This window comes from Tsukamurella sp. M9C, assembly GCF_020169415.1.
Classification (GTDB): domain Bacteria; phylum Actinomycetota; class Actinomycetes; order Mycobacteriales; family Mycobacteriaceae; genus Tsukamurella.
On sequence record NZ_JAIULG010000006.1, the window covers coordinates 1 to 56,036 of the forward strand.

The window sequence follows — 56,036 nt, forward strand, 5'->3', positions numbered from 1 at the left end:
GCTTAGGGGTTGGGGTGGGCACGGCAGTCTCCTAGAACCGCCGGTGGCACCCCCTGCAGCCCCATCCACGGCGGGGGTCAGGCGGACCGGCGTTGGGAGCCCGCACGAGCCGATACGCGGCGGCGAGGCCGCCTCGTACGCCGCGCGTGGATCGCGGCATGTCCACATTCTGCCAGGCGTGGCCAACAGCGGCCTAGATTGCCTGCCGAGGATTGTGCGCACTTCGTGCGCGAACCGCTCCAGAAACGAAGAAAACCGCCTGTCACCAGGCGGTTTCTCGGTGGTCCTAGCTGGGATCGAACCAGCGACCTTCCCCGTGTGAAGGGGACGCTCTCCCACTGAGCCATAGGACCGAACTCGTGCGCGTCTCCGTGTTACCAGGGAGGCGAACGAGAGAGAACACTAACACGACGGGTGAGCGAAAGGGTAATCGGGTATCCCACCTGCGACTACTGTCCGAACGCGTAAGTCGACGCTGTTCCAGGGTGCGCCCCACCACGCCGACTGCGCACGAAACACAGGGTGACCAGGCGATTTGGCAGAGCGCGCGATGTTCACGTAGTGTTCTCTCTCGCACCGGAAAGGCGCTTTCGAGCGCCGGTCCGGACGAATGCGGATGTAGCGCAGTTGGTAGCGCATCACCTTGCCAAGGTGAGGGTCGCGGGTTCGAATCCCGTCATCCGCTCGAAGTGGGCTTACCGTGGCGGTGTGGCCGAGTGGTGAGGCAACGGCCTGCAAAGCCGTGCACACGGGTTCGATTCCCGTCGCCGCCTCCAACACGCTCAGCCACTCCGCAACGGAGCGGCTGAGCGCCACTTCATGTAAGCGCGATTAGCTCAGTGGGAGAGCGCTTCCCTGACACGGAAGAGGTCACTGGTTCAATCCCAGTATCGCGCACCATCAAGAAACCCCCTGTTCGCAGGGGGTTTCTTGCGTTATCCGGACCTCTCGCCACCACCTGACACCGAGTCAGCCCGTGACGGGCAGCCCGTGGCACGAGCACCGAGCAGTCGGCGCCGCTGTCGAGTCAGCAGATTCTTCGGATCCTGCAGCACCGTCCACGGGCTCGGGCTCGGGCTCGGGCTCGGGCTCGGGCTCGGGCTCGGGCTCGGGCTCGGGCTCGGGCTCGGGCTCGGGACGAGCCTGCACCGCGACAGGCTCCGCGACAGTCGACGGGGCAGGCTCTGCGGCGCTCGCGTCCGCCGGCACGGCATCCCGGGCGGCAGTCGGATCCACCCTCTTCGACGAGCTCGAGGTGCGCCACCCCGCGAGGAGGTGGGCGATGTACAACAGCACCCCGACCAGACCCGCCACCACGCCGAGGGCGCACAGCCCGATCGTCACCTCGACCGGGATCGCGTCGATGAACCCGGTGGCGACGGCGGCGGCGATCAGCGCTATGCACGCCCCGTTCCAGGGCAGGGCTCGGTCAGGGGCACGCGAGGGGACTCGAGTCGACACGGGCACTCCCACCGGTCACTCAGTGCACGACGGGCCGAGCTGCTGCAGCCCCTGGAACGACGTTCGATCTGATCGACACCATCTCCAGCCGGACATGATGCGCACCGCCATCCTAGCCGGTCAGCCCCACCATGACACCCGAGCTTGCACCCCCTGAGCGCGAACCAGCCTGCGCCGCAGCACTATCGATGGTTCCGCCACCGGACCGGGCGCAGCATACATTTGCGATCACACGATCATCGCCACGAAACGCCTTGCGCCGCAACCTCACGTGACCACCGCACGACGCGCTGCTCTACTGCGGGATGCAACCCCGCGCAACCCCGGGAAAACGGCCTGCCACCCCTCGCGCGAGTGGATATTCAGCAGCGGCGGCCCGTCAGGTCGCGAAAGAGGTTGAGGGAGAATGCAAATGCGAACACCGGACCAAAGCGACGAAACACCCCGACGCCCCCGCAATCCCCGCCGCGCGCGCACGGGCGCCGTGGCGGCACCCAAGTGGGATACGTGGGCCCGCCCCGCCGGCTTCCCGAGCATCCAGGCGGCACTGATCTGGGCGGCCCGCCAGTCGGTCGGCGGATCCGACCCGATCCGGCTCCTCGCCACCCGACTCGGGGTGCCGTACCGAGTCCTGCTGTCCGCCGACGTCGTCCAGCGGTTCCTCCATTCGAGCGCCCTCGCCGACGCCCGACGCAATCTCGGACACCCCAGGAAGTAGCCGGACCCACCCGCCTTGTTGACACTGCTTACATCGCGTCATACCCTCGCATGTAAGCACCGCACACATCAACGAGGCGAGGATCGCTCACATGACCGCAGCAACCGACGGCGTCCAGGTCGACCTGGGCGGGCGTACCGTCACCGTCCCCAAGGACGGCCTCTACGACCGGTATCGGATGGACACCCCGCTCGACGAGGTCGCCGCCGACCCGCGCGTCCCCGGCGTCGACTTCTTCCGCACGCTCCCCAAGGCGCGGGTCGACTCCCCCATCGGCGCCACCCGCACGCCGAACTTCTACTACGCGATGTCCTCCGCGCGACTCACCATGCTCGCCCCCACCCGCGCGATCCGCCGGCGCCTCCCCGAGGAACTCTCCCCGCTGGAGGTCGCACCAGGACTGGGCCTCGCCTCGGTCATGTTCTTCGGTTACGACGTCTGCGACATCGACTTCTACACCGAGGCCGCCGTCGGGGTCGCGGTCCGCCCGGCACGCCACGGCGGCCCGGGCGTCGCGGACCTCACCTCCGCGCTCGGCGGCGACCATCTGCACTCCTACGTCCTCTCGCTCCCCGTCAACACCGAGATCGCGCAGGTCCGCGGGCACGACGGCTACGGCTTCCCCAAATGGGTCACCGAGCTCGACGTCGACATCACCGCCCAGGGCACCTCGGCCCGGGTCGCCAACGCCGACGGCGGCGTCGACGTCGCCTTCGCGGCCCGCACCCCGCGACAGAAGCGGCACCCGAGCGGCGCGAAGGTCTCGACCCTCACGTCCTACACGCGGCGAGAGGGGGCCTGGTTCTCGACGCTGAACCAGACGAACCTGCTCGCGAGCGGGACCTCGCTGCTCCCGCGCGGTTTCGACCTCACGCTCGGCGAGGGCCGCATGTCCGACGACCTGCGTTCGCTCAAGCCGGTCCGCGCCATCGCGCTGGACGTGAACACTGGAGCACAGGCGGCCCTGCACATGCCCGTCCCGTTCTCCGTCCGCTGACCGTCGCACCCGATCGAAAGGCTCCCGCCATGACCTCCACCCCCACGACCATGCGCGCGATCGTCGTCGACGACGAGAAGAACCTCGTCGTCGACGAGATCCCCACCCCTGTCCCGGCCGCCGGAGAGGTCCTGGTCCGTGTCGAGGCGGCCGGGATCAACCGCGCCGACCTGATGCAGCGCCAGGGCCTCTACCCGCCGCCGCCCGGCATCACCGACGTCATGGGCATGGAGATCTCGGGCACCGTCGTCGCGCTGGGCTCGGAAGTCGGCGGCCCGGCAGTGGGCGACGAGGTGTGCGCACTGATGGCGGGCGGCGGCTACGCCGAGTACGCCGTGGTCCCGGCCGCGCAGCTGCTGCCCGTCCCCGCCGGGATCTCGCTGATCGACGCGGCCGCACTGCCGGAGGTCGCGAGCACCGTCTGGTCCACGATCGTCATGGACGCCGGCCTCAAGGAGGGCGACCTCCTGCTCGTGCACGGCGGCGGCAGCGGCATCGGGACCCACGCGATCCAGGTGGCGAAGGCGCTCGGCGCACGGGTGGCCGTCACCGTCGGGTCGGAGGGCAAGGCGCAGCGGTGCCGTGAGCTCGGCGCCGACATCGTGATCAACTACCGCGAACAGGACTTCGCGGCCGAGCTCGCCGGCCAGGTCGATGTGATCCTCGACATCATGGGCGGCAGCTACCTCCCGCGGAACATCGACGCGCTGGGCGTCGGCGGTCGCCTCGTCATCATCGGAATGCAGGGCGGGTTCACCGGGGAGGTGAACGTCGGCGCGCTCATCGGCAAGCGGGCCCGCGTCATCGGCCTCAATGTGCGGAACCGGCCCTTGACCGGGCCCGGATCGAAGGCCGAGATCGTCGCCGCGGTCGCGGCGGACGAGTGGCCGCTCGTCGAGCGCGGCCTCATCGCGCCGGTGATCTCCGCGCGCCTTCCCCTCGCCGATGCCGAGCAGGGACAGGCCCTCCTCGAGTCGAAGGACTCCGTCGGCAAGGTCCTGCTCCTTCCGCGGGAAGCCTGACGCCACCAGCCGATTCGCGCCCGGGCGCAACCTTCGTGTAACTTGTTGCTCGCCCGATGGGCACGCGGATGTAGCGCAGTGGTAGCGCATCACCTTGCCAAGGTGAGGGTCGCGGGTTCGAATCCCGTCATCCGCTCAAGAAGCCCCGGCCGCGTACGCGGCCGGGGCTTCAGCCATTTCTCCCGTACTGTGGCTGGCATGACCGCCGACCTGCTCCGGAGACTCCCCCGCTGGGGCGACCTCTCCGCGCCGTGGATCGCGGTGGTCGCGCTGTTCGTCGCCGGCGTCGCCCTGTCCGACGGTGCCGCCGCCCTCGTCGGCATCGCTCTCGCCATCGCCGTCGCCGCGCTGTGTCGTGCGGCCACGGACCGGGACGAGCACGCCCCGTCGGGCCCGAGGACCGGGCGCGAACCGGACCAACGACTCCGCGGCGCCTATCGCCGCAGCTCCATGCCCAACGGGGCCGGGCGGCCCCGTCGACCTCGAGCACCCGGCTTCGTCGCCTCCGCGGCGTAGCCCTTCCCTCCCGGCACACGCCGCACACGCAGATCCCCTTTCCCTGCGCGTCGCGGCCACTCGCGCGCGCACCTGCCTGTGAGGTGCTTCGTTCATGCTCGATGTCGTCTACTACCCGATCTCCGCCGTCCTCTGGGCCTGGCACCGCGTCTTCGGCGCGGTCCTCGGCGCCGACAACGGCGTCGCCTGGGCCCTGTCCGTGATCTTCCTGGTCTTCACCGTCCGCGCGCTGCTGCTATGGCCCGGCATCGTCTCCGCGCGGACCGGTCGCCGCCTGCAGAAGTTGCGACCGCAGCTCGATGCGCTACGGCGCAAGCACGGGAAGGACACCCGGAAGCTGGCGGTGGAGACGCAGAAGCTCCAGCGCGATCACGGGGTGCGCCCGCTGCTCGGCTGCCTGCCCGCGCTGGTGCAGATCCCCGTCTTCTTCGGCCTGTACCACGTGCTCCGCTCGTTCAACCGCACCGGAACCGGGCTCGGTCAGCTCGGTCTCACGCCCGAGCAGAACGCGAACACAGCGAACTACGTCTTCTCCGCACACGACGTCCAGTCGTTCCTCAGCGCCCGCCTGTTCGGGGCACCCATCTCGGTGTCCATGTCGAGCTCGGACACCGTGCTCGCGTCGTTCGCGCAGTTCGGCGGCGTGCCGAGCGTCTCCACGATCGCTGCCGTCGCCATCCCCCTGATGCTCATCGCGTGCCTCGCGACGCACATCAACGCACGCTTCTCGCTGAGTCACCAGATCGCCGACCCGACCAACACGCAGCAGGCCGACGTGATGCGCAAGCTCATGCTGTGGGTGATGCCGGTGGGCAGCATCGTCGCCGGGCCGGTGCTGCCGGTCGCGATCCTGTTGTACTGGGTGGCCAACAACCTGTGGACGTACGGCCAGCAGCATCTGACGCATCGCGTGTTGGAAAGGGACGAGGCGCGCGCGGCGCGCGCAGTAGCGTGAGGGCGGGGGTATCCGACCAGCGCAGGAGCGACCGTGGGCACGACGGTGACGGACGAACAGATTCAGGACCTGATGAGGACCGCGCAGCCGTTCAGCCTGCTGATCCTCCGCTGGGGTCCGCGGCGCGAGCAGGCCGGCGCCGCCGCGATCGAGCTCGAACACCAGCGGCGCATGGTGTCGCTGCGGGCCGACGGCGTGATCGCGATCCTCTGCCCGATCCTCGACGACGCCATGGCCGGTATGGCGGTCATGACCGTGTCCACCGATCGGGCCGAGGAGATCATCGCCGAGGATCCGTGCGTGCAGGCGGAGATGATGGTCAGCGAGGTGTACCCGTGCATGAGCTTCCCCGGGGACTCCCTGCCGGGTTGACGATCGCGACTCCCGGACCGGCGGGAATGGACGGAATACGGCCAGCTGTCCACCGGTCCCTGGGCACCTGCTAGCTTCCGACTGTGAGTGAACCCACGCCGGAACAGGCCCTGAACGACCGCGTGCGCGCCGCCTACCGGGCGGTCTCCGACGAGGCACGCGCCGAGAAGGTCGCCAAGCAGCACGCCCGCGGCAAGATGACCGCCCGCGAGCGGGTGGCACTGCTCGCGAACGGCGGATTCCACGAGTTCGGCGCGCTGGCCGGCCCTGGCCCCGCGCAGCAGGGCGCCGCTCCCCTCGTCGCGCCGGGCGACGGCGTCGTGACCGGCGTCGGGTACATCGACGGCCGGCCGGCGGCGATCGCGGCGTTCGACTTCACCGTGCTCGGCGGTAGCAACGGCGCCACCGGCATGGCGAAGCTCGACCGCTGCGCCGAGCGCGCGCTGCTCGACGGGATCCCGCTGATCATGCTCATGGACGGCGGCGGCCACCGGATGCAGGAGGCGCTGGACTCCCGCCTCGCCGCCCCGGGATCGCGGCTGCTGCTGCGCCTGGCCGACCTGTCCGGCCACGTGCCGCTGGTGGCAGCGATGATGGGCCCCGGATTCGGTGCGCCGGCGAACATCTCGGCGTGCTGCGACTTCGTCACGATCGTCCGGGGCATGGGCACCATCGGCATCTCCTCCGCGCCGCTCGTGCAGGCGGCGACGGGAGAGAACCTCACCAACGACGAGATCGGCGGCGCCGATCTGCAGGCCGAGCGCGGCGTCGTCGACGTGGTCACCGACACCGAACAGGAGTCGGTCGACGCGATCCGCGCCTTCCTCAGCTACCTACCCGCGTCCGCGGCCGACGAGCCACTGGTCGCGCCCGGCCCGTACGAGCCCGGCGACACGGCCGACGGACTGGACACGCTTGTCCCGTCGTCGATGCGCCAGGCCTACGACGTGGTGGACGTGATCGAGGCGATCGCCGACATCGACACCGTCTTCGAGCTCAAGCGGCTGCACGCCCCGAACATCGTGACCGCCTTCGCGCGGATCGACGGCCGCCCGGTGGGCGTGGTCGCGAACCAGCCGCGCTTCCACGCGGGCGCGCTCGACGCCAACGCCTGCGAGAAGGCGGCGCACTTCATCGCGGTGTGCGACACCTTCGGGCTGCCGCTGCTGATCCTGATCGACCTGCCCGGCTTCCTCGTCGGCGCGGGCGCCGAGGAGACGAACCTGGTGCGGCGCAGCGCGCGGCTCGGCTACGAGCTGTCCGCGGCGACGGTGCCGCGCTTCGTGATCGTGACCCGCAAGGCCTACGGCGCCGCGTACATCGCGATGGGCGGCGGGCGCAGCATCGAGGCCGATCTCTCGCTCGCGTGGCCCACCGCGGAGATCTGCGCGATCCCCATCGAGAGCGCCGTCGACCTCGCCTTCCGCTCGCAGTACGAGGCGGCGCCGGACCCGGCGAAGGCGCGCGGCGACCTCATCACCCTGTTCCAGGCGAACGTCGACCCGCTGCTCGCGGCCGACGGCTTCGGCATCGACGACGTGGTGCTCCCGTCGGCCACGCGGCCGATGCTCGCGGAGGCGCTGGGGCGGGTGCGGCGCCGGCCGCCGAGGGTGCCGCAGAAGCGGCGGTCGATCTCGCCGATCTAGTGCCCGGTCCGGCCTCGGTCAGGCCCGACGATGCCTGCGCACGGCGTCGGTGTTGGCGCAGCGCGGCGAGCAGTACGACTGCCGACCGCCACGGCTGGTGTCGGCGAACACCTTCGGGCAGCCCTCGCGGGCGCAGGCGCCCAGCCGCGCCCCCTCGGCCTCGGTGGTGAAGACGGCGAGCCCGCCCGCGGTGACCGCCTTGACCCGGCTCAGCAGGGACTCGGTCTCCGGGGTGAAGTGCAGGTGCGGCCGCCAGTCGTCGTGCGCGGTGAGGTAGATGCCCGCGGTCCCGTCCGCGAGGAGCCGGTTCACCGCGGCGCACCGGTCGTCGACGTTCGTCGTGAGGAAGGGCGGGCGCAGCAACTCGGCCCAGTCATGGAGGCCGCTCACCGCGCCGTCGTCCAGCTCGATCCGGCGGATCTCGTGGTCGCGCAGCACGGCGGCGACAGCGTCCTGGGTCCACTCGCCGTCGGCCCGAAGATTCACCAGGTCGACGGAGAGCCGTACTCCGGTCATGTTGTCGTGGTCGAACTGCACGCGTCGATCATCCCGCTCGGGCGGTGATCTCGGGCTGCGACACGGGCACCTCGGCGGTTCGGCCGACGAGTTTGATCCGCCACGCGCCGCAGGCACAGCGCTGGTACATCACGACCCCCTCGCTGGTCGGGTGGTGGGATTCGGTCTCCCAGGCGTGGATCTGCGTCTCGTTCTCGTTCATGCCGTTCAGCGTGCGACCGGCTCATTCGACGTTTCAACCATTACATCGCGGGCGTCCGCGCGACCACGTCGCTCGTACCCTAGGGGGGTATAGTAGGGTGTACTGATGCGAAAGGCGGGCGAGGCGATGAATCCCCTGGTGACGATAGGCGCATACGCGGCCGGCCTGGCCGTCGTCTTCGCCGCCGCGTTCGCCGTGGGAGCCGCCGTCGGGCCGCCGGCCGAGGGGCCCGGGCCGCACGCCGGCGCACCGTCGACGGCGGAGGGAGGCCACGGTGGCCACTGAGGCCCGGTCGTCCGAGACCGCGGTCGACCTCGCGATCGAGGGCATGACCTGCGCGTCGTGCGCGAACCGTATCGAGCGCAAGCTGAACAAGCTCGACGGGGTCACCGCCACGGTCAACTTCGCCACGGAGAAGGCGCACGTGCTCGCCCCGGCGGGCACCGATGCCGCCGTCCTCATCGACACCGTCGAGCAGGCGGGGTACGCCGCACACGTGCCCGCGCCGCCGGGCGGCGGCGCCGAGGACGAGCCCGCCGGACGCACCCATGAGCCAACCGACGCACTGCGCCGCCGCCTGCTGATCAGCGCCGCGCTCACCGTCCCCGTGATCGCCATGGCGATGATCCCCGCGCTGCAGTTCGACTACTGGCAGTGGCTCTCGCTGACATTGGCCTCGCCGGTGGTGGTGTGGGGCGCGCTCCCCTTCCACCGGGCCGCGTGGGCCAACCTCAAGCACGGCACCGCCACCATGGACACCCTCGTGTCGATCGGCGTCCTGGCCGCGTTCGGGTGGTCGGTCTACGCGCTGTTCTGGGGCGCCGCCGGCGTCACCGGCATGACGCACCCCTTCACGTTCACTATCGAGCGGATGGACGGCACCGCGAACATCTACCTGGAGGCGGCAGCCGGCGTCACCACGTTCATCCTGGCCGGACGCTACTTCGAGGCGAGGAGCAAGCGGCAGGCCGGGGCGGCGCTGCGCGCCCTGCTGGAGCTCGGCGCCAAGGACGCGACGGTGCTCCGGGACGGCGTCGAGACTCTCGTCCCCATCGGCGCGCTCGCGGTGGGCGACGAGTTCGTCGTGCGGCCGGGCGAGAAGGTCGCGACCGACGGGGTCGTCGTCGCCGGCCGGTCCGCCGTCGACGCCTCGATGCTCACGGGTGAGGCGACGCCCGTCGAGGTGCGCGCCGGCGATCCGGTGACCGGCGCGACGGTCAACGCCGGCGGCCGCCTCGTGGTGCGCGCCACCCGCGTCGGCGCCGATACCCAGCTCGCGCAGATGGGCCGCCTCGTCGAGGACGCGCAGGCGGGGAAGGCCAAGGCGCAGCGGCTCGCCGACCGGATCTCCGGTGTCTTCGTGCCGATCGTCCTCGCGATAGCCGTCGGCTCCCTGGGCTTCTGGCTCGGCACCGGGCAGCCCGCGTCGATGGCGCTCACGGCCGCCGTCTCGGTGCTCATCATCGCGTGCCCCTGCGCCCTCGGCCTGGCCACTCCGACGGCCCTGCTCGTCGGCACGGGCCGCGGCGCCCAGCTCGGCATCCTCATCAAGGGCCCCGAGGCGCTGGAGCACACCCGCGCCGTCGATACCGTCGTGCTCGACAAGACCGGGACCGTCACCACCGGCGTCATGACCCTGCAGGCCGTGCACGTCTCCCCCGGCGAGACCGACGACGACGTGCTCGCCGTCGCCGCCGCGCTCGAGGCGGCCTCCGAACACCCGATCGCCCGCGCCGTCGTCGGGGCCGCCCCCGCACCCGTCGGCGCCGTGGACGACTTCGTCGCCGTGCCCGGGCTCGGCGTGCGCGGGGTCGTCGGCGGGCGCGCCGTCACGGTCGGGCGCCCGAGCCTGCTCGACGAGGCAGCGATGCCCCTGCCCGACGACCTGCGCGCCGCGTTCGACGAGGCCCAGCTCCGGGGACAGACCCCGATCGCCGTCGGCTGGGACGGCGCCGCCCGCGGCGTGCTCGTGGTCTCCGACGAGGTCAAGGCCACCTCGCGCGAGGCGATCGCGCGGCTCCGCGGCCTGGGGCTGCGCCCGATCATGCTCACCGGCGACAACGAGCCCGCGGCGCGGTTCGTCGCGGCGCAGGTCGGGGTCGACGAGGTGATCGCCGACGTGCTGCCGGCGCAGAAGGTGGACGCGGTGCGTCGGCTCCAGGCACAGGGCCGGGCCGTGGCGATGGTCGGCGACGGCGTCAACGACGCTGCGGCCCTCGCGACCGCCGACCTGGGCATCGCCATGGGCACGGGCACCGACGCCGCGATCGAGGCGGCCGACCTCACCCTGGTCAGCGGCGACCTGAGCACCGTCGTCGACGCGATCCGGCTCTCGCGCCGCACGCTGAGCACGATCAAGGCCAACCTGTTCTGGGCCTTCGCCTACAACGTGGCGGCGCTACCCCTGGCCGCGGCCGGGTTGCTCAACCCCATGCTCGCCGGCGCCGCAATGGCCCTGTCCTCCGTCTTCGTGGTCAGCAACAGCCTGCGGCTGCGGAGTTTCCGACCCCAGAAGGGATACTGATCCCCATGACCACCGACGCCGGCCACGCGCACCACGGCTACATGTCCGACAAGGACGAGTACCTCAAGCGGCTGCGCCGCATCGAGGGACAGGCCCGGGGCCTGCAACGGATGGTCGAGGAGGAGAAGTACTGCATCGACATCCTCACGCAGGTCTCCGCCATGACCAAGGCGCTCCAGGCCGTCGGGCTCGGCCTCCTGGAGGACCACATGAGCCACTGCGTCGTCGACGCGGCCCGCTCGGGCGACGAGGCGGAGACCGCGGCCAAGCTCAAGGAGGCGACGGACGCGATCGCCCGGTTCACGCGCTGAACCACTCGCGCACGTTGCGGAGTCACAGTTCCGCCCGTCGGAATGCGCGAACCTTCTTCCCCGCAGCAAAGCGTTCCCGTACAGTGACTGTTGTCAGCGAAGTGAGACGCGTCTCACACTCCGACACCCTCACCCATGCACCCGCCCGGCCCACACATCACCGGGCGGGTGTTGGTGTGTTCGGGGCTATAGCCCGTCGCTTCGGGCTGGAGCCCGTCTGCTTGGGGCTATCGCGCGTCGGCGGAGGCGAAGCGCGACAGCGCGAGCAGGCGCGACGTCGCGCGCAGGTACTTCTTCCGGTAACCGCCGGCGAGCATCTCCGGGGTGAAGATCTCGTCGAGCTTCGCGCCCGAAACGAGCACCGGGATCCCGGCGTCGTAGAGCCGGTCCGCGAGCACCACGATGCGCAGCGCGACGGTCTGGTTGTCGGCCGGATGCACCCCGCGGATGCAGACCTTGGAGATCCCCTCCACCAGCTGCTTGTACCGCGACGGGTGCAGCTTGGACAGGTGGTCCGACAGCGCGTCGAAGTCGTCGAGCGTGGCGGTCGGATCGGCCTCGGCGACCGCGACGAGCTCCTCGTCGGTGAGCGGGTCGGGCGCGGGCGGCAGGTCGCGGTGCCGGTAGTCGGGACCGTCGACACGCACCGACTGGAACACCGAGCTGAGCTTGTTGATCTCGCGGAGGAAGTCCTGCGCGGCGAACCGGCCCTCGCCCAGCTGCCCCGGCAGGGTGTTCGACGTGGCGACGATCGACACGCCGCGCGCGGCCAGCTCGGTCAGCAGCCGCGACATCACCATCGTGTCGCCCGGATCGTCGAGCTCGAACTCGTCGATGCAGATGACGCTGTGGTTCGCCAAGTACTCGACGCACTGGTTGAAGCCGAGCGCGCCGACCAGGTGGGTGTACTCGACGAAGGTGCCGAAGGACTTCGGCGACGGGACGCTGTGGAAGATCGACGCCAGGAGGTGGGTCTTGCCGACGCCGAACCCGCCGTCGAGATAGAGGCCCACGCCGTGCGGCGGCGTGCTCTTGCGCCCGAACAGGCCCTTCTTGTTCCGCTGCTTGGAGAGCTTGACCACGTCCGCGACGAAGGCCCGGCCCGTCTGGACCGCGGCGGCCTGGGTGGGCTCGTTCGGGTCCGGGATGTAGCTGTCGAAGCTGACCTCGCTGAACATCTCCGGCGGAACGAGCTGCTCCACCATCTGCTCCGGCGTCACCGTCGGGTTGCGATCCACGAGATGCAGCGTCATGAGTCGTGATGATATCCGCTGGTCGTCGCGGTCGAAAAATCCCGCGCTACGGTCGTGACGTGATCGACTCACTGCCCGCGGACGACGCCGCCCTCGCCCTGGCCTACGCGCACCCGCTCGCGGAGGGCCGACCGTACGTGCGCGCCAACATGATCTGCTCGCTCGACGGATCGTCCACCGCGGCGGGCCGGTCGGGCGGACTGGGCGGCGACGGCGACCGTCGGGTGTTCGGGGCCCTCCGCGCCGCCGCCGACGTGGTCCTCGTGGGCGCGGCGACGGTGCGCGACGAGGACTACGGCACGCCCGCGCACCCCGCGCTGGCGGTCGTGACGCGCGGGAGCATCCCGCGCACCGACCGCCTGTACCCGGCGGGCGGCGCGGAACCGATCGTCTACTCGGGCCACGGCGGATCCGTCGACCTGCGCGCGGTGCTCGACGATCTGTACGCCCGCGGCCACCGCCGGATCCTCGCGGAAGGCGGCCCGGGCGTCCTCGGCGCGCTCCTCGCCGCGGGCCTCGTCGACGAGCTGTGCCTGACCGTCGCGCCCGTGCTCGTGGGCGGCGACGGCGCGCGGATCGTCCGCGGACCCGACCTGCCGCTCGACCACTGGCGACGCGGCCCGGTCCTCGGCGACGACGAGGGCTTCCTCTACACGCGGTGGGCGCGCTGACGGCCCGCGCCCCGTGATCTGGTTACTGTGAACGGCATGCCCTCCGCGCGCACCCGAGCCCTCGCCGCCGCCGGGATCGCCGTCGGCGCGATCGTCGCCGTGTCCGCCTGCGCCCCGGTCCCGGCGCCCACCCCGGACTACGTCACCGACTTCGGGAAGGGCGGCGGCGCACCGTCGGCCTCGGCGAACACCACGCCCCAGGGCCCGGAGTGGAAGGCCTCCGCGAAGGATCCGCTCGCCTGGCAGGACTGCACGAGCCGGCTCGCCACGCGGTACGGCACCCCGCCGGCGGCGAACGCCACCCTGGAGTGCGCGACGCTCACCGTCGGCGTCGGCCAGGCGGAGGCGCCCCTCAAGCTCTCGGTGACGCGGGCCAGCGTGCCCGGCACCCCCGACACCGCGGCCCCGCTCGTCCTGGTGGGCGGGACCGAGTTCACCGGACAGCGCGCCCTGGCGACCCTCGCCTCCGGCGACAGCCCCGTGCTGGCGAACCGCCCGGTGGTCGCCGTCGAACGCCGCGGCATCGGGACGTCGGGGGCGCTCACCTGCCGTACCGCCGGCGATCAGTCCGTGCTCCGTACCGGCGGCACCGCGGGCCAGAGCCTCGAGGCACGGGTGGCGGAGATCGGTGAGTCCGCGCAGAAGGCGTCGACGACGTGCGGCGATGCGTACGCCGACACGATCTCCGACTTCACCGCGCCCGCCGCGGCGGAGGACCTCGAGAAGCTGCGCACCGCGTGGAACGTCCCGGCGCTCGGGCTGCTCGCCGTCGGCGACGGCTCCACCACCGCCCTCGCCTACGCGGCCGAGCACCCGAAGCAGGTCGCGCGCCTGATCCTCGACTCCCCCGTCCGGTACGGCGGCACCGAGCTGCAGCGCGCCGAGGACGCCGCGCGGGGAACCTCCGCCACGGTCGACGCCTTCGCCGAGCAGTGCGGACCGGCGTGCGCCCTCGGCGCGGATCCGGCCGGCGCCGTGCGCGGGATCATCGACGACGCGGCCGCGGGCCGGTTGGGTTCCTTCACCGACTCCGACGTCCGACGGGCCGTGGTGGTCACCCTCGGGATCGGCCCGGGCGACCGCGACGCGCGCATCACCCGCCTCGCGACGGCGCTGCAAGGCGCCCGCTCCGGCGACGCCGCGCCGCTGCGGGCCCTGCTCCGCACCGCCGACGAGGCCCTCGGCACCGACGGCCAGTTCGTCGGACGGTGCTCGGACGCCGTGACCAAGGCCTCCCCCGACCAGGTCATCGCGTCCGCGCGGAAGTGGGGGCCCGAGTTCCGGCTCGGTGCCGCCACCGCGCTCGACCTCGGCACCTGCGCGGCCTGGCCGACGATGACCGCGCCGCCGAAGCTCACCGACCTCGGGGTCAAGGCGGCGGTCGCCACCTCCGCCGCCGACCCGCTCACCGCGCGCACCGCGCTCGACACCCTGACGGGCCAGCTCACCGTCGTCGGCGCGCAGCCCTCGGCCGTCACCTGGGCCGGGATCGGCGACGGTGCCGTGATCCGGTCGTCGTGCGTGCAGAAGTCGCTGATCGGGTACCTGGACCGCCTCGACGCCCCGTCGACGCGCGCTTGTCCCGCGTGATCTGCGCCCCCGCGCGCCGCGTGAGGCGGGCGGGCCTCCCGGCGGCCGCCGCGGCGTTGGGTACGGTTTAGCGGTGTCGTCAGTCGCCCTCGCCCGGATGAAGTCCGATCCCGGCCTCGTGGTCAAGGCCATCCTGTGGCCGCTCGCCCTGCTCACGCTGCTGCAGCGGCTGATCGTCCTGGTCCCGAACGGGAACAAGACCGACGATTTCACCACGGTCTACGCGGCCGCGGTGCGCTTCCTGCGCCACGAGGCGGTGTACACCGAGAACTACGACACGGTCGATCCGCACTACCTGTACCCGCCGTCGGGCACGCTGCTCATGGCGCCGTTCGGATACTTCGACCCGGAGACCGCGCGCTACATCTTCGTGGGACTGAGCGCCGTCGCGCTGCTGCTCGCCCTGTACATCCTGCTGCGGATGTTCGGCTACGGCCTGAACTCCGTGGTCGCGCCGGTGGTGCTGTTCTTCGCGGTGACCACCGAGGCCGTGACCAGCACGCTGGTCTACACGAACTTCAACTGCTTCGTCCTGCTCGCCGAGGTGGCCGCGATGGCGCTGCTGCTCAAGCGGAAGGACCTCTGGGCCGGCGTCCCGCTCGGGCTGTCCTTCGCGGTGAAGCCGCTGCTCGCCGTGATGCTCGTCCTGATCATCGTCAACCGGCAGTGGAAGACGCTGATCACGGCGATCGGCATCCCCGTCGTCCTGATGGGCGCGGGCATGGCGCTCTCCGCGGACCGCACGGAGTTCTTCCACAAGACGCTGCCGTACCTCAGCGGTGCACGCGACTACTACAACAGCTCGATCGCCGGGAACGCGCAGTACTTCGGGCTGCCCCCGTGGCTGGACTACTTCCTCCGCGCGGCCGTGGTCGTGATGGCCCTGGTCACGCTGTGGCTGCTCTGGAAGTACTACCGCAAGAGCAACGAGCTGCTGTGGCTGGCGACCTCCACCGGCACTCTGCTGACTATGTCGTGGCTCGTCGGCTCGCTGGGACAGGGCTACTACTCGATGCTGCTGTTCCCGATGCTGATGACGGTGGTCTACCGCAGCTCGGTGATGGGCAACTGGGTGTCCTGGGTCGCGGTCTACGGCTTCCTCAGTTACGACAACTGGCTCTCCGGCAAATGGCCCGCGTTCGGGCGCTCGCTGGCGTATCTCAAGTGCACCCTCGGCTGGTCGCTGCTCATCATCGTGCCGTTCTGCGTGCTGCTCTTCCGCTACCTCGACGCGAAGGCGGAGAACCGCCTCGACGAGGGCATCGACCGGCCGCTCCCGCCCGACGAGGAGCCCGGCAAGCACGAGCTGGCACCATCCGCCGCGCGCGGTTAGCGTGGAGGCATGAGTGAGGCCAGTACTCCCAAGCCCAAACTGCAGCTGAGCGATTCGGAGTGGCGGCAGCGCCTCTCGGCGCCCGAGTTCCGCGTGTTGCGGCAGGCGGGCACCGAAGCGCCGTTCACCGGCGAGTACACCGACACCAAGACGTCCGGCGTCTACCGCTGCCGCGCGTGCGGCGAGGAGCTGTTCCGCTCCGACGCGAAGTTCGAGTCGCACTGCGGCTGGCCGTCGTTCTTCTCGCCGCTCGCGGGCGACAAGATCATCGAGCGGGTGGACACCTCGCTCGGCATGCGGCGCGTCGAGGTGCTGTGCGCCAACTGCGGCAGCCACCTGGGCCACGTCTTCGAGGGCGAGGGCTACGACACCCCCACCGACCTCCGCTACTGCATCAACTCGATCTCCATGCGCCTGGAGCCGGACGAGGCGTGAGCCCCGCCCGGCCCACCGTCACGGCAGAGCGGTGAGGAGCGCGCGGACGTCCGTTCGCGGCCCGGAGAAGAACGGCGTCTCCTCGCGGGTGTGCCGGCGCGCTTCGGTGGCGCGGAGGTCGCGCATCAGGTCGACGATGCGGTGCATCTCGGGGGCCTCGAAGGCGAGCAGCCACTCGTAGTCGCCGAGGGCGAACGCGGGCACGGTGTTCGCGCGCACGTCCGGGTAGCCGCGCGCGGCGCGGCCGTGATCGGCGAGCATCTTGCGGCGCTCCTCGTCGGGCAGCAGGTACCACTCGAGGCTGCGCACGAACGGGTAGACGCAGATGTACGCGCCGGGGTCCTCCCCCGCGAGGAACGCAGGAATGTGGCTCTTGTTGAACTCCGCGGGACGATGCAGCGCGGTGTTCGACCACACCGGGGCGCTCGCGCGTCCCAGCGCGGTGCTGCGCCGGAAGTCGTTGTACGCGGCCTGCAGGTCCTCGAGCTTCTCGGCGTGCCACCAGATCATGAAGTCGGCGTCGGCGCGCATCCCGGCGATGTTGTACACGCCGCGGACCACCAGGTCGCCCTCCTGGATCTTCGCGAGGAAGGCCTCGGCCTCGGTGGCCGCCGCGGCCCGCTGCTCGTCGTCGCCCAACTCCCCCGGCGAGATCGAGAACACCGAGAACATGAGGTATCGGACGGTCGAATTGAGCTCCGCGTAATCCAGTTTGGCCATGCCGTCGATCGTAGTCCCGCGCGCGGGACCGACTCAGGACAGGTCGGCCAGCACCCGCTGGGCCGCGGCCTCCGCGCGGGCGATGCACGCGGGCACCCCGACACCGTCGAAGTACGCGCCCGCGAGGGCGAGTCCCTTCGGCGTGGCCGCCTCGATCGCCGCGAGGGTATCGCGGTGGCCGGGAAGGTAGACGGGGATGCCCTCGTACCAGCGCTGCACGTGCGTGGCGGTCGGCTCTGCGGCGATCCCCAGCACGTTCGCGAGGTCGTCCCGCGCCGCGGCCACCAGTCCCGCGTCGACGTCGTCGACGATCCGGCTGACGCCGAGCCGCCCGAAGGACAGCCGCACCGTGCCGCCGGGGAGGTGATCCCACTTGCGGCCCGACAGCGTCAGCGCCTTGGCGCTGACCTGCTCGCGGCTCGCCACCAGCACGCCGGAGAGGTCCGGCAGCTCGACGTCCTCGGGCAGCCGCATCGTCACCAGCGCCGAGCTGGCCGCCGGGATGGCCCCCACGGCCGCGCCGAGCTCCGGCAGGCTCAGCCCGACGAGGCGACCCACCTGCGGCGCGGGCACCGCGAGCACGACCGCGTCGAACATCGAGCCGCGCAGGCTCCAGCCGGGCCGCACCTCGGGCACGGGCGCGCCGAGCATGATCCGGTCGCCGAGCCGCTCGGCGAGCGCATCCAGCAGCTGCTGATAACCGCCGCGGAAGGCGCCGAAGACGGGGCTGTCGTCGGGCTCGCCGAGGACGTCGCGCACGGCCTCGCCGAGCGATGCGGCGCCCTCGTCGAGGCGGGCGGCCAGCGCGGGCAGCGCGGCGCGCACCGAGACATCGTCGGCGTGGGCGGCGAAGACGCCCGCCACCATCGGGTCGACGCTGCGCTCGACGACCTCGTCGCCGAGCCGGGAGCGGACCAGCGCGCCGATCGACGCGTCGGCGCCGGGGTTCCAGCGCAACGGGATCCGCACTTCGTCGGCGTCGCCCGGGATGCCCATCACCGTGCGGCCGAAGCCTCCCCGGAGGGCACCGTCGGCGAACAGGGCCGGGCGGCGCCCGGCGGGCTCGACGAGCTGGTCGGCGAGACCGAGCTCGGTCGCGAGGTCGATCACCTCGGGGCGGCGGCGCACGAAGGCCTCGGCGCCCACGTCGAGGCGCTCCCCGCCGATGGTCTCCGAGCGCAGCTTGCCGCCCACGCGGTTGCCCGATTCGAAGACGGTGACGCGCGCGCCCGCCTCCTGCAGGCGCAGGGCCGCGACCAGTCCCGAGATGCCCGCCCCGACGACGGCGACATTGCTCATAGCGCGTGCACCAGCTCGACGACGCGGGTGAGCGCGTCGGGGTCGGTCGACGGGAGCACTCCGTGACCGAGGTTAAAGACGTGCCCGGTGGCGCCCGCAGCGAGGGCCGCGTCGGCGTCGGCGACCACGCGCCGGACCTGCGCGTCGATGGTGTCGCGGTCGGCCATCAGGGTGGCGGGGTCCAGGTTGCCCTGCAACGCCTTCCCGGGGCCGACGCGGCCGGCGGCCACGTCGAGCGGGACCCGCCAGTCGACGCCCACGACGTCGGCGCCGGCCTCGCCCATGGCGCCGAGCAGCTCGCCCGTGCCGACCCCGAAGTGGAAGGCGGGCAGCGTCGGAGCGCTCTCGCGGAGCGCCGCGAAGACGCGGGCGGAGTGCGGCTGGACGTACTGCCGGTAGTCGGCGAGTGAGAGCGCGCCGGCCCAGGAGTCGAAGAGCTGGAAGGCCTGCGCGCCGGCGTCGGCCTGGACCCGCAGGAAGGTGATCGCGATGTCGGCGAGCGCGTCGAGCAACGCGTGCCACGTCTCAGGCTGGGTGTACATCAGCGACTTGGTGCGCTCGTGGTTGCGGCTGGGCCCGCCCTCCACGAGGTACGAGGCCAGCGTGAACGGCGCGCCCGAGAAGCCGATGAGCGCGACGCCTGCGGGCAGCTCGCCGCGCAGCATCCGCACGGCCTCGGCGATCGGCTCGACCTGCGCCGCGTCGAGCTTCGGCATGGCCGCGACGGCCGCGGCGTCCCGGATCGGCTGCTCGATGACGGGGCCGATCCCGCTCACGATGTCGAGATCGATGCCGGCCGCCTTGAGCGGGACCACGATGTCGGAGAACAGGATCGCCGCATCGGTGCGGTGCCGGCGCACCGGCTGCAGCGTGATCTCGCACACCAGGTCGGGGCGGAAGCACGACTCGAGCATGCCGACCCCCTCGCGCACCTTCCGGTACTCGGGCAGCGAGCGCCCGGCCTGCCGCATGAACCACACCGGGCGGTGCTCCGGAGTGCGCCCCGCCGCCGCGTCGAGCAGCGGGTACGCCGTCGCCGCGGCCGTCGTCGATCGATCCTCGTTACTCATCGTCAACGATCATGTCATGACCTCCGCGCCCGCAGGCCGAGGCCCGCGGCGCGCCTCCGCCTGTGAGGCCTTCCGAGCGGCTACGGTCACGGTTTGTGAGCCAACCAGGAACGGGTGACGAAGCGGCGGGCGGTACGGGAACGCGCGGCGCCGAGCCGGAGTCGTTCCGCGTCGCCGTCGAGTCCCTGCACACGGCGACGATCCGCCCCGAGATCGAGATCGGCAGCATCCGGCCCCCGCAGAGACTCGCCCCGTACAGCTACGCGCTCGGCGCCGAGGTCCGCGCGCCCGAGACCGATGTGGTGCCCGAGCACTCCGACGGCGAGACCTTCGGGCGCCTGATCCTGCTCCACGACCCGCACGGCCACGAGGCGTGGAACGGCCTGATGCGGCTGGTCGCGTACGTGCAGTCCGAGGTCGACGAGTCCCTGGCGTCGGATCCGCTGCTCCCCGAGGTCGCCTGGAGCTGGCTGACCGACGCGCTCGCCGAGCGCGGCCAGGAGGTGACCGCGCTCGGCGGCACGGTCACCGCGACCGCATCCGTGCGCTACGGCGACATCGCCGGCCCCCCGCGCGCCCACCAGCTCGAGCTGCGGGCCTCGTGGACGCCGCTGGGCGACGACCTGTCGGGCCACGTCGAGGCCTTCTGCGCGGTGCTCGAGACCGCCGCCGGGCTCCCCCCGGCCGGTATCACCCGGCTCGGCTCGGCGTAGGCGCCGCCGTGGGCAAGGCCTCGTCGGAACCGGTCCCCGGGATTCCGCTCACCGAACCCGCCGAGGGCGTCCCCGAGCCCCTCACCACCGTCGAGGAGTTCGCGGCGTGCGCGGCCGCGCTGCGCCGGGGCACGGGCCCCGTCGCCGTCGACACCGAGCGCGCATCGGGCTTCACCTACTCCTCGCGCGCCTACCTGATCCAGATCAAGCGGTCCGGCTCCGGGCTGTTCCTGCTCGACCCGATCCACGAGCCCGAGGGCCTCGCGCCGGTGATCGAGGCGATGCGCGGTGTCGAGTGGGTGCTGCACGCCGCCGACCAGGACCTGCCGTGCCTGCGGGACGACGGCTTCGAGTGCGACGAGCTGTTCGACACGGAGCTCGCCGGCCGCCTGCTGGGCGCGCCGCGGGTGAACCTCGCGGCGATGACCTCCGAGTACACCGGCTACGCGCTGGCGAAGGGGCACGGCGCCGCCGACTGGAGCACCCGTCCGCTGCCGCACGACTGGCTCAACTACGCGGCGCTCGACGTCGAGGTGCTGGTCGACCTGCGCGACGAGGCCTACGAGCGGCTCGAGGACGCCGGGAAGCTGGAGTGGGCGCTCGAGGAGTTCGAGTACGAGCGCACCCGCCCGGACCCGGCGCCCAAGCCCGATCCGTGGCGCCGCCTCTCGGGCCTGAGCACGCTGCGCAACCGGCGTCAGCTGGCCCGCGCGCGGGAGCTCTGGATGGCCCGCGACGAGATGGCCGAGCAGCGCAACGTCGCTCCGGGGCGCACCCTCCCGGACGCCGCGATCGTCAACGCCGCGGGCAAGAATCCCACCACCGAGGCGGAGCTGACGGCGCTGCCGGTCTTCGGCGGACCGCGGATGCGACGGTCGGCGAAGCGTTGGCTCGCGGCGATCCACCGGGCCAACGCCCTCCCCGATGCCTCGCTCCCCCCGCTGCACGGCCCCCGCAACGGAGTGCCCGCGAACAACCGGTGGGCGAAGTCGAACCCCGAGGCCGCCGAGCGCCTCGCCAAGGTCCGCGCCGCGTTGGCCGAGATCTCCGACGAGGTGGCGGTGCCGGTGGAGAACCTGCTTCCGACCGACGCCGTCCGTCAGTTGTGCTGGGACGGCACTGCTCGCGGCTCCGACGCCGTCGAGGACGCCCTCGCCGCCTCGGGCGCGCGGAACTGGCAGCGGCGGCTGACGGTCGCCGCCGTCGCGGCCGCGCTCGCCTCCGCCTGACCGATCCGGACCCGCGTCAGCGGACCTGTTCCGGCGTTGCCTGCGCCTTCTCGGCGGGCACCGTCACGTGGGCGCACGCGGTGGCCCAGCCGGTGATCCGGAAGGCGATCTCCGACGGGGTGAGCCCCAGGTCGGTGAGGATCTCGCCGCGGGAGGCGTGATCGAGGAAGCTCTGCTCGATGCCGAGGACGCGCGTCGGCACGTCGACCTCGGCGCGCTGCAGCGCGGCGGTCACGGACGCACCGATGCCGCCCGCGACGCCGTTGTCCTCGAGCGTGACGACCAGCTGGTGCGCACGGGCCAGGTCGACGATCGACCCCGGCACCGGCAGCACCCACCGCGGATCGACGACGGTCGCCGAGATGCCCTGATCGCGCAGGCGCGTCGCCACGTCGACCGCGACGTGGGCGAAGGCACCGACCGCCACGATCAGCACGTCCGCGGCGCCGTCGCCGTCCTCGACGAGCACATCGGCACCGTCGGGCAGGCGGCGCACGGCCTCCAGGTCGGCGGGCACCGCACCCTTGCCGTAGCGGATCAGGGTCGGAGCATCGTCGACGGCGAGGGCCTCGGCGAACTCCTCGCGGAGACGGGCCGCGTCGCGGGGCACCGCGGCGCGCAGGCCCGGGACGATCGCGGCGAGCGAGAGGTCCCACATGCCGTGGTGGCTCGCGCCGTCCGGCCCGGTGACACCGGAGCGGTCCAGGACGACGGTGACGCCCTGGCCGAGCAGCGCGACGTCCATGAGCAGCTGGTCGAACGCACGGTTGAGGAACGTGGCGTACAGGGCGACCACGGGGTGCATGCCGCCCAGCGCGAGACCGGCGGCGGAGGTCAGGGCGTGCTGCTCGGCGATGCCCACGTCGTACATGCGGTCGGGGAACTTGCGGCCGAAGTCCGCGACGCCCGTCGGCTCCGCCATGGCGCCGGTGATGGCGACCACGTCGTCTCGGCGCTCGCCGTGCGCGACCAGCTCCTCCGCGAAGACCGAGGTCCAGTCGCGGGCGCCGGCGGCACCCCCGACCGGCAGGCCGGTGGCGGGGTCGATCACGCCGATACCGTGCATCTGGTCGGCCTCGTGGTTCTCGGCGTGCTCGTAGCCGTTCCCCTTGCGGGTGAGCGCGTGCACGACGACGGGGCCGCCGAAATCCTTGGCGCGGCGCAGGGCCGCCTCGAGGGCCAGCTCGTCGTGCCCGTCGATGGGGCCGACGTACTTGAGGCCCAGGTCCGCGAACAGCGCCTGCGGGCTCACCATGTCCTTGATGCCGGCCTTCATGCCGTGCAGGAACGAGTACGCGGGCTCGCCGACCACGGGCATCTTCCGCAGTCGCGCCCGCGCCTCGCCGAGCAGTCGCTCGTACTCCGGCTGCGTGCGCAGGCCCGACAGGTGCGTCGCGAGGCCGCCGATCGTGGGCGCGTAGGAGCGGCCGTTGTCGTTGACCACGATGACGACGGGGCGGTCCGACGCCGCGATGTTGTTGAGCGCCTCCCAGCACATACCGCCGGTCAGAGCGCCGTCGCCGACCACGGCCACGACGGTGCGCTGCTCGCCCTTGAGAGCGAAGGCCTTCGCCAGGCCGTCGGCGTAGCTCAGGGCCGCCGACGCGTGCGAGGACTCGACCCAGTCGTGCTCGGACTCCGCGCGACACGGGTACCCGGACAGGCCGCCGGCCTGACGCAGGGTGTCGAAACCGTCGCGCCTGCCCGTGAGGATCTTGTGCACGTACGCCTGATGGCCCGTGTCGAAGAGCACCGGGTCGGTCGGCGAATCGAACACGCGGTGGATCGCCATCGTCAGCTCGACGACGCCCAGGTTCGGGCCGAGGTGCCCACCGGTCGCCGAGACCTTCTCCACGAGGAAGTCACGGATCTCCCCGGCCAGCTCGGTGAGCTGATCCTGGTCCAGCCGACGCAGGTCGCGTGGGGACTCGATGGTGCGCAGCAGGTTCATATCCCTCGTGTCTACTCCCGTGAGAGGTGCCTTTGCCACTTTACCGGCCGCGACGGTTTTCGCGCCCCGGCACCAGCACCGCGAACGCCTCGAGGTGATGCGTTCCCGGGAAGGCGTCGTATGCGTCCAGCTCAGCGACGCGATAGCCGTTCTCGCACGCGGCGCCGACGTCGCGTGCGAACGCCGCCGGATCGCAACCGACGTGCACGATCGCCCGCGGACCGGCCGCCGCGATCGCCGTCATGACCGTTGCGCCGGCGCCTGCGCGGGGCGGGTCGAGGACCACGACGGAGGGCGACGGGAGGCCCTTGAGGCGGGACGAGACGTCGCCGCGGTGGAACGCCACGGGCTCGTCCGCGAGGGACTGCCTGCCGGCCGCGATCGCACCGCCGGAGGTCTCGACCACGTCGACCGCGAAACCCTCGTCGACCAGCGCGCCGGCGAGGACGCCCGCGCCGCCGTACAGGTCCCAGGCGCGGCCGGGCTCTCCCCCGTACCGTCCCGTGTAGGCGGCGACCCATTGGGCGTACCGGGACGCCGCATCGCGGTGCGCCTGCCAGAAGCCCCCGACGGGGATCCGCCAGGACCGCGCGCCCACCCGGTACTCGGCCAAGGGCGCGCCGGCGAGGACCTTCGCGGAGCGGCCGCGGCGCGCGGGCACCGCGGCGTGCGCGGCGCCCGCGTCGTCGAGGACGAGGGCGACCTCGGTTCCGGGCTCGGCGCGCAGCCCGGCCGCGAGGTCGGAGAGCGCGTCGGGCAGCTGCGCACACGGCGCGACGATCACCGCGGTGCTGCGGTGGGCGTGCTGCCCGAGGCGGCCGTCGGCGTCCGCGACGAGGCGGGCGCGGTGCCGCCAGCCGGTGACGAGCCCGTCGGACAGGGGCTCGACGGTCGGCTCGAGCGCATCGGGCTCGAAGCCTCCGAAGCGCACGAGGAGGTCCTGCAACACGGCCGCCGTGAGCTCGCGCTGGTAGGCCGGGGCGGCGAAAGTCAGGTCGCAGCAGCCGGCGCCGGCGGCCGCCGCGGCGCACGCCTCGGGTACGCGGTGCGGCGAGGCCTCGAGCACATCGACGGTGCTCGCGCGGGCGTAGGACTTCTTGACCTCGGTGACCCGGGCGCGCACGGACTCCCCGGGGAGCGCTCCGCGCACGAAGACGGCGCGGCCGTCGTACCGCGCGACGACGAAGCCGCCGTGCCCCGGTGCGCCGCAGGTCAGCTCGAGCAGATCCCCGATCGCGAGCCCGCTCACGCCCCGCCCGCCTTCTCGTCGTCGCCTCGAGACGCCGTGACGCCGGTGTCGGCGGCGGCCGGAGGAGCGGACTCCGGGGACGACGCCTCGACGCGGCGCACGCCCAGGAAGGTGATGAGGAGCACCGCGGCGAACATCGGCCACCCCATCGCGATGGTGGCGACGCCCAGCCAGTTGACGTCGTCCTTGAGGAACAGCAATCCCTTGATCACGAACCGGGTGAGGAACAGGAGCATCCACAGGACAGTCAGCCACGTGAACATGCGCTTCTCGGCCGGGTTCCGCCGCCAATCGGTCGCCGGCCCCTCGCCGCCACGGAAGAAATGCCACAGCACGCCGACGAGTGGTCGCCCGAGGGCGATCGAGACGGCGAAGGCGAGCGCGAACACTGCCTGGCTGACGATGCCGTAGAGGAAGTACCAGCGACCGCCGAGGAGGAGGGCGATGAGCACGCACGCCGCGACGCCGAAGAAGCCCGAGATCGCGGGTTGCACGCTGGTCCGGGTGACGAGGCGGATCACGAGGATCAGCAGCGCGGCACCGAGCGCCGCGGCGGACGCCCAGCCGAGCCCCCACAGTGCGTTGACCGGCACGAAGACGACCACGGGCAGGGTGGAGTACACCATGCCCTGCCAGCCGCCCATCTGGTCGAGCACCTGATCCTTGATCGAGGGCTCGGGGGCGTCGTCCGCCGCCGTGTCCGGCTCCTGCTCTGCACCATCTTTCACACGATCACACTACGCGGCGAGGCCGCGGCGGCCGTCCGCCGTCGGTGCCCCCGCCGCGGCGCGGCGACATCCTGGCATGCTCGGCCCATGCAGTTCCCCCCGCACACCACCGCCGTCCTGTTGCCGGGCTCGGGCTCGGACGCCGACTTCGCGCTCCGCGCGTTCGCGCCGCTCACCGCGCTGTGCGCGCGCACCATGGCGGTCGACGCGACGCCGCCGTCAGTGGTGGCCGGATACCGCGCGGCGCTGGACGCGGCCGCCGCCGACGGACCGCTGCTGGTCTGCGGGGTCTCCCTGGGCTCGGCCGTCGCCGCGGGCTGGGCGCTCGAGCACCCCGACGCCGATGCGACGCTCGTCCTCACCCTGCCGCCGTGGTGCGGCGCGGCCGGGCCGGAGGTACCCGCGGCGATGTCGGCGCGGGTGACCGCGGACGTCGTCGACGAGGTGGGCGCGGCCGAGGCGATCGCCCGGATGCGGGCGGGCAGCCCGCCGTGGCTGGCGCGGGAGCTGAGCCGCTCGTGGGCCGCGCACGGCGACTTCCTCGCGCCCGCCCTGCGGGAGGCGGCGGGGTTCGCCGCGCCGACGGAGTCCGCGCTCGGCGGACTGGTCGCGCGCACCGTCGTGGTCGGCGCGGAGGGCGACCTGATCCACCCCGTCGCCACGGCGCGCACGTGGGCGGCGGCGATCCCCAACGCCTCCGCGGTCGTGGTCGACCTCGCGGACCTCGGCCCCGACCCGGCCGTCCTGGGCCGGGCGGGGCTCGACGGCCTTACTGCTGGTTGTTGAGCCGGGTCAGCGCGGATCCCTGGGTGAGCCGGTCCTGATTGCTCTGCCGCAGGGCTGCGGGGCCCTCGGCGGCGGCGCGCTGCGCGACCTGCGCGGCGATCGCCGCAGCGGCCTGCTCCTGCTGCGCCTGCTGGGCCGCCATGGCCTCCTGCAGCTGCTGCACCAGCTCGGCGGGGAGCTCGATCTCCAGGTGGTCGCGGGCGGGGCGCGGGTCGATGCCGCGGCGGATCACCGTCTCCGCGAGCATGGCGCGCGCGAGCTGAGCGGCCTGATCGGCGTTCTCGAGCGGCGCGGCGACGACGATGCGGACCATCCACCGCGGGCCGTCGACGCCGATGAAGCGGAGCACGCCGTCGGGCTGGGTGCCGACGACCTCGCGGCCCCAGTGGCCGTCCTCGATCGCGACCTGGGCGCCGTTCTCGCGGAGTGAATCGGCCAGCTCGGTGACCACCTCGCGCCACTGCCCGCCCGACTTGGGCGCCGCGAAGACGCCCGGCGTGATCCGGCCGACGGGGGTGTCGAGGTGCACGCCGACGGGAACGCCCTCGGGGCTCATCTCGACCTGCAGCTGCGACTCCGGCGGCATGGCGAGGATGATCGAGCCGAGATCGAGCCGGCCGTCGTCGAGGCCCTCGGTGCTCTCCAGGGAGTTGAGGTCGTACGGGCCGGCGCCGGTGCCGAGCTCCTGCGCCTCGTCGTCGTCCGCGGGGACCGGCGCCGTGTGGTGCTCGGGCTGCCCGATCGTGGCGTACGGGTCGACACTCGCGGTGCTGCGCTGCTTGGACTTGCGGCGGCCGAGGGCCATGAACGGTGCTCCTTGGGTCTTCGAGGGTTCGGTGGTGACGTTAGTGGGAGGACTCGAGGCTGGCGTGGCCGCCCGACGAGCCGTAGCCGCCGGCGCCGCGGACCGTCTCGTCGAGGAACGAGACCTCCTTGAAGTCGGGCAGCTCCACGCGCTGCACGAGCAGCTGGGCGATGCGGTCGCCGCGCTTGATGTCGACGGCCGTCTCGCGGTCGGTGTTGAGCAGGCACACCTTGATCTCGCCGCGGTAGCCGGCGTCGATGGTGCCGGGCGTATTGACCACGGTGAGACCGTGTTTCGCGGCGAGACCGGATCGGGGGTGGATCAGGCCGACGGTGCCGTGCGGCAGCGCGATCGCCACGCCGGTGGCGACGAGCGTGCGGGCGCCGGGTTCGATCCGCACGTCGGTCGTCGAGTACAGGTCCACGCCCGCGTCGCCGGGATGTGCGCGCTTGGGGAGTGGGAGGCCCTCGTCGAGCCGCAGTAGGGGTATCTGGCTCACCATGGGATGCAGACTACGCTGAAGCCGTGTCGGAAGATCGAACAGTGAAGACCTCGAAGCCGGAGAACGGCTACACCGAGAGGCTGACGGTGCCGTGGTACTGGTGGCTCGCGGGAGCGGTCGTGGCGGGTCTGCTGTGTTTCGAGGTGACCCTCGCTGCGAAGTGGGGGGACTGGATGATCGGCGCGTTCGTGCTGATCGTCGCCGTGATCTCGGTGCTGCTCTGGTCGATGGGCCGCGGCAGCGTCGGCGTGCGCGGCGGTGAGCTGTGGGCGGGCAACGCCCACCTCCCGCTGGAGCTGATCTCCCGTGCCGCGGCCGTGCCGGCGGAGGCGAAGAGCGCGGCGCTCGGCCGCCAGCTCGATCCCGCGGCGTTCGTGTACCACCGCGGCTGGATCAAGACCATGATCGTCGTGGTCCTCGACGACCCCGACGATCCGACGCCGTACTGGATGGTCTCCACCCGGCATCCGGAGAAGATGCTCGCGCTCATCCCCGCCGCGACCACGCTCGGATAGCGAGCGGGCCGCCGCGGAGAAAGTAGCCGTCAGGCGCAGTCGATGCAGATCAGCTCGGTGCCGTCCGGATCGGCGAGCCGGCTGCGGTGGTACACCAGGAAGCAGCTGGTACAGGTGAACTCGTCAGCCTGCTTCGGCACCACCCGGACGCTCAGCTCCTCGCCCGACAGGTCGGCACCGGGGAGCTCGAAGGACTCGGCGGTCTCGCCTTCGTCCACGTCCACCGTGCCGGACTGGCCCTCGTTGCGACGGGCCTTCAACTCCTCGAGCGAATCCTCCGAGATCTCATCCGCCTCGGACCGCCGTGGAGCATCGTAATCAGTTGCCATGCCGTGTCATCCCCATCCTTGCTCGTACCCCTGGGCCTCAGGGTTTCCGAGACCGCCGGGCGCGTTGTTTCCCGCGCGAGCGGCCAGAGTGTAGCGCACTCGAAATCGGATGTCACGGACTTTCCGTGACGGTCCGGATTCCACCGCTCGTTGCCCCTCCAACGCACGATGGGCCCGGATGATTCCCGCGCGACTCCCGCGCCGCCTCCCCTGCCCGGGCGACGCCCTCCCGTACAGTCGGGGCCGTGGTTTCCCAGCTCACCGGCACGGGCCGGCGATTCGACCGGAACGGTGAACCGTTCCGGCGGCGCAACACGCTCCCGATCCTCATCGTGATCGCCGTCCTCGCCGTCGTGGCCATCGCGACCTGGGCCCGCGCCATGTCCTCCCAGGAGGAGACCGCAGCGCCCGTGTCCTGCCCGCCGCCGCCGGCCCCGTCGGCCTCGGCGGCGCCGACGACGGGCGCCGCGGCGCGCGCGGGGGCCACCGCGCCGGCGCCCGCGCCCGCGTCGGGGAAGTTCGACGTCGTCTCCCCCGATGACCTGGTCTCGGTCCGGCCCGCACCGCTCGCCGCGTCGACGGTGCGCGTGCTCAACGCCTCGGGCCAGGCGGGCCGCGCGGAGACCACCCTGAACAAACTCGCCGACTACGGGTTCGGCGCACCCACCACCGGCGCCTACGGCAACGACCCGGTCTACCCCGAGATGGCCTGCCAGGCGCAGCTGCGGTTCGGCGACTCGGGCCGGGCAGCGGCCGCAGCGGCCTGGATCATCGCCCCGTGCGCGGAGCTGGTGGACGACGGGCGGCGCGACAACTCGGTCGACCTGGTCCTGGGCACGTTCTTCACCGATCTCGAGCCCAGCACCGATGCGCAGGAGATCCTGCGGATCCTGCGGGCGGCTCCCGCGGGTGCGGCCGACGGCGGGGCGAACCCCGCCCTCGTCTCGGCCGTGCACAGCCAGTCCTGCAACCGCTGAGCCGCTCCGCTCACCACTGATCCGCCCCGCGGCCGGGTGCCGCCGCCTTAGAGGGCCTCGAGCCCTCCGGCCTCGCGCAGGAGTGCGATCAGCCCGTCGGCGATGCCCGGCGCGGCCGCGAGGGTCAGGGCGCCGTCATCGCTCGTGGAGTCCGCGGCGGGCACGATCACAACCGCACCGGCCTCCTGCGCGACGAGGGCGCCTGCGGCCCAGTCCCACGGGCTGAGGCCGTGCTCGAAATGCGCGTCGGCGCGGCCGGCGGCCACCATGCACAGGTCGAGGGCGGCGGAGCCGATGCGTCGCACATCGCGGACCGCGGGCAACAGCTGCGCGAGAACCCGGCCCTGCTTCTCGCGGCGCTCGCGGGAGTACCCGAAGCCGGTCGCGACCAGGGCCAGCGCGGGGTCGGTGATCGGGTTCGCCCGGAGCCCGCGGACCGTGCCGTCGGGGGCGATCTCGCGCGCACCCTCGCCCAGGGCGGCGGCGTAGACGGTGCCGTGCACCACGTCGGCGACCGCGCCCGCCACGGACACGCCGTCGACCTGGGCGCCGAGGGAGACGGCGTAGGCGGGCACCCCGTAGAGGAAGTTGACGGTGCCGTCGATGGGGTCGACGATCCAGCGGACCGCGCCGGGCTCCCCCTGCTCGCCACCGAACTCCTCGCCGAGGACGGCGTCGTCGGGCCGCAGCTCCGCGAGCCGCTCCCGCACGAAGCGCTCGGTCTCGGTATCGACGACGGTGACCGGGTCGGTGGGCGTCGACTTGGTGGTCACACCCTCCGGACGCGTCCCGTCGGCGCCATCGAATGCATTGGCGCCGAAGACCTCCGCCCGGCGGGCCGCGACGCGTTGCGCGGCCTCCGTGACGACGGCGACGGCGATCTCGGACAACTCCCACCGGTTAAGTTGCACGCCCACCACAGAACCACAATCCGCGGTACTTTGTCAGCGCCGGGGGCACCCGGGCGGAGGACTGCGGTCCGGCACCTCAAGGAATGCGGAGTAGGCAATGGCGGAGAATCTGGGGTTCGGCGTCGACATCGGCGGCAGCGGCATCAAGGGCGGCATCGTAGATATGGACACGGGCGACTTGGTCGGCGAGCGCTTCAAGGTGCCCACGCCGCAGCCGTCCACGCCGGGCGCGTGCGCCGGCGCGGTCCGCGAGGTCATCGAGCACTTCGACTGGGCCGGCCCCGTCGGGATCACCGTCCCCGCGGTCGTGACGAACGGCACGGTCCGCAGCGCGGCGAACATCGACCCGGGCTGGATCGGCGCCGACGCGAGCGAGCTCTTCACGTCCACTCTCGATCGTCCGGTCACTGTGCTCAACGACGCGGACGCGGCGGGGCTGGCGGAGGACCGGTACGGCGCCGGCCGCGACTTCGACGGGGTGATCCTGCTCCTGACCCTGGGCACCGGCATCGGCTCGGCGCTGATCTATCGCGGGACCCTGGTGCCCAACACCGAGTTCGGCCACATCGAGGTCGAGGGCAAGGAGGCCGAGCACCGGGCGGCCAGCTCGATCAAGGACCGCCGCGGATGGAGCTACGAGAAGTGGGCGGGCCAGGTCAGCCGCGTCTTCCGCGAGTACGAGAAGCTGCTCTGGCCGGACCTGATCATCGTCGGCGGAGGCATCAGCCGCAAGGCCGACAAGTGGGTCCCGCTGCTCGAGGTGAAGACTCCGGTGATCCCCGCGAAGCTGCTGAACACCGCCGGGATCGTGGGCGCGGCGATGGCGTCGCAGCGCGGCTGATCCGTCCGGTTCGGGCGCTTTGACCGCAGGTGAATGCGGGCGGAGCGACCGGATCGTTACAATGGGGTGCCGGCGTCGAAACGCCGGAACAGACGCCGGTCTCCCTCGCCTCCGGTCGCCTCAGCCACCACCGACGCCGCGCACGGCTCGGAACAGGTGTTGTTGTCGCGCCCGGGAAGCGGTTCCGGCGCATGCAGGCACAGTAGGAAAGGGCGTACGTGGCAGCGACGCAGACCAGCTCCAGCGCACCGTCGGCAGACGGCGTGGACGGTTCGGCCACCTCGGCGGAGACCCCCGCCAAGAAGACCACCGCCAAGAAGGCTCCCGCGAAGAAGGCCGCGGCCAAGAAGGCCCCGGCCAAGAAGGCGGTGGCGAAGAAGGCCCCCGCCAAGAAGGCCCCGGCCAAGAAGGCGGCCGCGGGTCCGGCGAAGCGCACGGCGAAGAAGGCCGCGGGCAAGAAGGACGCCTCGGCGGCCGGCGCCGAGGGCGGCGCCGAGGACGAGGTCGATCCGGAGCTCGACGGCGATCCCGATCCCACGGAGCTCGCGGACGAGGAGGTCGCGCTCGACGCCGACGACGCCGCGGACGACACCGCGGATGCGAAGGCGAAGAGCGCCGTCACCAAGCCCGCCCCGGCGGACGCGGAGGACGAGGAGCCGTCCGAGCAGGACAAGGCATCGGGCGACTTCGTCTGGGACGAGGAGGAGTCGGAGGCGCTGCGACAGGCCCGCAAGGACGCCGAGCTCACCGCCTCGGCCGACTCCGTGCGCGCCTACCTCAAGCAGATCGGCAAGGTCGCGCTGCTCAACGCCGAGGAGGAGGTCGAGCTCGCCAAGCGGATCGAGGCCGGCCTGTTCGCCGAGCAGCAGATCAACCGCTGGCTCGAGCGCGGCGAGAAGCCCGCGATCGGCATCCGGCGCGACATGAACTGGATCGCCCGCGACGGCAACCGCGCCAAGAACCACCTCCTCGAGGCCAACCTGCGCCTCGTGGTCTCGCTGGCCAAGCGCTACACCGGCCGCGGCATGGCGTTCCTGGACCTGATCCAGGAGGGCAACCTCGGCCTGATCCGCGCGGTCGAGAAGTTCGACTACACCAAGGGCTACAAGTTCTCCACGTACGCCACCTGGTGGATCCGGCAGGCGATCACCCGCGCGATGGCCGATCAGGCCCGCACCATCCGCATCCCGGTGCACATGGTGGAGGTCATCAACAAGCTCGGCCGCATCCAGCGCGAGCTGCTCCAGGACCTGGGCCGCGAGCCCACCCCGGAGGAGCTGGCGAAGGAGATGGACATCACGCCGGAGAAGGTGCTGGAGATCCAGCAGTACGCGCGCGAGCCGATCTCGCTGGACCAGACCATCGGCGACGAGGGCGACAGCCAGCTCGGTGACTTCATCGAGGACTCGGAGGCCGTCGTCGCGGTCGACGCGGTGTCCTTCACGCTGCTGCAGGACCAGCTCCAGTCCGTGCTGGACACCCTGTCCGAGCGCGAGGCCGGCGTGGTCCGCCTGCGGTTCGGCCTCACCGACGGTCAGCCGCGCACTTTAGACGAGATCGGTCAGGTTTACGGCGTGACGCGGGAGCGCATCCGCCAGATCGAGTCGAAGACGATGAGCAAGCTGCGGCACCCGTCGCGCTCGCAGGTCCTGCGCGACTACCTCGACTAAACGTCTCCCACCGAACGGCCCGGCGGTCTCCGCCGGGCCGTTCGGCGTTCTAGCCGAGTTCCTCGACGAACGCGAGGAGGTCGCCGGCGTAGTCCTGCGGCACCTCGAGGGCCGCGAAGTGCCCGCCGCGCGGCATCGTCGTGTACCGGACCACGTTCGCCGCGCGCTCGCACCAGCTGCGGGGCGACTGGGCCTCGCGCGGGTAGATGGCCATCGCGGTCGGCACGGTGATCCTGGTGGCCTCGCCGCCCCACCCGTCCGCGGCGTAGCTGTCCGCGGCGGTGGCGGCGGTCTGCGTGAACCAATAGATGCTGAGATTGGTGAGGAGCTCGTCGCGCCCGCCGAAGGCACCGTCGACGTCATGATCCTGGGACCCGGTGTCGATCAGCCCGATCATCCAGGCGGCGAGCCCGGCGGGACTGTCGTTGAGCGCGGGGCCGACGATCTGCGGCTTCGTGGACTGGACGGCCGCGTAGCCGCCCTGGGTGGCCCACCAGTACTGGATGAACTCGGCGTAGGCGCGCTCCTCCTCGTCCAGATCCGTCTCCGCGCCGGTCGGGTACTCCGCGTTCGTCAGGTGCAGGCCGGCGACCCGGTCCGGGTGCCGCCGCGCGAGCTGCGAGCCGACGACGGTGCCGACGTCGCCGCCCGCCACCACGAACTTCTCGTAGCCGAGTACCTCGGTCATGAGACGCTGGAACAGGTCCGCGGTCGCGGTGCTCGAGAGCGCGTGCCCGCCGGTGAACGCGAAGCCCGGCAGCGAGGGCACGACGCAGTCGAAGCCGCGGGCGGTGAGGTCGTCGAGCACGCGCCGGTACCGGAAGGGCGTATCCGGCCATCCGTGCAACAGCAGGATCGCGCCGCGGGAGTCGGCGGCGACGCGATGCAGGAAGTGGAGCGGGCGACCGTCCACCTCGGCCCGGAACTGCGGTACGGCGTTGAGCCCCGCTTCGGCGCCGCGCCAGTCGAACCCGTCGGCCCAGTACGCGACGAGATCGCGCAGGTACTCGCCGGACGTACCGCGGGCGAAGTCGGTGTTGGGGGCGACGTCCGGGAAGCGGGTCGCGCGCAGCCGTTCCTGCAGCTGGGCGATCTCCGCGTCGGGGACGTCGATGGTGAAGGCGGACACGGTCATGGCATCTCCGATCAGAGGGTGATCCGAATCACCTGGGAGTATTCGCCGCTTACGTCCGCTTCGCATCCTGAAAGGCGCCTGCCCGCGATCCGCCCGCGTGATCACCGCTCGGCGGTCTCGCCGCGGCCCGTCACCCACAGCGGTCCGGTGACCAACCAGATGACGGTGATCACGCCGAGGGTCCCGAAGACGCCCATCAGCGCCTCGCGCTGGGTGTCGTCGGCGACGGTGTAGCCCAGCCCCAGCGAGACGGCGCCGGCGATGGCGACGGCCCCGAGCCACCGGTAGAAGTCCGACCACTCCTTGCGGGTCCGCTCGGGCCCGAGCTTGGGCACCTTCCGCGGCGCGGGCCCACCGGCGAAGCGGTGGGCGAAGCGTTCGTCCGCCCAGGCGATCATGCGGTGCCCGAACATCACGGTGCATCCGAGGTAGATGCCCGCGAGCCGGTGCGCGAAGCCCACCTCGCCGCCGCGGTACAGGTCGATCGCGACGGCCGCGATCAGCACCACGTCGAGCAGCGGCACCAGCGCCAGCGCGATCATCCCCGGGCGGCGCCAGCGCAGGATGTACCGCATCGCGAGGCCACCGACCACGAGGACCCAGAAGCCGATCTCGCACGCGGCGATCGTCCACAGCACCGGATTGTTCAGCTCTCCCATGCCGCCCACTGTGCCGCGCCCGCGCGCCGTCGTCGTCCCCCCGGTGGCCCGTGGGCCCTCCCCCTTTCGGTGGACCCGCCGGCCGCGGCGATGTGCTGCAATGGGCGCATGAGGTCGGTGCTGAGCGGGTGGTCGTCGGAGTACGCCGCCGTGCCGGCCTTCGGCATCTGCCTGGTGGGCGCGGTGCTCTGGGGCGCCGGCGGGTGGTCCGTCAACTCGCGGACCGAGGACTTCTACCCGTGGCAGGTCAAGCTCGGGCTGCTGGGCGGCGCACTGGCGATCCAGCTGCTCGCCCGGCGCCGCCCGGCCGCGGCCTTCGGCCTCATGCTGGCCCTGGTCGCCTGGGACTTCACCTTCGGGCCGTCCGTGGTGCTGTGGATCGCCCTGTCGGACGTGATCTACCTCGCGGTGGCGACGGGGTCCGAACGGCTGCGGGACGTCGTCTCGGTGACGGTGCTGGTGCTCACGGTCGTGCTCGGCGTCGGCGCGACCGCCTTCGTCGGGGTGAAGGCCGGCATGTACGCCGTGCTGATCCTCATCGCCGTGATCTGGTCGCCGATCGGCTACGGCCGGGCGGTGCTCGCCTACCGCCGGCTCGCGGAGCTCGAGCGCGAGGAGGGTGAGTCCCGGCGCGCCACGGCGCTCGCGGACGAGCGGCGGCGCCTCGCACGGGAGCTGCACGACACCGTCGCCGGACACCTCTCCGCGGTCGCGATCCTCGCCGACGCCGCGCAGCGCACGCCCGAGAATCCGGCGGTGCTGCAGTCGATCCGGTCCGGCAGCCTCGCCGCGCTCGAGGAGATGCGGGCCACGATCAACCTGCTCACCTCGCCCGACGACGCCGCCGTCCGCACCACCCTCGAATCCCTCGAGCCGCTCATCGAGACGGCGGGGGCCGCGGGCGTGTCCGTCCGGCTCCGGCTGCCCGACGGTCCGCTGCCCACCGCCGTCGAGGCCACCCTCACGCGAATCCTCGGTGAGGTCATCACGAACGCCACCAAACACGCCCCCGGCGCCGCGCTGGAGGTCGACGTCGACGTCACCGAGGAGCACCTGACCATGACCGCCGCGAACGCCCTGCTACCCGGCCCGACCGGCTCCGGAGACGGCCTGCGCAACATCGCCTTCCGCGCGGAGTCCATCGGCGGGTCGGCGACCGCGGGACCCGACGACGGGGCGTGGGTGGTCCGGGCGACGATCCCGATGGAGGTGGCGCGGTGACGGCCACCGTCGTCCTGGCGGACGATCACGCGGCGATCCGGGCGGGCCTGCGCCTGCTCCTGGAATCGACCGGGGAGGTGCGGGTGATCGGCGAGGCGGCCGACGGTGCCGCCGCCCTGCGGCAGGCGCGGGCCCTCAAGCCGGACGTGGTCGTGATGGACGTCCGCATGCCGCGGGTCGACGGGCTCGCAGCGACGGCCTCCGTCGTGGCCGAGACCGACAGCGCCGTGCTGGTGCTGACGACCTTCGACCTCGACGAGTACGTCCTCGGCGCGCTGAGCGCCGGGGCGAGCGGCTTCCTGCTCAAGTCGGCGGGCGGCGACGAGCTGATCCGCGCGGTCCTGGCCGTCGCGGCCGGCGACGCCGTACTCGACCCCAAGGTCACCCGGGCGGTGATCGCGGCGATCCCCCGTCCCGGCGCCGAGCCCGCGGCCGTCGACCTCAGCGCGCTCACCGACCGCGAGCGCGACGTCCTCGCCGGGCTCGGCGAGGGCCTGTCGAACCAGCAGATCGCGCGGCGTCTCGACATCGGCGAAGCCACCGTGAAGACGCACGTCTCGCGGGTGCTGATGAAGCTCGGCGTGCAGTCACGGGTGCAGGCAGCAGTCGTCGCCGCACAATCCGGTTTGAATTAGGGCTTGACCTCAACAATGCTTCGGGTTATTTGATGGACTCGTTCCGGAAAACGACCCGAGGAGACATCATGACCGCCATCGACACCGCAGCCCCGTCGACCTTCCGCCCGACCCGCACGACCGCCGTGCTGGGCGCCGTCGGCCTGTCCCTACTCACGAACCTCGCCCTGTGGCTGATCGGCCTCGTCGCGGGCGGCGACTTCACCATGACCGACGAGGCCGGGGTCCGCGCCTCGGTCGCCCCCGGCGGCGTCGTCCTCATGACGGTGGTACCGCTGGCCGTCGGCATGACCGTGGCCGTGCTGCTCTCGAAGCTGTGGGCCCCGATCCTGCGGGTCGCCGCCGTGGTCGGCGCCGCGGCATCGCTCGGCACCATCGCGGGCACCCTGGCCGCGGACTTCGACGGACCGTCCACGGTGATGCTCTCGCTGATGCACGTGGTGATCGCCGCGGTGCTGGTCATCGCCCTGGAGGCGCTGTTCCGCCGCGTGCGCTGATCACCGCGGGACCCGCGGTCGCCGGCGCGGCCGGCGACCGCGGAGGATCCGTACCCTCACTCCCTCACCGGGTGAGGGTACGGATCCAGTTCCGGGTGGCGGCGGGGTCGATCACGTCGTCCAGCTCGAAGGTGGTGGCGGCGTGCAGCGCCCGGCCGCGTTGGTACGCGAGTGCCAGCAGCTGGTCGAAGAGCTCGGCGCGGGCGGCCTCGTCGGGCGCGGCGGCGAGTTCCTTACTGAAGCCCAGCCGCACCGCGCCCTCGAGGCCCATCCCGCCGATCTCGCCCGTGGGCCAGGCGACGGTGAACTGCGGGGCGTGGAAGCTGCCGCCGGTCATGGCCATCGCGCCGAGGCCGTAGCCCTTGCGCAGCACGATCACGCCGAGCGGCACCGTGAGCCGCGCACCGAGCACGAACAGCCGGGAGAACCGCCGGACGGTGGCGTGCTCCTCAGCCTCGGGCCCGACCATGAACCCGGGGGTGTCGCACAGCGAGATCACCGGGAGCCCGTGCGCCTGGGCCAGTTCCAGGAAGTCCGCGAGCTTGTCCGCCGCCTCGCCGTCGATCGCGCCGCCCAGATGGCGGGTGCTGTTCGCGATGAGCGCGTACGGCTTCCCCTCCACCCGGACCAGCGCGGTGATGATGCCGACGCCGTAGTCGCGGCGCAGCTCGAGCGTCGAGTCCTCGTCGACGATGGCGGCGATCGCGGCGCGGACGTCGTAGGCGCGCAGCCGGTTCTCCGGGACCACGTGGCGCGCGGCGCGCGGATCGGGCGCGGTCCAGGCGTCGACGGGCCCGGCGAAGTAGCCCAGGTATCGGCGCGCGCGATCGACCGCGTCGGCCTCGTCGTCGGCGACGACGTGCACGACGCCGTTGCGGCGCTGCACGTCGATGGGGCCGATGGCCTCGGGCGGGAACTCGCCGAGCCCACCACCCGAGATCATCGCCGGCCCGCCCATGCCGAGGTTGGCGTCCGGCGTGGCGATCACGACGTCGCAGATGCCCGCGAGCGCCGCGTTCCCGGCGAAGCAGCGGCCGGAGACGACGGCGATCAGCGGCACCCGCCCGCGCAGCGCGCCGAGCGACCGGAACGTGGGGACGTCGAGGCCCGCCACGATGTCGAGATCGGTGTCGCCGGGGCGGCCGCCGCCGCCCTCCGCGAACAGCACGATGGGCACGTTCCGGCGGTCCGCGACGTCGATGAGCCGGTCGGTCTTGGCGTGGTTGCGCCAGCCCTGCGTGCCCGCGAGCACGGTGTAGTCGTACGAGATCACCATCGCCTCGGCACCGCCGATCGTCGCGAGGCCGCCGATGAGCCCATCCGCGGCGCCGGTCGCGATGAGCTCCTCCTCGGAGCGGCGGGCCCGCTGCGCCGGCAGGAGCAGCGCGCCGTACTCGGTGAAGCTGTCCGCGTCGACGAGGTCCTCGATGTTCTCGCGCGCGGTGCGCCGGCCGATCCGCCGCCGCTTGGCCACAGCCTCCGGGCGGCCCTCGTCGAGCGTGACGCGGTGCCGCTCGCGCACCTCGTCGAGGTCCGCGCGGGGCCGGTCGAGATCGAGCGCGTCGGCCGCGTCGTCGGCGGCCGCCGCGCCGTCGGCGGGGGCGTACGTCAGGAGCGGGGTACCCGCGGTCACCGTCTCCCCCGGCCGCACCAGCACGTCGCCGACGGTGACCGACACGGGCAGCGTCTGCTCGTGCTCCATCTTCATGGCCTCGAGCACGACCAGGGCGGTACCGGGTTCGGCGGCCGATCCGGCCTCGGCGACGGCGACGACGGTGCCGGTCAGCGTCGCGGTGAGTACGTCCCCGTCGAGCTCGACTGCGGGCGTCGATGCGGGGGCGGCGGTCTCGGGCACGAGGTCACCGATCCGGCGCGCGAGGTAGCCGGTGTCGACGGGGCCCGAACGGAATTCGGGATCGGCGAGGACGGCGCGCAGCAGGGCGACGTTGGTACCGGGGCCGTCGATCACGAACTCCCCCAGCGCCGCGTCGGCCTTGGCGTAGGCGCGCGCCGGCGTGGCGGCCCGCACGATCACCTTGGCGAGCAGGGAGTCGTACCGGGCGGAGGTGGCCAGGCCCGGCCGACCGTAGCCGTCGACGCGCACGCCGGGACCGGTCGGCGGCGTGTAGCCGGCGAGGACGCCCGCCGAGGGGAGCACGGTGCCGTCGCGCTGCGGCACCTCCAGGTTCACGCGCGCCTGCACGGCGGTGCCGTGGGCGCCGGCGGGCGTTCCGCTGACGGCGCCGTCGCGGCATCCGATCGCGGGCGGCAGGCCGAGATCGCCGAGCGGTGCGCCCTCGGCGAGGGCGAGCTGTGCGGCCACCAGGTCGACTCCGGTCACCTCCTCGGTCACGGTGTGCTCCACCTGGATCCGGGGGTTCACCTCGAGGAAGACCGCCCGGCCGTCGCGGACCAGGAACTCGACGGTCGCGAGGCCGCGGTAGCCGGCGGCGGCGCAGAGCCGGGCGGCGTGGCCGTGCAGCGCGGAGCGCAGGCCGACGTCCAGCGCCGGCGCGGGCGCGACCTCGACGAGCTTCTGGTTGCGGCGCTGCACGCTGCAGTCGCGGTCGCCGAGCGCGACGGCGGTGGTTCCGTCGCCGATGACCTGGACCTCGATGTGCCGGGCGCCGGTCTGCAGTTCCTCGGCGAAGACACGGCCGCCGCCGAAGCCGAGCTCGGCCTCGGAGACGCAGGCGCGGTAGGCGGATTCGAGGTCCTCGTCGTACCGGGGGCCGGGCAGTACGGCGCGCATGCCGCGGCCTCCGCCGCCCGCGACGGCCTTGATCATGACGCCGGCCGCGCGGCCGGCGGCGAAGGCGCGCACCGCCTCGAGGTCGGCCCCGCCGTCGGTGGCGGCGGGCACCGGGACCCCCGCGGCGACGGCGGCCGAGCGCGCCGCGGCCTTGTCGCCGAAGGTGCGGAGTACGTCGGGGTCGGGGCCCACGAAGGTCAGGCCGGCGACGGCGCAGGCCGCAGCGAAATCGGCGTTCTCCGCGAGGAAGCCGTAGCCGGGGTGCACCGCGTCGGCGCCGGTGCTCGCGGCGGCCGTGACGATCGCGTCGCGGTCCAGGTAGGCAGCGGGGCCGGAGCCCGCGAGTGCGACGGCGTCGTCGGCGGCGGCGACGTGCGGGGTGTCGGCGTCGTCCGCGGCGTAGACCGCCACGGTCGGGATGCCGAGTTCCCGTGCGGTGCGGATGATCCGCAGCGCGATCTCCCCGCGGTTGGCGATGAGCAGCTTCACTTCGACTCCCCCTGGTGGATCGCGGCCGCCACGTTCTCCGCGGCCACCGCAGGACTTCCTTCTGATGCCGCGCCTGCGATCTGCGCCGCCCTCTCGAACAGCACGCCCTTGCGCACCTTGCCCGTCGCCGTCATCGGCAGCGCGTCGACGACCACGAAATCGGGCACCTTGTAGCCCGCCATGTTCTCCCGCGCCCACGCGGTGAGCTCGGCGACGTCCACGGGCCCCGCCGAGACGACGAAGGCGAGCGGCACCTGCCCCTTGCGCGCATCGGGCCGCGGGACGACCGAGACCGAGCCGATCGACGGGTGATCCTTGAGCAGCGCCTCCACTTCCGACGGGAAGACCGACATGCCGTTGACCTTGATCATCTCCTTCGTCCGCGCGAGGTAGTGCACCGCGCCCCAGTCGTCGATCCTCCCCACGTCGCCGGTGTGCAGCCAGCCGTCGCGGATCGCCTCGGCGGTCGCGTCGGGCCGGCGGTGGTAGGCGGTGAGGATCGACTCGCTGCGTACCACGATCTCGCCGGTCTCGCCGAGCGGGACGGGCGCACCGTCGGGGTCGACGACGAGGATGTCGGTGCCGGGCACGGGAAGCCCGCAGAAGACGGGGTCGGCGGTGAGGTCCCGGTCGCCGTCCTGGAAGCCGAGCGTGAACGTGTCAGCGGTGTGCGTCTCGGTCATGCCGTAGGAGGCCTCGCGTAGGACTCCGCCGGTCAGGGCGCGCCAGCGGGCCCGCAGCTCCGGGGTCAGCTTGAGCACGAAGGAGACGGCCAGCGGGTTGACGACGGTGCGGAAGGCGGCACCGTCGAACCCGGGCAGGTCCATGAGCTCGACGTAGTTGTCCACCGTCGCAACGGTGTCCGTCACGCCGTACCGGGCGATGAGCGCGGCGGCGACGGCCGGGTCCCACCGGGTCATGAGCACGATCGTCTGGCCGTTGAGCAGCGGCTTGAGGATGCCGAAATCCTCACCGGCGATCCAGAACACGGGCAGGAAGTTCAGCCCGACGGGGGCGCTCTCCCCCACCGCGGTGCCGCCCGCCACGGTGGCGGTGGCCGCCGTGTAGGCCATGTGCCGCTGGGTGTGCTCGCAGCCCTTGGGCAGGCCGGTGGTGCCGCCGGTGTAGTTGAGCGCGGCGAGCGCATCCGGGTCGGAGTCCCGGACCGGCGCGGGCGCTGCGACGACCACACGGTGCCAGTCGCTGCGCGGGTCCGGCGCGATGTCGAAGGGCGCCGGGGCGTCCGGGAGCGGCGCGGTGTCCGCGAGGAGATCGCCCAGGGCCGTGGCGAAGACGGTGCGCACCGGAGTCTGCGCGCGCACCGTCTCCACCAGGTCCAGCAGGTCGGTCTGCGCCAGCAGCACGCCGACACCGGCGTCGTCCAGCTCGTGCTGCAGCTCGCGGCCCTTGAGCAGCGGGTTGACCGGAACCTGGACGGCGCCCAGCTTGAGGATGCCGAGCATGGCGATCGCGAACTGCGGGCAGTTGCCCAGGTAGACGCCGACCGCGTCGCCCGCGCGGACCCCCGCGTCGAGGAGCAGGCCCGCGAACCGGTCCGAGAGCTCGTCGTACTCGGCGTAGGTGACCTCGCGGCCGTAGAAGGCCATCGCGACGGTGTCGGGCCGGTGCCGCGCCCAGTACCGGAGGTGCTCCACCATTGCGGGCGTTTCCGCGGGGTACTCGACGGTGCGCGGCACCTGCGCCGGCCAGTTCCGCAGGCGCAGTGCGCGGATCTCGTCGGCGGTGGCGTCGAGTGCGGCGGCGACGGCGGTGTTCCGGTCGGTCATGGGGCTCCTTCGGTGCGTCGGCTCCGTCAGAAGCCGATCAGTCGTTCGGCCACGCGGATCTGATCCGCGATGAAGCGCTCGCGCGCGGCGGGGCTGTCGCGCGCCACGCGCTTCGCGCCGTGGTGGATGGTGTCGTTGAGGATGGTGACCAGCGTCGCGGGCGGCAGGCACAGGTCGACGGTGGAGGGATCGAGGGATTCGAGGTAGGCGGTGTAGCGCCGGTGCGTGCGCCGGGTGGTGCGGTCCCAGATCGCGGCGACATCCTCCCGGACCGGGGCCATCGCGTCGAACAGGGCGACGAGCCCGCCGTTCGCGAAGACCGCGTCGGCGTAGGCCCGCATCGTGGCCGCGATGACCTCGCGCGGCACCTCGGTCTCGATGCCGTCGAGCATCTGCGTCGCCTCCAGCTCCGCGCCGATCCGGTCCACGAGGGCGAGGAGGATCTCGTCCTTCGACCGGAAGTACGCGTAGAAGGTGGGCCGGGAGGTCTGCGCGCGGGCGGCGATGAGCTCCACCGTGGTGGCCGCATAGCCGAGGTCGTCGAAGCAGTCGGCCGCCGCCCGGAGGAGTTCCTCCCGGCGGGCGCCACCGGCGTCCTTGCGGTTCGCGCGGGCCCGCTCCTGTGATTCGCTGATCGTCACGCTCACGAGTCTGCTCGGCTCCGCTCGGACCTTCAAGGACGCCGGTGCCGGCTCACACCGACGCGGGGATCCCGGGCACCGCGTTCGGATCCTCGCGCACCGCCCGGCCGTTCGTCTCCTTGAGGAAGTAGGCGCTGGCGAGGGTCACCAGGCCCATGGCGGCGAGGTAGACCGAGACGAACGTGGAGGACTGCGTCTCGGCGATGATGGCGGTCATGATCAGCGGGGCGACGCCCGAGACGGCGACCGCTGCCAGCTGGTAGGCCAGCGAGGCACCCGAGTAGCGGATCCGGGGCTCGAAGAGCTCCGCCATGAACGCGGCGAGCGGGCCGTAGGTGAGCGCCTGCCCGAAGCTGGAGACGAACATCGCGACCAGCAGCAGCCCGATGTTCGTGGTCTCCGCGAGCCAGAAGAACGGGAACGCCCAGGCGATGAGCACGGCGCCGCCGACCAGGATCAGCGGGCGGCGACCGACGCGGTCGGACACCGCACCCGCGGCCATGATCACGAGCGGCATGACGACCGAGGTGGCGAGCACGCACGCCAGGATCGAGTTGCTGCTCATGCCCAGGCCGCCCGCGGAGGGCTTCTTGCTGCCGTAGCTCACGAAACCGGCGATGGAGACGTAGAACGCGGAGTTGGTGCCGGCCAGCAGCCCGGCGCCGAGCAGGATCTTTCCCCAGTGCCCCCGGATCGCCTCGGACAGCGGCGCCGCGGCGACCGTCTCCTTGCCCGCGTTCTTGGCCGCGACCTCGCGCTGGAGGGCGAGGAACTCCGGCGAATCCTCGATCTTCTTGTGGATGTACATGACGACCGGCACCAGGATCGCGCTGGCCCAGAAGGGCACGCGCCAGCCCCAGCTGAGGAACGCGGCGTCGTCGAGGACGCCGTTCATCAGGATCATCATCAGGTTGCCCAGCAGCAGGCCGAGCGGAACGCCCATCTGCCCGAAGGTCCCGGCGAATCCCCGCTTCTTCGGTCCTGCGGACTCGGTGAGCAGGAGCACCACACCGCCCCATTGGCCGCCGCATGCGAGGCCCTGGACGAAGCGCAGGGACACCAACAGGATCGGGGCGAGCGAGCCGATCGCGCTCGCGGTGGGCAGGCAGCCGATGAGGAAGGTGGCCGCCCCCATCGCGGTCAGACACCAGATGAGCATCGGCTTGCGGCCGATCTTGTCGCCGAAGTGCCCGGCCAGGATCCCGCCCAGCGGCCGGGCGATGAAGCCCACCGAGAACGTCGCGAAGGCCATCAGCGTGCCCATCAGCGGCGAGAGGTCCGGGAAGAAGACCTTGTCGAACACCAGGGCTGCGGCGGTGCCGTAGACGAAGAAGTCGTACCACTCGATCGAACTGCTCACCAGTCCGGCGGTGAGCAGCTTGCCGTGCGACTTCTTCTTCACCGGCGCGACGGCACCGGGCTCGCTGGTCTGTGTCATGGATGGCCCTTCGTGAGAGTTGTGATCCCCGACACAGAGAATGCTTGACGTTGACGTTCGAGTCAACCGATTCCGAGAAATTGCTAAGCGTTTGCTTACGCAGCTGGGAGACCGTTTCCAGTGCTTCGGACCCGTTCGGCACCGGCTCCGGCCCCGATCACGTACAAAGAGCACATGGCACTCCTCGAACCCGATTTCCCGTCCGCCAACGGCCGCGACACCGTCCACGCCTGGATCTACACGCCGGTCCGCGAGCCCCGCGCGATCGTGCAGGTGATCCACGGCCTCGGCGAGCACTCGCGCCGGTACCTGCGCCTGATCACGGCGCTGCTCGACGCCGGCTTCGTGGTGGCCGCCGAGGACCACGCGGGACACGGCGCGACGGCGATGGACTCGGGCGTGTGGGGCGACGCGGGCGAGGACGCGGCGCACGTCCTCGTCGCCGACGCCGCCGCGCTCCGCGCGAAGGTCCGGGAACTCCACCCGGGCCTGCCCTACGTCGCCTTCGGGCACTCGATGGGCTCGATGATCGCCCGCGGGCTCGCCACCGCGCAGCCGGACGGGATCGACGGCCTGGTGCTGTGCGGGATCGCCGCGCAGATCGCCGGGATCGACGGTGTCGTCGACCGCGCGGCGCTCGCTGCTGAGCCCGATCAGGCCGGGCCCGCGCCCGCGCACTACGTCGGAGAGCTGTTCGACGGCTTCGTCTCCCGGTTCGGCGCGGGCGCGGGCCCCACCGACTGGGTCGCGCGGGACGCGGACGTCGTGCGGGACCACGCGGTCGACCCGTTCAACAACTTCGGCGCCCCGCTGTCGGCCCGGTTCCTGCGCGGCTTCATCGAGTTGTACGACGCCGCGAACGGCGACGCCTTCTACGCCGCACTCCGTCCCGAGACCCCCGTGCTGATCCTCGCCGGCGACCAGGATCCGGTCGCCAACTACGGCGAGGGCGCGTACCACGTGGCCAACGCCCTCGTCGCGTCCGGACACCCCGACGTGCGGACGCGCGTCTACCCCGGTGTGCGGCACGAGGTGCACAACGAGCCCGAGACCCGCGACGACGTGACCGCCGAGCTCATCGCCTTCGTCGAGCGCGTGATCGCCTGACGTGACTTCCGGTGATCTCCAGCGGGTCGACCTGAACCTGCTCGTCGCGTTCGACGTCCTCATGGCCGAACGGAGCGTCACCCGCGCCGCGACTCGGATGCACCTCGGGCAACCCGCGATGAGCGCCTCGCTGGCGCGCCTACGACGACTCTTCGACGATCCGCTGCTCGTCCGCGAGGGCCGGACGCTGGTGCCGACGCCCGTCGCGGAGTCGCTCATCGCGCCCGTCCGGCAGTCCCTCGAGCTCATGGCGGGAGCGCTCCGCCAGAGCAGCGTCTTCGACCCGTCGACCGAGGAGCGGACCTTCACCATCCTCGCCACCGACTACTTCCTCGTAGTACTGCTGCGTCCGTTGCTCGCCGGCCTCCGGCGCGAGGCGCCGGGCGTGCGGATCCACGTGCGCCAGATCGGCGAGGACTACGCCGACGTGCTCCGGCGGGGCCTCTTCGACCTGTGCATCGTTCCCCGCGAGTCGCAGCGTTCCGACGTCCCGATGCACAGCGAGGACCTGTTCGGCGACCGTTTGGTCTGCGCTGTGGATTCCGAGAATCCCGAGGTGGGAGAACGGTTCTCCATGGAGCACTTCCGATCCCTGCCGTACGTCGCCTTCGCCGGCGGCGAGACCCTGCAATCGACGGCACAGGGTCGGCTGCGATCGCTGGGGATCGACCGGCCCGTGGACGTCTCGGCCCACGGCTTCGTCGCCGCGCTGCTCATGCTGCGTGACACTCCCCTGTTCACGCTCGTCCACGAGCGCCTCGGACGGAGCCTCGCCGAGCCCGCCCGCCTCAAGCTGCTCGATCCCCCCGTGGATTTCGACCCGATCACCGCGGCGATGTACTGGCTGCCCCGACAGGACGACAGCCCCGCACACCAGTGGCTGCGCCTCCGGCTCCGCGAAGCCGCAGCCGCCTTGAACACATCATTCTGATCGATACTTGACATCGATATTCATCGGTAACCCCTGTGCCTCCGGCGGCGCTAGCGTCGAGGGAGATCGACCGCGAATCCGTCGAAATCCACCGGAAAACAGGAGCTCTCATGAAGTTCGTCACCTTCCACCGCCCGGGTGACCCCCGCCCGCGCCTGGGCCTCGACAACCGCGATGAGTACAGCTACACCGACCTCACCGGCCGCTTCCCCGACGATCCGGACTTCGCATCCATGCTCGCCCTGATCGACGGCGGGCAGCCCGCCCTGGACAAGGCCTGGGCCGCCTACCTCCGCCTCGACGCCGACTCGATCGTTCAGCGGGATGTGGTGACCCTGCTCGCGCCGTTCCGGCCCCGCCGCCTGCGTGACTGCTCGCTCATCGTCGCGCACCTCCGCCCGAGCCTGGTCCGGACGGTGCAGTGGCTCGGCACGCACGGCGACGAGCGTCCGCTCCCGACCGCCATGGCTGCGACCGATCGCCTGATGTCGGCGCTCTACGACCCCGCCGCCTCGATCGGCTTCGCCGACCGCGACCCCGACACCGGCGCGGCGCCTGGTGGCGTTCTCACGTGGCCGAGCGCCAGTGAGATCCTCGACTACGAGCTCGAACTGGCCGTCGTGATCGGCAAGTCCGGCCGGGACGTCACCGCGGAGGACGCCGAAGCCCACATCTTCGGCTACACCGTCTACAACGACTGGTCCCTCCGCGACGTCCAGGCCCGCAACATCCTCGGCAGCGGCGATGTCCACGGCGACGCGAAGGACTTCCCGCACAGCAACGCGATCGGCCCCTGCGTCGTCACCAAGGACGAGGTCCCCGATCCGCGTGGTCTCGCGATGACGGTCCGCGTCAACGGACAGGTGTGGGGTCGCGGCTCGTCGTCGGAGATGGTCCACGGCTTCGACGACGCCGTGGTCGAGCTCAGCCGAGGCGCCGATGTTCGGGCCGGCGAGGTCTGGGGTACCGGAACCGTTCCCGGCGGTTCGAGTTTCGAACTCGGCCGCCGCCTGCCCCGTCCGGCCCTCGTGGAGCTGGAGGTCGAGCGCATCGGCACGCTCGCCCACTACGTCGTCCCCGAATCCTGATCTGTCCGCTACGGAGAAAGGTCCACCATGACCACCCGTCCCGCCCTCCTCGATGATCCCCGGCTCATCCGGCTCACCGACGAGGTCTTCGTCTTCGGCACCTACCCCTACAGCGGCCTCGTCGTGACAGACGAGGGATGCATCGCCGTCGACGGCCCGATGTCGCCGACCATCTGTGCGCCCTGGAAGGCATTCATCGACTCGAAAGGCCCGCTGCGGTATCAGGTGTACTGCGAGCACCACTCCGACCACACCATCTCGGCCCCCTACCTGCGACCCGAGGTCCTCGTGTCGTCCGAGACGACACGCGGGGTGATGGACACCGATGAGATGGCCCAGGAGGCCATGCGCACCTGGGGTGCCTACCCGGACGTCGACGCCGCCGTCATCGACGCGTACACGATGGCCTACCCGACGCTCACCTACCGCGGCCGGATGACGATCGAGCTGGGCGGCAAGCGGTTCGTACTGTTCGAGGCACCCGGGCACACCATGGGATCGACGGTCGTGCACGCGATCGACGATCGGGTGGCCTTCATCGCGGACCTCGGCATGACCCCGGCGATCCAGTCGGGCGACCCCGTCGCATGGCTCACCACGATCGCACTGCTCGAGACGCTGGACGTCGACTGGTACGTGCAGGGCCATATGGACCCGATGCGTCGCGAGGACCTGCACACGTGGCGAACGGCCCTCCTCGAAGCACTGGACATCGCGCGCCGACGTGATCGCGCGGGCCTCACTGCGGATGAGATCGTCCAGCAGGGCGGCGTCTTCGATATCGCAAGCATTCTCGGGGGAAGGACCTTCCTGGGGCGTGGTGACATCCCGCCCGGCCTGCTCACCTTCGGTGCGAGCACGCTGCAGACCGTCGGGGCCGAGCGGATGGCCGAGGCCGTGCACCGCCATCCCACCGATTCGCTCTCGGCCGCAGTCGGCCCCGTCAGCACGCAGGAGTGAGTTCGATGAGCCAGGACGTCTTCATCATCGGTGTCGGCATGACGCCCTTCGGTGTGCACGAGGCCGAGACCGTCCCGACGATGACGGCCCGCGCCGTACGGGAGGCCCTCGCCGATGCCGGCATCGCGCCGTCCGCGGTGGACGGCGCCTTCTTCGCCAACACCACACAGGGCCCGTTGGAGGGGCAGGCGATGATCGCCGGTCAGATCGCGCTCCGCGGAATCGGTTTCGAGCGGCTCCCGATCTTCAACGTCGAGAATGCCTGCGCCAGCGGATCATCAGCGCTGAATCTCGCGATCACCAGCGTGCGGGCCGGCGAGGCGTCCGTCGCCCTCGCGGTGGGCGCCGAGAAGATGAACACCGGCGACAAGGCGAAGACGATGGGCGTCTTCGACGGCGCCTACGACCTCTCGGACCCCGTTGCGCTGGAACGCACCCTCGCCGCGCTCGGCGGCGAGGTCGACACCAGCGGCGCCGGGCAGCGCAGCATCTTTATGGACATCTACGCCGCGATGGCGCGCAACCACATGGTGACCTTCGGCACTACGCAGGCGCAGATCGCCGCTGTCTCGTCGAAGAATCACCGACACTCGGTGGACAACCCCCTCTCGCACTACCGCAAGACGATGAGTGTCGAGGAGATCCTGGCGGCGCGGGCGCTCGCCCACCCGCTGACCGTCCCCATGTGCTCGCCGCTGACCGACGGCGCGGCTGCCGCGATCGTCTGCACCGCCGAGGTCGCCGCGCGGATCGCCGGGCGGCGGAACGTCCGGGTCCTCGCATCCGTCGCCGGGACGAGCGTCGAGCGCGAGACCGGCGACCACCTCAGGCACGTCACGCGGCTCGCGGGCGAACGTGCGTACGAGCGTGCCGGCATCGCGCCGAGCGACGTGGACGTCGCGGAGGTGCACGACGCCACGGCGTTCGGTGAGCTCGCGATCAGTGAGCACCTCGGCTTCGTCGAGCCCGGCGGAGGCGGCGCCGCCGCCGAGGCCGGGGAGACGACCATCGGCGGCCGTATCCCGATCAACACCTCCGGCGGGCTCGAGTCGAAGGGCCATCCCCTGGCCGCGACCGGGCTCGGACAGGTCTTCGAGCTCGTCACGCAGTTGCGCGGCGAGGCCGGGGCCCGGCAGGTCGACGGTGCGCGGCTCGCCCTCGCCGAGAACGGCGGAGGCTTCAGCCCGTTCGGCACCGGCGAGGAGGCCGTCGCCGTGGTCACGATCCTCGAGGCGCCCTGATGGCCGTCATCGACTTCTTCGACCGCGGCTGGGCCGGCAACACCGACGGGGACGCGTTCGTGATGGGCGAGCGGCGCTGGACCTACCAGGAGGCCGGCGAACTCACCTGCCGCATCGCCTGGGGCCTGCTCGACACCGAGGTCGCCCGGACGGGCAACACGGCGGTGCTCGCGCCGAACGACCCAGTGGCGTGGATGTGCGTGCTCGGCATCTGGCGGGCCGGGCGCACCTGGGTGCCGCTGCACCCTGGTGAGCCCGCCGCCGCCTCGGCGCAACTCATGCAGCGCTTCGACTGCGAGGCCCTGTTCTTCCACAGCTCGATGCGCGCCGAGGCGGAGGAGATCCGGTCCGCTCTCCCCCACGTGACTCTCATGGTCTGCATCGACACGGACTGCGGCGGCGCCCATGTGGCGCTGGAGCAGTGGGTATCCGCACGCGCGACGACACGGCCCGCCGTCGCGTACGACATGGACGACGTCGTGATGATCTCCCCCACCGGCGGGACCACGGGCGTGCCGAAGGGCGTGATGAACACGCACCGGACCCTGGCGAACTCCTGCGCGCACATGATGATGGCCTTCCACTACGACGCCGGCGAGCGCATCGTGAATCTGGCCGCGGCGCCGCTCACGCACTCCGCGGGGATCGTGAGCCTGCCGGCTACCGCGCGGGGCGGCACCGTCGTCCTCGTCGAGCGGCCCGACCCCCCGTCGGTGGTCGCGGCGATCGAGCGGTATCGCGTGACGGACCTGTTCCTGCCCCCGACGGTGATCTACCGGATGCTCGATTGGGTCCAGGGGCGCGACTGCGACTTCAGCTCACTGCGCTACTTCGTGCACGGGGCCGCGCCGATGTCGGTCGAGAAGCTCAGACGAGCGATACAGACCTTCGGCCCCGTCATGACGGCGGCGTACGGACAGACGGAGGCGTTCGCGGCGATCGCGTACGCCCGCCCGGACGAGGTAGCGGGGTCGGATGCGCGCCTGCGGTCCTGCGGTCGGCCGTACCCGCTGATCTCGGTCGAGATCCGCGACCGTTCCGGCGCCGCGGTGCCCCGGGGCGAGACGGGCGAGATCTGCGTCCGCGGCGATCTCGTGATGAAGGGCTACTACAAGCAGCCCGACAAGACCTCCGAGACGCTCGTCGACGGCTGGCTCCACACCGGCGACGTCGGCCACCTCGACGAGGACGGCTACCTCTACATCACCGACCGGACGAAGGACGTGATCATCTCGGGCGGCTTCAACATCTACCCGAGCGAGATCGAGCAGGTGATCTGGGGCCACCCCGCAGTCGGCGATTGCGCCGTGATCGGCGTCCCAGACCCTGACTGGGGCGAGAAGGTGATCGCCGTCGTCGAACTATCCCCCGGCGGCGCGGTGACCGAGGCGGATCTCCTCTCCCTGGTGAAGGCGTCGCTGGGGAGCGTCCGGACCCCGAAACGGGTCGACTTCGTCCCCAGCCTGCCCCGCAGCGGCACGGGCAAGGTCCTCAAACGCGCGCTGCGGGACGACTACTGGTCCGATTCGGACAGCAGGATCTAGGGACCCGGTACGACGAGATCCCGTTGTGCGTCAGCGCGAGCCCCGCAGCTCCCGCTTGAGGATCTTGCCGGTGCCGCCCTTGGGCAACTCGGCGAGCAGGTGGATCTCGCGCGGGTACTTGTACGCCGCCAGGCGCTCCCGGCTGAACGCGGTGAGGGCCGCGGCGTCGGCATTCGCGCCCGGGCGCAGGACGACGAAGGCGACGACCTCCTCCCCCAGCCTGTCGTCGGGGCGGCCCACGACGGCGGCCTCGACGACCTCGGGGTGGGCGTAGAGCACCTCCTCGACCTCGCGGGGATACACGTTGTATCCGCCGCGGATCACCAGGTCCTTGAGCCGGTCGACGATGAAGAAGTAACCGTCCTCATCGCGGTAGCCGAGGTCGCCCGTGTGCAGCCAGCCGTTGCGCAGCGCCTCCGCAGTCGCCTCGGGACGCTTGTAGTACCCCTTCATGACGTTGTGCCCGCGGACGACGATCTCGCCGATGTTGTCCTCCCCGGGCGGGAGCTCGGCACCGTCGAGGTCGACGGCCCGCATCTGGACGCCCCAGATGGGCTTGCCGATCGAGAGGACCTTGCGCTGTTCGGCGCTGATGTTGAAGGTCGCCGTCGAGGCGGTCTCCGAGAGGCCGTAGCCCTCGAGGATCGCCAGGCCCGGGAACTTCTCCTCGAAGGCGCTGATCACGCCGCCGGGGATCGACGCACCGCCGGAGACGGCGGCGCGCAGGCTGGAGACGTCGCGGCCGGCCGTGTCGACGCCGAGCAGCGCCACGTACATCGTGGGCACGCCGGAGAGCACCGTGACGCGGCGCCGCTCGATGACGTCGACCACCGCCTCCGCCTCGAACCTCGGCACCAGGGCCACCGAACCGCCGTATCGGACCGCCGCGTTGAGCACGCTGGACAGTCCGAAGACGTGGAACAGCGGCAGCGCTCCGAGCGCCACGTCGTCGTCCCGCATCCCGAACAGCTGCGGCGCGATCGTGCAGTTCATGTAGAGCTCGAAATGCGTGAGCTCAGCGCCCTTCGGCCGGCCGGTGGTGCCTGAGGTGTAGAGCAGCACGGCGGTGTCGTCGGAGCTCGTGGGGTGGATCTCCCCGGAGTCCGGCTCCCCCAACAGGTCGGCGAACGGTGTCGCGCCCGACGGGGTCGGCGCGCCGAGCGAGACCACGACCACGTCGCCGACGCCCGCCTCCGCCGCGCCCGCGAGCGCGGCCTCGGCGGAGAAGTCGGACGCCACGAGCAGCTTCGCGTCGCTGTCACCGAGGTGGTAGCCGATCTCCGGCGCGGTGAACAGCGGGTTGAGCGGCACCATCGTCAGGCCCGCCTTGAGGATGCCGAAGTAGGCGACCACGAACTCCGGCAGGTTCGGCAGTTGGACGGCGACCTTGTCGCCGGGGACGAGGCCGCGGGCCAGCAGCGAGGCGGCGAGACGCCCCGACTGCTCGTCGAGCTGGGAGTAGCTGATCTCGCGATCACCGAAGAACAGCAGGGGCGCGTCGGGCGTCGACGATGCCGACTCGCGCAGCATCGTCGCCAGGTTGAAGGACATCTACGCCTCTCCGGTCAGCACGCGGCGCGGGACGTCCACGAGCATGGTGTCGATCTGGTCCTGGCTCACGCCGCGCTCGAGGACGTACGGGAAGACGTCGTCGAAGACGTGCGTGTAGTGCCACTGGAGCATGCCCGCCTTGACGTTCGGGTCGATCCAGTCGATGTAGCAGGAGGCGTCCTGGGACAACACGATCTTCTCGGTGTAGCCGCGGCGCACCATCTCGATGAGGGTGTCGTTGCGGGCCTCGAATGTGGTCTCCAGGTTGATGCCGAACCGGTCGAACCCCAGCGTGAAGCCGGCGTCGGCGAGCGCCGACAGGTGCTCGACGTCGGTGGAGTCGCCGCTGTGCCCCAGCACGATCCGGCTCGGGTCGACGCCCTCCTCGTCGCACATCACTCGTTTCACCAGCAGACCGGTCTCCGAGCCCGGGTGCGTGTGCACGGTGATCGGCACGCCGGTGGCGGTGTGCGCCTTCGCGACCGCCCGCATCACCCGCTCGACGCCCTCGGTGAGGCCGTGGTGGTCGATCGCGCACTTGAGCATGCCGGCCTTGACCCCGGTCTCGCCGATGCCCTCCGTGATGTCGCGGACGAACATGTCCGCCATCGGATCCGGGAAGTCGATCCCCGTCATGGCGGTCAGGGCGGGACCGCGGTACATGAAGTAGCGCGGCACGTCGCGGTAGGTGTAGACACCCGTCGCCGCAACGATCCGCACGGGCGTGCGCTCGGCGATCCGCTGGATCCGTGGGATGTACCGTCCGAGACCGACCACCGTCGGGTCGACGATCGTGCGCACCCCGGCGTCGTACGCCTTCTGCAATTGTGCGACGGCGTCGTCCACCCGGGCGTCCTCGTCGCCGAAGTCGTCCGGATAGTTCTGTTGGATGTCCGGGGTGAGCACGAAGACGTGCTCGTGCATGAGCGTGACGCCGAGGTCGGCGGCGTCGACGTCACCGGTGACGGTGTGGACGGCTCCCATGGTTCCTACTTTCCGACGGTGTGTTCTTCTCAGGCGGGGAGGTCGATCAGGCCCGCGAGCGCGGCGCGGTGTCGCCCCGGAGTACCGAGGCCGATCTGGTCCGCCTTGGCGCGCTTGAGGTACAGGTGCACCGGCGCCTCCCAGGTCATGCCGATGCCGCCGTGCAGCTGCACCGCCTCCCCCGCCGCCCGGACGGCCAGGTCCGAGCAGTACGCGGCCGCGACGGCCACGGCGATCACGGCCTCCGGGTCCTCGGTCCCGAGCTCCGCCAGGGCGACCGTCGCCGACCGCGCCGCCGCGGCGGCGGATTCCGCATCGGCGTAGAGCTCCGCCAGGCGGTGCTTCACGGCCTGGAAGCCACCGACCACGCGCCCGAACTGCTTGCGCTGCTTCAGGTACTCGACGGTCGTGGCGACGCACCAGCGCGCCACCCCGGCCTGTTCGGCGGCGAGCAGCGCCGCGCCGGTGATCAGACCCGCGCGCACGGCGGCGGCACCGTCGGCCGTGAGGACCGTGCCCCGGGCGCCGTCGAAGGTCACGTCCGCCACCTGCCGCGTCATGTCGAGCGACGACACGGGTTCGATCCGCGCGTCGGCCGCCGGAACCGCCTGCAGGGCACCGTCGGAGTCGAGCACGAGCAGGATCTCGGCGCCGAGCGCGCCGGCCACCGATCGGACGGTGCCGGAGAGGGCGCCGTCGGCGACGGGGACGGCCGGGGCGTTGCCGTGCGGGTCCACCGAGAACGGCACGACCAACGCGGCCACGCGCGCGCCCTCGGCCAGCTGCCCGGCCAGGACCGGGGCGCCCGCCGCGACCGCGACCGACGCCGCGATCGCCGACGTGAGGAAATCACCCGCCGCGCAGGCGGAGCCGAGCTCCTCGGCGACCACGCCCGCGACGGCGGCGCCCGCCCCGGCGCCGCCCAGCTCCTCCGGAACGAGGAGGCCGGTGACGCCCATCTCCGCGAGCTCGGCCTGCAGGCCAGGGGCGGCGGCACCGTCGTAGGCGGCGATCAGGTCCGCCGGCGCGACCCGCCGATCGAGCAGGTCGCGGACGGCGGCGCGAAGATCGTCCTCGATGTCGCTGCTGAGCAGCTGCGGTGTGTAGCTCACTTGGGGACGTCCTTCCAGGGCAGGTCCTTGTCGACCCGGTGCTCCGGCGGCAGGCCGAGCACCCGTTCCGCCACGATGTTCTTGAGGATCTCCGACGTGCCGCCCTCGATGGAGTTTCCCTTGGCGCGCAGGTAGCGGTACCCGGCATCGCGGCCGTAGAAGTCCACCCGGTCGGGGCGGACCATGGTCCAGTCGCCGTACCGCAGGCCGTCCTCGCCGAGCAGCTCCAGCTCGAGGCCGGAGAGCTTCTGATTGAGCCGGGCGAAGGAGAGTTTCATCGCCGCGCCCTCGGGGCCGGGCTGGCCCGAGGCGAGCTTCTGGCCGAGGCGCAGCGCGGTGACCCGGGCGACCTCGCTGTCCACCCACAGGCGGAGCAGGTCGTCGTGCAGGTCGGGCGTGCGAAGCTCGGGCCGCTCGCGCCAGGTGGCGGCGACCACGCCGATCATGCCGTCCTCGCGCTGCGACGCCCGGCCGCCGATGGCGACCCGCTCGTTGTTGAGCGTGGCGTTCGCGACCTGCCAGCCCTGCCCCACCGCGCCCAGGCGGTGCGCGTCCGGGATGCGGACGCCCTCGAGGAAGACCTCGTTGAACTCCGCCTCGCCGGTGATCTGCCGCAGGGGCCGCACGTCGATGCCCGGGTCGGACATGTCGCACAGGAAGTAGGTGAGCCCCTTGTGTTTCGGCTGGTCCGGGTCGGTGCGGGCGACGAGGATCGCCCACTGCGCGTTGTGCGCGCCGGAGGTCCACACCTTCTGCCCGGTGACGATCCAGTCGTCGCCGTCGCGGACCGCACGAGTCGCGAGGCCCGCGAGGTCGGAGCCCGCGCCGGGCTCACTGAACAGCTGGCACCAGATCTCCTCGCCGGTCCACAGCGGCCGCAGGAAGCGGTCGATCTGGTCCTGCGTGCCGAAGGCCAGGATCGTCGGCGCGGCCATCCCGAGGCCGATCCCGTTGACATGACTGCGGTTGTCGGGTGCGCCGGCCGCCGCGAAGCGGGCGTCCACGGCCTGCTGCAGCGATCGCGAGAGCCCCAGGCCGCCGCGCCCCTCGGGGTAGGCGACCCACGCCAGACCCGCGTCGTACCGGGCGCGGACGAACTCGAGCGGATCCGTCGTGGCCGGCGGGTGCGCGGCGAGGAAGTCGTCGACCTTCCGGGCGAGGTCCTCCGGGCCCGGCGCCGTCACTGCGCCTTCTTGGCGGCGACGCGCTTGAGCTCCGCTCGGGCCAGCGAGTTCTTGTGCACCTCGTCGGGGCCGTCGGCGAACCGCAGGGTGCGAATGCCGGCGTAGTACTCGGCGAGCGGGAAGTCCTGCGACAGTCCACCGGCGCCGTGCGCCTGGATGGCCTTGTCGAGGATCCACTGCACCGTCTGCGGGGTGGCGATCTTGATCGCCTGGATCTCGGTGTGGGCGCCGCGGTTGCCCACGGTGTCCATCAGCCACGCGGT

55 protein-coding genes and 5 tRNA genes (1 of these 60 running past the window's edge) are annotated in these 56,036 nt (G+C 71.8%); 34 read left to right on the top strand and 26 right to left on the bottom strand.

All coding sequences use genetic code 11. From position 1 onward, the window contains the following. Positions 1-281 precede the first annotated feature (281 nt). Positions 282-353 (bottom strand) — tRNA-Val (locus LB823_RS05075). 259 nt (positions 354-612) lie between these two features. Between LB823_RS05075 and LB823_RS05080 the strand changes: the two genes are divergently transcribed. From LB823_RS05080 to LB823_RS05090, 3 genes are all read left to right on the top strand, one after another. After that, positions 613-685 (top strand) — tRNA-Gly (locus tag LB823_RS05080). Between the two features lie 17 nt (positions 686-702). Continuing rightward, positions 703-776: transfer RNA gene (locus LB823_RS05085), tRNA-Cys, on the top strand. 49 nt (positions 777-825) lie between these two features. After that, positions 826-900, top strand: a tRNA-Val gene (locus LB823_RS05090). Positions 901-969: 69 nt separating this feature from the next. On the opposite strand, the gene LB823_RS05095 is transcribed toward LB823_RS05090, so the two are convergent. Beyond that, positions 970-1,461, bottom strand: a complete 492-nt coding sequence (locus LB823_RS05095; RefSeq protein WP_224645684.1) for a hypothetical protein — start codon at positions 1,459-1,461, stop codon at positions 970-972. Positions 1,462-1,945: 484 nt separating this feature from the next. Between LB823_RS05095 and LB823_RS05100 the strand changes: the two genes are divergently transcribed. From LB823_RS05100 to LB823_RS05135, 8 genes are all read left to right on the top strand, one after another. Further along, positions 1,946-2,179 carry a hypothetical protein gene (locus LB823_RS05100; protein WP_224645685.1) on the top strand — a complete coding sequence of 78 codons (234 nt, stop codon included), beginning with the start codon at positions 1,946-1,948 and terminating at the stop codon, positions 2,177-2,179. A gap of 91 nt (positions 2,180-2,270) precedes the next feature. Beyond that, entirely contained in the window at positions 2,271-3,176 is a 906-nt protein-coding gene (locus tag LB823_RS05105; protein ID WP_224645686.1) for an acetoacetate decarboxylase family protein, read from the top strand. Positions 3,177-3,226: 50 nt separating this feature from the next. After that, complete coding sequence (locus LB823_RS05110; RefSeq protein ID WP_224645792.1) at positions 3,227-4,198, top strand: NAD(P)H-quinone oxidoreductase; 972 nt, start codon at positions 3,227-3,229, stop codon at positions 4,196-4,198. Positions 4,199-4,262: 64 nt separating this feature from the next. Next, a tRNA-Gly gene (locus LB823_RS05115) sits at positions 4,263-4,334 on the top strand. A 62-nt stretch (positions 4,335-4,396) separates the two neighbouring features. After that, positions 4,397-4,714 carry a DUF6412 domain-containing protein gene (locus LB823_RS05120; protein WP_224645687.1) on the top strand — a complete coding sequence of 106 codons (318 nt, stop codon included), beginning with the start codon at positions 4,397-4,399 and terminating at the stop codon, positions 4,712-4,714. 94 nt (positions 4,715-4,808) lie between these two features. After that, positions 4,809-5,669, top strand: a complete 861-nt coding sequence (gene yidC, locus LB823_RS05125; protein WP_224645688.1) for a membrane protein insertase YidC — start codon at positions 4,809-4,811, stop codon at positions 5,667-5,669. Between the two features lie 72 nt (positions 5,670-5,741). Beyond that, entirely contained in the window at positions 5,742-6,041 is a 300-nt protein-coding gene (locus LB823_RS05130) for a hypothetical protein (protein WP_224645689.1), read from the top strand. 83 nt (positions 6,042-6,124) lie between these two features. After that, positions 6,125-7,687 carry an acyl-CoA carboxylase subunit beta gene (locus LB823_RS05135; protein WP_224645690.1) on the top strand — a complete coding sequence of 521 codons (1,563 nt, stop codon included), beginning with the start codon at positions 6,125-6,127 and terminating at the stop codon, positions 7,685-7,687. An 18-nt stretch (positions 7,688-7,705) separates the two neighbouring features. On the opposite strand, the gene LB823_RS05140 is transcribed toward LB823_RS05135, so the two are convergent. Continuing rightward, positions 7,706-8,224 carry a CGNR zinc finger domain-containing protein gene (locus LB823_RS05140; RefSeq protein WP_224645691.1) on the bottom strand — a complete coding sequence of 173 codons (519 nt, stop codon included), beginning with the start codon at positions 8,222-8,224 and terminating at the stop codon, positions 7,706-7,708. A gap of 7 nt (positions 8,225-8,231) precedes the next feature. Beyond that, positions 8,232-8,405 (bottom strand): hypothetical protein, encoded by a 174-nt coding sequence (locus LB823_RS05145; protein ID WP_224645692.1) that lies wholly within the window; start codon positions 8,403-8,405, stop codon positions 8,232-8,234. A 138-nt stretch (positions 8,406-8,543) separates the two neighbouring features. On the opposite strand from LB823_RS05145, the gene LB823_RS05150 reads away from it, so the two are divergent. From LB823_RS05150 to LB823_RS05160, 3 genes are read left to right on the top strand one after another with little or no spacing between them, the layout of a single operon-like run. Further along, a complete protein-coding gene (locus LB823_RS05150; RefSeq protein ID WP_224645693.1) occupies positions 8,544-8,690 on the top strand; it encodes a hypothetical protein in 147 nt (48 codons plus the stop codon). 43 nt (positions 8,691-8,733) lie between these two features. Beyond that, the gene (locus LB823_RS05155) at positions 8,734-10,929 is read left to right on the top strand and encodes a heavy metal translocating P-type ATPase (protein ID WP_224645793.1); all 2,196 of its coding nucleotides are present in this window, start codon (positions 8,734-8,736) and stop codon (positions 10,927-10,929) included. Between the two features lie 5 nt (positions 10,930-10,934). Further along, positions 10,935-11,240, top strand: a complete 306-nt coding sequence (locus LB823_RS05160; protein ID WP_304941267.1) for a metal-sensitive transcriptional regulator — start codon at positions 10,935-10,937, stop codon at positions 11,238-11,240. 227 nt (positions 11,241-11,467) lie between these two features. On the opposite strand, the gene zapE is transcribed toward LB823_RS05160, so the two are convergent. After that, a complete protein-coding gene (zapE, locus tag LB823_RS05165) occupies positions 11,468-12,493 on the bottom strand; it encodes a cell division protein ZapE (protein WP_224645694.1) in 1,026 nt (341 codons plus the stop codon). Between the two features lie 59 nt (positions 12,494-12,552). Here zapE and LB823_RS05170 point away from each other — a divergent pair, with 59 nt between their 5' ends. The 4 genes from LB823_RS05170 to msrB all read left to right on the top strand — a co-directional run bounded on the left by LB823_RS05170 (position 12,553) and on the right by msrB (position 16,522). Beyond that, positions 12,553-13,164: a dihydrofolate reductase family protein gene (locus tag LB823_RS05170; protein ID WP_224645695.1), complete on the top strand. Its 612-nt coding sequence runs from the start codon at positions 12,553-12,555 to the stop codon at positions 13,162-13,164. Between the two features lie 36 nt (positions 13,165-13,200). After that, positions 13,201-14,754, top strand: coding sequence for an alpha/beta fold hydrolase (locus tag LB823_RS05175; RefSeq protein ID WP_224645696.1), 1,554 nt, complete (start codon positions 13,201-13,203; stop codon positions 14,752-14,754). A 73-nt stretch (positions 14,755-14,827) separates the two neighbouring features. Beyond that, positions 14,828-16,087 carry a glycosyltransferase family 87 protein gene (locus LB823_RS05180; protein WP_224645697.1) on the top strand — a complete coding sequence of 420 codons (1,260 nt, stop codon included), beginning with the start codon at positions 14,828-14,830 and terminating at the stop codon, positions 16,085-16,087. Positions 16,088-16,096: 9 nt separating this feature from the next. Next, positions 16,097-16,522: a peptide-methionine (R)-S-oxide reductase MsrB gene (gene msrB / locus LB823_RS05185; protein WP_224645698.1), complete on the top strand. Its 426-nt coding sequence runs from the start codon at positions 16,097-16,099 to the stop codon at positions 16,520-16,522. 18 nt (positions 16,523-16,540) lie between these two features. Here the strand turns inward: msrB and hemQ are convergent, their stop codons facing one another. Genes hemQ through hemE form a run of 3 tightly spaced genes read right to left on the bottom strand, consistent with a single transcriptional unit; the run spans position 16,541 to position 19,611 of the window. Further along, positions 16,541-17,242 carry a hydrogen peroxide-dependent heme synthase gene (gene hemQ / locus LB823_RS05190; RefSeq protein ID WP_224645699.1) on the bottom strand — a complete coding sequence of 234 codons (702 nt, stop codon included), beginning with the start codon at positions 17,240-17,242 and terminating at the stop codon, positions 16,541-16,543. A 33-nt stretch (positions 17,243-17,275) separates the two neighbouring features. After that, complete coding sequence (gene hemG, locus LB823_RS05195; protein ID WP_224645700.1) at positions 17,276-18,541, bottom strand: protoporphyrinogen oxidase; 1,266 nt, start codon at positions 18,539-18,541, stop codon at positions 17,276-17,278. Continuing rightward, positions 18,538-19,611 carry a uroporphyrinogen decarboxylase gene (gene hemE / locus LB823_RS05200; RefSeq protein WP_224645701.1) on the bottom strand — a complete coding sequence of 358 codons (1,074 nt, stop codon included), beginning with the start codon at positions 19,609-19,611 and terminating at the stop codon, positions 18,538-18,540. Before hemE ends, hemG begins: the two co-directional genes overlap by 4 nt. A 95-nt stretch (positions 19,612-19,706) precedes the next feature. Here hemE and LB823_RS05205 point away from each other — a divergent pair, with 95 nt between their 5' ends. Together LB823_RS05205 and LB823_RS05210 are read left to right on the top strand one after the other, a co-directional pair. Beyond that, positions 19,707-20,324, top strand: a complete 618-nt coding sequence (locus tag LB823_RS05205; RefSeq protein ID WP_224645702.1) for a DUF3000 domain-containing protein — start codon at positions 19,707-19,709, stop codon at positions 20,322-20,324. A gap of 8 nt (positions 20,325-20,332) precedes the next feature. Then, on the top strand, positions 20,333-21,553 hold the full coding sequence (locus tag LB823_RS05210) for an HRDC domain-containing protein (RefSeq protein ID WP_224645703.1): 1,221 nt from the start codon (positions 20,333-20,335) through the stop codon (positions 21,551-21,553). Between the two features lie 16 nt (positions 21,554-21,569). On the opposite strand, the gene dxs is transcribed toward LB823_RS05210, so the two are convergent. Genes dxs through LB823_RS05225 form a run of 3 tightly spaced genes read right to left on the bottom strand, consistent with a single transcriptional unit; the run spans position 21,570 to position 25,481 of the window. Further along, complete coding sequence (gene dxs / locus LB823_RS05215) at positions 21,570-23,504, bottom strand: 1-deoxy-D-xylulose-5-phosphate synthase (protein WP_224645704.1); 1,935 nt, start codon at positions 23,502-23,504, stop codon at positions 21,570-21,572. Between the two features lie 40 nt (positions 23,505-23,544). Beyond that, positions 23,545-24,753: a class I SAM-dependent RNA methyltransferase gene (locus LB823_RS05220; RefSeq protein ID WP_224645705.1), complete on the bottom strand. Its 1,209-nt coding sequence runs from the start codon at positions 24,751-24,753 to the stop codon at positions 23,545-23,547. Beyond that, positions 24,750-25,481, bottom strand: a complete 732-nt coding sequence (locus LB823_RS05225; RefSeq protein WP_224645706.1) for a DUF3159 domain-containing protein — start codon at positions 25,479-25,481, stop codon at positions 24,750-24,752. Before LB823_RS05225 ends, LB823_RS05220 begins: the two co-directional genes overlap by 4 nt. 87 nt (positions 25,482-25,568) lie before the next feature. Here LB823_RS05225 and LB823_RS05230 point away from each other — a divergent pair, with 87 nt between their 5' ends. Further along, complete coding sequence (locus LB823_RS05230) at positions 25,569-26,267, top strand: alpha/beta fold hydrolase (RefSeq protein ID WP_224645707.1); 699 nt, start codon at positions 25,569-25,571, stop codon at positions 26,265-26,267. On the opposite strand, the gene LB823_RS05235 is transcribed toward LB823_RS05230, so the two are convergent. Together LB823_RS05235 and dut are read right to left on the bottom strand one after the other, a co-directional pair. Next, positions 26,251-27,072, bottom strand: a complete 822-nt coding sequence (locus LB823_RS05235; protein WP_224645708.1) for a DUF3710 domain-containing protein — start codon at positions 27,070-27,072, stop codon at positions 26,251-26,253. The genes LB823_RS05230 and LB823_RS05235 overlap by 17 nt on opposite strands. A 40-nt stretch (positions 27,073-27,112) precedes the next feature. Next, positions 27,113-27,574: a dUTP diphosphatase gene (gene dut, locus LB823_RS05240; protein WP_212553016.1), complete on the bottom strand. Its 462-nt coding sequence runs from the start codon at positions 27,572-27,574 to the stop codon at positions 27,113-27,115. 41 nt (positions 27,575-27,615) lie between these two features. On the opposite strand from dut, the gene LB823_RS05245 reads away from it, so the two are divergent. Then, positions 27,616-28,089 carry a DUF3093 domain-containing protein gene (locus LB823_RS05245; RefSeq protein ID WP_224645709.1) on the top strand — a complete coding sequence of 158 codons (474 nt, stop codon included), beginning with the start codon at positions 27,616-27,618 and terminating at the stop codon, positions 28,087-28,089. 29 nt (positions 28,090-28,118) lie between these two features. On the opposite strand, the gene LB823_RS05250 is transcribed toward LB823_RS05245, so the two are convergent. Further along, entirely contained in the window at positions 28,119-28,418 is a 300-nt protein-coding gene (locus LB823_RS05250; protein ID WP_068525100.1) for a DUF4193 domain-containing protein, read from the bottom strand. A 245-nt stretch (positions 28,419-28,663) separates the two neighbouring features. Between LB823_RS05250 and cei the strand changes: the two genes are divergently transcribed. After that, positions 28,664-29,395, top strand: a complete 732-nt coding sequence (gene cei, locus LB823_RS05255; RefSeq protein WP_224645710.1) for an envelope integrity protein Cei — start codon at positions 28,664-28,666, stop codon at positions 29,393-29,395. A 47-nt stretch (positions 29,396-29,442) separates the two neighbouring features. Here cei and LB823_RS05260 read toward each other — a convergent pair whose 3' ends face one another. Beyond that, the gene (locus LB823_RS05260; RefSeq protein ID WP_374201275.1) at positions 29,443-30,306 is read right to left on the bottom strand and encodes an inositol monophosphatase family protein; all 864 of its coding nucleotides are present in this window, start codon (positions 30,304-30,306) and stop codon (positions 29,443-29,445) included. A 97-nt stretch (positions 30,307-30,403) separates the two neighbouring features. Between LB823_RS05260 and ppgK the strand changes: the two genes are divergently transcribed. Next, positions 30,404-31,147: a polyphosphate--glucose phosphotransferase gene (gene ppgK / locus LB823_RS05265; RefSeq protein ID WP_224645712.1), complete on the top strand. Its 744-nt coding sequence runs from the start codon at positions 30,404-30,406 to the stop codon at positions 31,145-31,147. 218 nt (positions 31,148-31,365) lie between these two features. Beyond that, positions 31,366-32,817 (top strand): RNA polymerase sigma factor, encoded by a 1,452-nt coding sequence (locus tag LB823_RS05270; protein ID WP_224645713.1) that lies wholly within the window; start codon positions 31,366-31,368, stop codon positions 32,815-32,817. Between the two features lie 49 nt (positions 32,818-32,866). Here LB823_RS05270 and LB823_RS05275 read toward each other — a convergent pair whose 3' ends face one another. Both LB823_RS05275 and LB823_RS05280 read right to left on the bottom strand, forming a co-directional pair. Beyond that, a complete protein-coding gene (locus LB823_RS05275; RefSeq protein ID WP_224645714.1) occupies positions 32,867-33,952 on the bottom strand; it encodes an epoxide hydrolase family protein in 1,086 nt (361 codons plus the stop codon). A 101-nt stretch (positions 33,953-34,053) separates the two neighbouring features. After that, positions 34,054-34,611, bottom strand: coding sequence for a hypothetical protein (locus LB823_RS05280; protein WP_224645715.1), 558 nt, complete (start codon positions 34,609-34,611; stop codon positions 34,054-34,056). A gap of 108 nt (positions 34,612-34,719) precedes the next feature. On the opposite strand from LB823_RS05280, the gene LB823_RS05285 reads away from it, so the two are divergent. The 3 genes from LB823_RS05285 (at position 34,720) to LB823_RS05295 (ending at position 36,964) form a co-directional block, all read left to right on the top strand. Then, positions 34,720-35,832 (top strand): sensor histidine kinase, encoded by a 1,113-nt coding sequence (locus tag LB823_RS05285; RefSeq protein WP_224645716.1) that lies wholly within the window; start codon positions 34,720-34,722, stop codon positions 35,830-35,832. Continuing rightward, complete coding sequence (locus LB823_RS05290; RefSeq protein WP_224645717.1) at positions 35,829-36,467, top strand: response regulator transcription factor; 639 nt, start codon at positions 35,829-35,831, stop codon at positions 36,465-36,467. The genes LB823_RS05285 and LB823_RS05290 overlap by 4 nt, the downstream gene beginning before the upstream one ends. Positions 36,468-36,535: 68 nt before the next feature. Continuing rightward, positions 36,536-36,964: a DUF6069 family protein gene (locus tag LB823_RS05295; protein WP_224645718.1), complete on the top strand. Its 429-nt coding sequence runs from the start codon at positions 36,536-36,538 to the stop codon at positions 36,962-36,964. A gap of 64 nt (positions 36,965-37,028) precedes the next feature. Here LB823_RS05295 and LB823_RS05300 read toward each other — a convergent pair whose 3' ends face one another. The 4 genes from LB823_RS05300 to LB823_RS05315 are packed head-to-tail and all read right to left on the bottom strand — an operon-like array spanning position 37,029 to position 44,071. Continuing rightward, positions 37,029-40,205: a carboxyl transferase domain-containing protein gene (locus LB823_RS05300; RefSeq protein WP_224645719.1), complete on the bottom strand. Its 3,177-nt coding sequence runs from the start codon at positions 40,203-40,205 to the stop codon at positions 37,029-37,031. Beyond that, positions 40,202-41,992 carry an AMP-binding protein gene (locus LB823_RS05305; RefSeq protein ID WP_224645720.1) on the bottom strand — a complete coding sequence of 597 codons (1,791 nt, stop codon included), beginning with the start codon at positions 41,990-41,992 and terminating at the stop codon, positions 40,202-40,204. Before LB823_RS05305 ends, LB823_RS05300 begins: the two co-directional genes overlap by 4 nt. 26 nt (positions 41,993-42,018) lie before the next feature. Beyond that, positions 42,019-42,633 carry a TetR/AcrR family transcriptional regulator gene (locus tag LB823_RS05310; RefSeq protein WP_224645721.1) on the bottom strand — a complete coding sequence of 205 codons (615 nt, stop codon included), beginning with the start codon at positions 42,631-42,633 and terminating at the stop codon, positions 42,019-42,021. 52 nt (positions 42,634-42,685) lie between these two features. Then, positions 42,686-44,071 (bottom strand): MFS transporter, encoded by a 1,386-nt coding sequence (locus tag LB823_RS05315; RefSeq protein ID WP_224645722.1) that lies wholly within the window; start codon positions 44,069-44,071, stop codon positions 42,686-42,688. A gap of 174 nt (positions 44,072-44,245) precedes the next feature. Here LB823_RS05315 and LB823_RS05320 point away from each other — a divergent pair, with 174 nt between their 5' ends. The 6 genes from LB823_RS05320 to LB823_RS05345 all read left to right on the top strand — a co-directional run bounded on the left by LB823_RS05320 (position 44,246) and on the right by LB823_RS05345 (position 50,942). Continuing rightward, positions 44,246-45,178: an alpha/beta fold hydrolase gene (locus LB823_RS05320; protein ID WP_224645723.1), complete on the top strand. Its 933-nt coding sequence runs from the start codon at positions 44,246-44,248 to the stop codon at positions 45,176-45,178. Position 45,179: 1 nt separating this feature from the next. Continuing rightward, a complete protein-coding gene (locus LB823_RS05325) occupies positions 45,180-46,109 on the top strand; it encodes a LysR family transcriptional regulator (protein ID WP_224645724.1) in 930 nt (309 codons plus the stop codon). A 110-nt stretch (positions 46,110-46,219) separates the two neighbouring features. Continuing rightward, positions 46,220-47,197 (top strand): fumarylacetoacetate hydrolase family protein, encoded by a 978-nt coding sequence (locus LB823_RS05330; RefSeq protein WP_224645725.1) that lies wholly within the window; start codon positions 46,220-46,222, stop codon positions 47,195-47,197. Between the two features lie 27 nt (positions 47,198-47,224). After that, entirely contained in the window at positions 47,225-48,157 is a 933-nt protein-coding gene (locus LB823_RS05335; protein ID WP_224645726.1) for a hypothetical protein, read from the top strand. A gap of 5 nt (positions 48,158-48,162) precedes the next feature. After that, on the top strand, positions 48,163-49,398 hold the full coding sequence (locus tag LB823_RS05340) for a thiolase family protein (RefSeq protein WP_224645727.1): 1,236 nt from the start codon (positions 48,163-48,165) through the stop codon (positions 49,396-49,398). After that, a complete protein-coding gene (locus LB823_RS05345; protein WP_224645728.1) occupies positions 49,398-50,942 on the top strand; it encodes a class I adenylate-forming enzyme family protein in 1,545 nt (514 codons plus the stop codon). Before LB823_RS05340 ends, LB823_RS05345 begins: the two co-directional genes overlap by 1 nt. Before the next feature lie 30 nt (positions 50,943-50,972). Here the strand turns inward: LB823_RS05345 and LB823_RS05350 are convergent, their stop codons facing one another. The 5 genes in view from LB823_RS05350 to LB823_RS05370 are tightly spaced (at most 29 nt apart) and all read right to left on the bottom strand, a layout consistent with a single transcriptional unit that may run on beyond the window. Further along, positions 50,973-52,493: a long-chain fatty acid--CoA ligase gene (locus tag LB823_RS05350; protein WP_224645729.1), complete on the bottom strand. Its 1,521-nt coding sequence runs from the start codon at positions 52,491-52,493 to the stop codon at positions 50,973-50,975. Then, a complete protein-coding gene (locus LB823_RS05355; protein WP_224645730.1) occupies positions 52,494-53,477 on the bottom strand; it encodes a phosphotriesterase in 984 nt (327 codons plus the stop codon). A gap of 29 nt (positions 53,478-53,506) precedes the next feature. After that, positions 53,507-54,589 (bottom strand): acyl-CoA dehydrogenase family protein, encoded by a 1,083-nt coding sequence (locus LB823_RS05360; protein ID WP_224645731.1) that lies wholly within the window; start codon positions 54,587-54,589, stop codon positions 53,507-53,509. Beyond that, positions 54,586-55,773 (bottom strand): acyl-CoA dehydrogenase family protein, encoded by a 1,188-nt coding sequence (locus tag LB823_RS05365; RefSeq protein ID WP_224645732.1) that lies wholly within the window; start codon positions 55,771-55,773, stop codon positions 54,586-54,588. The genes LB823_RS05360 and LB823_RS05365 overlap by 4 nt, the downstream gene beginning before the upstream one ends. Further along, positions 55,770-56,036, bottom strand: partial view of an acyl-CoA dehydrogenase family protein gene (locus LB823_RS05370; protein ID WP_224645733.1) — the end only. Its footprint extends 963 nt past the window's final position; only the last 267 of its 1,230 coding nucleotides appear in the window; its start codon lies beyond the right edge, outside the window — the gene reads right to left on this strand; it ends in the stop codon at positions 55,770-55,772. Before LB823_RS05370 ends, LB823_RS05365 begins: the two co-directional genes overlap by 4 nt.

Bases quoted from the DNA above. Each gene is read 5' to 3' on its own strand.
- LB823_RS05105 (WP_224645686.1), top strand. From the start codon at position 2,271: ATGACCGCAGCAACCGACGGCGTCCAGGTCGACCTGGGCGGGCGTACC.
- LB823_RS05110 (WP_224645792.1), top strand. From the start codon at position 3,227: ATGCGCGCGATCGTCGTCGACGACGAGAAGAACCTCGTCGTCGACGAG.
- LB823_RS05120 (WP_224645687.1), top strand. From the start codon at position 4,397: ATGACCGCCGACCTGCTCCGGAGACTCCCCCGCTGGGGCGACCTCTCC.
- yidC (WP_224645688.1), top strand. From the start codon at position 4,809: ATGCTCGATGTCGTCTACTACCCGATCTCCGCCGTCCTCTGGGCCTGG.
- LB823_RS05130 (WP_224645689.1), top strand. From the start codon at position 5,742: ATGAGGACCGCGCAGCCGTTCAGCCTGCTGATCCTCCGCTGGGGTCCG.
- LB823_RS05145 (WP_224645692.1), bottom strand. From the start codon at position 8,405: ATGAACGAGAACGAGACGCAGATCCACGCCTGGGAGACCGAATCCCAC.
- LB823_RS05155 (WP_224645793.1), top strand. From the start codon at position 8,734: ATGACCTGCGCGTCGTGCGCGAACCGTATCGAGCGCAAGCTGAACAAG.
- LB823_RS05160 (WP_304941267.1), top strand. From the start codon at position 10,935: ATGACCACCGACGCCGGCCACGCGCACCACGGCTACATGTCCGACAAG.
- zapE (WP_224645694.1), bottom strand. From the start codon at position 12,493: ATGACGCTGCATCTCGTGGATCGCAACCCGACGGTGACGCCGGAGCAG.
- LB823_RS05175 (WP_224645696.1), top strand. From the start codon at position 13,201: ATGCCCTCCGCGCGCACCCGAGCCCTCGCCGCCGCCGGGATCGCCGTC.
- msrB (WP_224645698.1), top strand. From the start codon at position 16,097: ATGAGTGAGGCCAGTACTCCCAAGCCCAAACTGCAGCTGAGCGATTCG.
- hemQ (WP_224645699.1), bottom strand. From the start codon at position 17,242: ATGGCCAAACTGGATTACGCGGAGCTCAATTCGACCGTCCGATACCTC.
- hemG (WP_224645700.1), bottom strand. From the start codon at position 18,541: ATGAGCAATGTCGCCGTCGTCGGGGCGGGCATCTCGGGACTGGTCGCG.
- hemE (WP_224645701.1), bottom strand. From the start codon at position 19,611: ATGAGTAACGAGGATCGATCGACGACGGCCGCGGCGACGGCGTACCCG.
- dxs (WP_224645704.1), bottom strand. From the start codon at position 23,504: ATGAACCTGCTGCGCACCATCGAGTCCCCACGCGACCTGCGTCGGCTG.
- LB823_RS05230 (WP_224645707.1), top strand. From the start codon at position 25,569: ATGCAGTTCCCCCCGCACACCACCGCCGTCCTGTTGCCGGGCTCGGGC.
- LB823_RS05235 (WP_224645708.1), bottom strand. From the start codon at position 27,072: ATGGCCCTCGGCCGCCGCAAGTCCAAGCAGCGCAGCACCGCGAGTGTC.
- dut (WP_212553016.1), bottom strand. From the start codon at position 27,574: ATGGTGAGCCAGATACCCCTACTGCGGCTCGACGAGGGCCTCCCACTC.
- LB823_RS05250 (WP_068525100.1), bottom strand. From the start codon at position 28,418: ATGGCAACTGATTACGATGCTCCACGGCGGTCCGAGGCGGATGAGATC.
- ppgK (WP_224645712.1), top strand. From the start codon at position 30,404: ATGGCGGAGAATCTGGGGTTCGGCGTCGACATCGGCGGCAGCGGCATC.
- LB823_RS05275 (WP_224645714.1), bottom strand. From the start codon at position 33,952: ATGACCGTGTCCGCCTTCACCATCGACGTCCCCGACGCGGAGATCGCC.
- LB823_RS05280 (WP_224645715.1), bottom strand. From the start codon at position 34,611: ATGGGAGAGCTGAACAATCCGGTGCTGTGGACGATCGCCGCGTGCGAG.
- LB823_RS05285 (WP_224645716.1), top strand. From the start codon at position 34,720: ATGAGGTCGGTGCTGAGCGGGTGGTCGTCGGAGTACGCCGCCGTGCCG.
- LB823_RS05295 (WP_224645718.1), top strand. From the start codon at position 36,536: ATGACCGCCATCGACACCGCAGCCCCGTCGACCTTCCGCCCGACCCGC.
- LB823_RS05305 (WP_224645720.1), bottom strand. From the start codon at position 41,992: ATGACCGACCGGAACACCGCCGTCGCCGCCGCACTCGACGCCACCGCC.
- LB823_RS05315 (WP_224645722.1), bottom strand. From the start codon at position 44,071: ATGACACAGACCAGCGAGCCCGGTGCCGTCGCGCCGGTGAAGAAGAAG.
- LB823_RS05320 (WP_224645723.1), top strand. From the start codon at position 44,246: ATGGCACTCCTCGAACCCGATTTCCCGTCCGCCAACGGCCGCGACACC.
- LB823_RS05330 (WP_224645725.1), top strand. From the start codon at position 46,220: ATGAAGTTCGTCACCTTCCACCGCCCGGGTGACCCCCGCCCGCGCCTG.
- LB823_RS05335 (WP_224645726.1), top strand. From the start codon at position 47,225: ATGACCACCCGTCCCGCCCTCCTCGATGATCCCCGGCTCATCCGGCTC.
- LB823_RS05340 (WP_224645727.1), top strand. From the start codon at position 48,163: ATGAGCCAGGACGTCTTCATCATCGGTGTCGGCATGACGCCCTTCGGT.
- LB823_RS05345 (WP_224645728.1), top strand. From the start codon at position 49,398: ATGGCCGTCATCGACTTCTTCGACCGCGGCTGGGCCGGCAACACCGAC.
- LB823_RS05350 (WP_224645729.1), bottom strand. From the start codon at position 52,493: ATGTCCTTCAACCTGGCGACGATGCTGCGCGAGTCGGCATCGTCGACG.
- LB823_RS05355 (WP_224645730.1), bottom strand. From the start codon at position 53,477: ATGGGAGCCGTCCACACCGTCACCGGTGACGTCGACGCCGCCGACCTC.